Raw genomic sequence first — 55,027 nt, 5'->3', positions numbered from 1 at the left:
CGCCTGCGTCGTCGTCCCAGAGTTCGCTTGCCGCAACGTCGAGACCGATACGTGTCTCGACATCCGCGGCGCGGTCGACAGCCTCGGCGACGACTTCGAGCGCCTCGGGGTCGTCTATGGAGGGTGCCCATGCGCCTTCGTCGCCCTTTCCTGCGGTCACACCGCGGTCGTCGAGTACATCCTTTACGCCGGCGTGTACGGCGGCGTTCGTAAAAACAGCCTCCTCGAACGTCTCCGCACCCGTCGGTGCTACGAGGAACTCCTGTATGTCGGTTGCGTCGTCGGCGTGTTCACCGCCTCCGACGACGTTTCCGAGCGGTGTCGGTGTCGAGGAGGCGAACGCTCCGCCGAGATGGCGGTGTAACCGAACACCGAGGGCGTCGGCGGCGGAGTCTGCGGTCGCCATCGAGATAGCCACCGCCGCGTTCGCTCCTATACGCGAGAAGTCGTCCGTGCCGTCCTCATCGCGCAGGGTCTCGTCGACTGCGCGTTGGTTCGCGGCGTCCGTGCCGACGAGAGCCTCCCCGGCTTCCTCACCGCGTTCGACGGCGCGTTTGGCGGATATCTCGACCGCCTCGTACTCACCCGTCGAAGCGCCCGACGGCGCAGAGGCGCGTCCGAAGCCTTCCGTCGTTCGCACGTCCGCCTCGACCGTCGCGTTTCCGCGCGAATCGAGGACGCGGCGTAACGTTACCTCGTCTATCTCCGTCGGCGTCATCCGTCACGCCTCACCGTTATGGGGAGAACGTCGCGCTCAAGCTCGTGGCGCGCTATCTTGACGGGGTTGTTGGTCTCCATCTCGACGAGAGGCGGCGCTCCCATCGATATCTGGAGCGCGCGTGCTCCGACGATACGCGCGCGTTCGTACCGCGTGTATCGCATACTCATGCTCACTGGTACGGTGCCACCGTGTCTACGAGATCCTTGTGCGTCACGAGCATACGGCGACAGCAGTAGCGGTTGACGCCGAGATCGTCGAGAACCTCCTCGGCGTCCTCGCCTTCGTCCTCAACGCGCTCCTTGTACTCGTCGTAGTACTCGCCGATTACGTTTCCGCACGTGAAACAGCGGACAGGCACCATCATGGTATCACCTGTACGACTTCTGGTACCGGGCGCGTGCGCCCGGTCCGCCGAACTTCTTCGCCTCCTTACGACGCGGGTCGTCGACGAGGAGCGAACGGTCGAACTCCATGTAAGCGTCGCGGAGTTCGGCGTCGTTCATCCAGTCGACGAGACCGCGCGCTATGGCGGTGCGTACGGCGTCCGCCTGTCCGGCGTAGCCTCCCCCCTCGACATCGACATCTATCTCGATGTCGGCGCGGAGGTCGTCCTCCACGATACGGAAAGGCTCTGTCATCTTGAGCCTCGCGCTTTCGGGTTCGACGAACTCGACCGGCTTCGAATTAACGCGTACGCGTCCATCCCCCTCCGTCACCGTCGCACGCGCAACAGCCGTCTTCTTCTTACCTGACGTATTGACCGCTTCTACCATGTTACGTTAGCACCTATCTTTTCGCTTATCTCGCCGAGCGTTACGTAGCCTCCCCTGCCGATATCGTCGAGTACCTTGTCGGGTTTCTCGAAATCCTCGTCGTCGTACTCCGCCGGGACGCCGACGTAGAAACGGACGCGCGAGAGCGCATCCTTTCCGCGTTGCTTCTTGTACGGGAGCATACCGCGTACGGCGCGGTTTGCGACGCCCTCGGGACGGCGCGGGTGGAAGGGTCCACGGTCGACGCTCCTTTCAACCTTACCACGGTAATCGTCGACAACCTCGCTTTTCTCCCCCGACACAACGATGTTCTCGGTGTTGACGATGACTATCTTCTCTCCGTCAAGTGACTCTGACGCAAGGGTGCTTGCGAGACGTCCGAGTACGGCACCTTCGCTGTCGATAAGCATCGCCTCGTCAGCGTCGAAGTCGGGTTCACCCTTCATCGTACCACCCTTACGCCCGAACCGTCGGCGTCGTCTACGAAGTCGTCGAGTGCGACGGGTTCGCCTCCTGCGTCGTCTATCTTGTCACGCGCCGACGACGAGAAGTCGAAGGCGGCAACGTCGACGCTCTTCGACAGAACGCCTCCTCCGAGAACCTTACCCGGCACGACGACCGTCTCGCCCTCGTCCGCGTATCTCTCTATCTTGCTCACGTTGACCTCCGCGCGGCTACGCGACGGCGAGTCGAGGCGCGACGCCAGCTCGTTCCAGACGTCGCCCTCGTCCGACGCGCGTTCGCGCAGTCGTTCGATGAGGCTTACTAACCTCGGATTCTGTTTCGGCATCTTTCTGTTTCCTCTTGTTTGTGGTTGTTCCCGTTCCGACGCCGTGGTCAGAGAGGCATGCGGAGCATGCCTTCGCAAACCGTAGGGGTTTGCGGACTGCCAGACATAGTCTGGCAACCTCCTCGTGCTCCAGCGTAGGTCAGGCGTAGCCTGACCTGCCCTCGAAGTCCAAGGGACTTCGAGACGGCGAAACGGTGGGTGTGATGCGTGGGACCGGATTTGAACCTCGGTCGCCCCGGCGGCTCCCTGCTTCAAACCCGCTCCTACTCTCAAACTCTCTGCGTTCGTTTGATGCGTGGGACCGGATTTGAACCGGCGAACGTCTACACGACGGCGCCCTGAACGCCGCGCCGTTGGCCTAACTTGGCTACCCACGCACGTGTTATGTTCCGGTTGTCTCTATGTCGATACCTTGTCGCCCAACTCCGCGGCGCGTTGCGACAGCGTCTCCGTGGCACGCAGGACGAGTTCCGTGGGTTCGAGCGAACCGTCGGACTCGACATGGAATACGAAGGCGTCCTGAACCTCCTCGACGCCGTACCCGTCGTACCCACCCATGCCTTTTTCCTCGGTCAGATCGACGAGTTCGCCGTCGGGTGTCTCTACGACGCCGCGGACGGCGTCTCGAACTTCCGCGGAGTTCGATGGCTCGTCAGACTGTGTCTGACGAACGTCGTGTTCTTCGCCGCCGTCCTCGACGAGCCTGTGGAGGTGCTTGTAGCCGACCGAGACACCGCCCTGGTGCTTCGCATGGTCACGTCCTCTGCCGAGACGCGCGACGCATTCGGCGACGACAGCCTGACCCGGCTTGAGCTTTATGAGCGGCACGTTCTCGTCGGCGGGTTCGACCGCCGGATCCTCTGAGACGAGGTCGGACGAGTAGACCGTCCGTTCCTCGTCGTCCGCCTCGACATCGACGGTGAGCGTGACCTCGTTCGCCACGTCGTCCTCCTCGTCATCGTCGGGTAGTTCGTACGTGTCAAGGTCGGTGGTCAGGGGCACGAGACCGAAACGGAGTGCGAGAACCTCGTCGAACATCACCGACGTGTTCTCGTAGAAGTCGACGGTGTCTATCGACAGCGTCGGCACGTCGGCGAGCATGGCGCGGCGGACGCCGTTGGCGAACGGCGCGGTTGCGTCCCTAACGACGAACTCCGTTTCGCGGTCGTCGAGTTCGACGAGTTCTACGTCCATCAGTTTCCGCGTCCCCTGCGTCCCTTGGGACCCTTACAGCCGTCGTGCGGTATCGGCGTAACGTCCTCAATACGTCCGATTTCGAGACCGGCGCGTGCAAGCGCCCGTATAGCCGCCTGCGCACCCGGTCCGGGGTTGGTGTTCATGTTCCCGCCGGGCGCACGTATACGGACGTGTACGGTCGAGATACCGCGCTCCTGCGCCGTCTCTGCGACCTCCTCAGCCATCTGCATCGCCGCATACGGCGTCGACTCGTTACGGCTCTGCTTGACGACCGAACCGCCGCTACTCTTTGCGAGCGTCTCCGCGCCTGTCAGGTCGGTGAGAGTGATTATGGTGTTGTTGAGACTGGCGTGTATATGCGCGACACCGACGCGGTCGGCGCTTTCGGGCGTGTCGTCCGCGCTACTCATGCTTGCTCCTCCCCTGCGCGCTCAGGATGCAGGTCTTCGGCGAGCGGCGAGTTACCGTAGAACTCGACGGTGTTCCCTTCGTCGCGGTCGACGGTGTAGCTCGGTACACGTACGCGCTGTCTGCCGACGGCGACGTGCCCGTGGTTGACGAACTGGCGCGCCTGATCGATCGTGTTCGCCAGCCCCTGACGGTAGACGACTGTCTGGAGACGGCGCTCCAGAAGGTCGGTGACGTCGAGCGTAAGGACATCGTCGAGCGTAGACTCCTCGCCGAGGACGCCTATACGCCGGAGGCGTCCCAGCAACTGCTCCGTCTCGTCGGCGACAGCTTCGTCGGGTTCGCCGAGGAGGTTACGCGCCTCGCGCCTGTAACGACGAAGCTCCGACTGTGCGCCCCAAAGCTCCTCCTTGTTCTTCAGACCGTACTCGTCGACAAGACTGTGCTCGTCCTGTATCCTTTCACCCTGAAACGGGTGGTTCGGTGTCTCGTACTGTTTGACGTTCTTACCCGGGTAGCCCATCTATTCTTCCTCCTCTTCGGCTTCCGCCTGAAGCTCTGATACCTTGACCTCGACCTCTCCGCCCGTACGTCCGGTCGACTTGGTGCGCTGTCCGCGTACCTTCTTGCCCTTCCTGTGACGGACGCCCTTGTACGAGCTTATCTTCTGCATCCTGTTTATGTCCTCCTCACGCGTGATTTCGAGTTCGGAGCCGACGATATGGAGGTCGTCGCCCGTGTAGCGATCCTTCTCGCGGTTGACCATCCACGAGGGTCCGAAGTCGTCGAAGCCCTGTATAGCCTCCTTGACAGCCTCAACCTCGTCGTCCTCAAGCTTGCCGAGTGTCTCACGCGGGCTGACGTTCGCCTCGTCCGCAACTGCCTTTGCTACGCGTCTGCCTACACCGTCCATCTCAAGCAGTGCCGTTTCGACGCTCTCGGTACCGTCGAGGTCGGTCTTACCGACACGTACGAAGTACCTGATGTCTTCGTCTTCTTCCTGTTCTGGTTCTTCTTGGCTCATATCTCTCCGTTCCACGTCGGGAGTGGGATTCGAACCCACGCGGCGCGAACGCCACAGGATTAGCAATCCTGCGCCTTAACCACTCGGCCATCCCGACTCTTGTTTCGGCTTTTCTCTTCGCCCTTACGGACTCGGGACGTACGCCCCTGTAGTCAAGCGTACGTCCGTACCCGCGACGGGGATATAAACGCAACGGATTCAGACCTCCGTGCCACCATGTGACGTACCGACGAGGGCGAGCGACGGGAATATACGTCTGGATGAGAAGTACGGTTCATGAGGCTCAGGAGGAACAGCGCCGACTTCCGTCTGGAGGACGTTGCTCAGCAGGTGGTCGGCGGATTCCTCCTTGCGGGTCCTTTCGTCGTCACAGGCGAGGTCTGGGATCTCGCCGCCGAGATGGGGACGGTGAACGGCGTCGTTACGGCTCTCCTCGTAGGGGGTATCGGCTACGGTGCACTGTACGAAGCGGATACGGAACGCGACGCCGAGGACGAACAGGATGTCGTGGGTGTCCCCGTACGTTTCGTGACCCTCATGGTCGTCGCGTTCGGCTCTGTCGGTATGCTCGCTGTGCTTTTCGACGCGCCTCGGACATTCGTCGAAGGTGACGGAGCGGTCGTGGCGATGGTGACGTTCAAGGCGGTAAGCATCAGCGCGGTTTTCAGCGTCGTAGGCGCGGCGACGGCGGACTCGGTCTTTTAGAGACCCTCGTCGTCGACTATCTGTGTCTCCGCCTCGCCCTCTGTGAGCTTGTTGAGGAGGTCGTAGAACTCGTTCTGCATACCCGCGGGGAACTCAAGCACCGCAATCCAAGAGCCGTCAGCCTGCCACTCCTCACGTTCGAGCTTTCCGAAGTCGCGTAGCTTACCCTGCGCCTTACCCGCGTACTCCGCAGGAATACGGGACGCGACCTTCACCTGTTCGAAACGTATGGGTATGACGGGACGGAGTGCATCGACAGCCTCGTCCACCTGCTCCTCGGCGGGTACCATGGGGTCGACACGGAACTCCGTCTCTCCGAGGGCACGTTCGACGCGGTCAGGCGGATGCGGCGTATCGTTCTCCTGCGGGTTGATCGCGTTACGCGATATCGTGTTTATGATACGTCGCCTCTTCTCCTCCTGCATCTCGCGTCGCTGTTCCGCCGTAATCTGTATCTCGCCCTGCATGACGACCTCCGGTATGATTTCGAGCGGGTCGGTCGTGTCGAAGACCTCCTCTAACGACTCCTCAGGCGGGCGGTCGCCGCTCGACGCGTCCTCGAAGACGTCCTCTGCGGCGATTACATCGGTAAGGTCGCCGTCGAACTCGCCGCGGCTTATTTCGAGCGCTGCGTCGGGGTCGACGAGTACCTCGAAACGCTGTCCATGCGACTCTAAACGCGCGGTTACTGCCTCGTCGAGGGATATCATCGTGGAGGGATATGCGGGCGAGACGTAAAAAACGAGGCGCTACTCGACGAGTTCACGAACCTCGTCGGCGGAGAGTTCGGTGAAGCATTCGTCGTCCGTCTCGACAACGGCGACCTCGAACGACTCAGGGGTGATGTCGTCGTTCGACTCCTCGACGGCTTCGTACGCGAGCGCCACCGCCTCGTCGGTCGGTATATCTTCCTCGTAGTTCGCCTCGAAGTTCTCACGTATCTCCGCGCTGTTCTCTCCTATCGCCGTCGCGCGCCATTCGTAGAAAGAGCCGCTGGGGTCGGTCTCGAAGACGCGTGGTTCGCCGTTCTCGATCCCGCCGACGATAACGGAGACGCCGAACGGACGGACGCCGCCCTGCTGTGTGTACTTCTGCATCTCGTCGCAGAGTCGGCGCACGACCGTCTCGGTGCCGATGGGTTCCTGATACGACGCGCGGTTGACCTGTGCCTCACGTCTCAGGATGTCGATTAGCTTCCGCGCATCGGTGACGTGCCCCGCGCTTGCCGCGCCGATATGTTCGTCTATCTGGAATATCTTCTCGACGTTCTCAGCCTCCATGAGTTCATTAGGGACGCGTTTGTACGCTCCGAGAACGACGCCGTCGCTCGCGCGCACACCGACGCTCGCGGTACCGCGTTTTACGGCTTCGCGCGCGTACTCGACCTGATAGAGACGTCCGTCGGGGCTGAATATGGTGATGGCGCGGTCGTACGCCTGTTGCTGTGAGTCCTGAATCATTCCTTACCAAGGTCGTGGTGCGTGCCACACATAAAGCCGTCGTCTGTCCGTACGTCCACGACGTCGCCGCGCTCCCACGCAGGTGAACCGTCGACGGTCGTTTCGCGCGTCTCGGGTGTACCGCCGTACCTGTCGCGTCCCGCCTTGAGCGTTCCCGAGACGCCGACGACACGTATACCGACGGGGTCGCCTTGCACCTTATCGATACATGCAAGAGCGGCGCGCGTCTCTTCGACGCCGTCGTGGTCGCAACGGACGACGCCCGCCCCTAACGTCGCGTCGTCGCCGTCGTACTCGACGAGCTTGGCGCGTGTCTCGGCGCTCGTCACGTCGCCGTACAGGTTCTGTGCCTCGAACCAGAGTGCGCGGCGCAGGTCGTGCTCGCCGAAGGAGGCGTCGGGGAGCGTCTCAGCCTCGAAGAAGACGTAACGGTTCCGGGGACGGAGCGACTTGGGTAGTGTCATCCGTCGAGCACCTCGACGTCCGCATCGTCGTTCTCGACGAGTCGGCGCGGTGTCTCGTCCGTCGCACGGTCGAACTCTTCCTCGTCGATACCGATGAGGTACGCGACTGCACGGAGTTCACGCGGTGCGCGTAACTCCAGATGCGTGCGTGCGTCGGCGGAGACGACGAAAGGCGTCCCGTACTTCCGTACGAGCTTTAACGTGGTATGGAGGTCGCGCACGGCTTCGACGCGTTCGCCGCCGGTGGAGCGCAGAACGGACGCGAGCGACAGTTCGACGGCGACGCCCGATTCCGCGGCTTCGCGCGCCAGAACGTGATCGAAGGAGCGCCCGCGTCCGCGGTTCGGGTGAGCAAGTAGGTCGACGTCCGCCTGTATCGCCGCGCGGTTTAGGGCTTCCTCACCCCCGTGTACGGCGACGACCTCCGCACCCCCTCGTTCGGCGCGCCGGACGCCTTCGTGTAACGGTTCGACGCCGTCGGCGCGTACCTCAACGCCCTCGTGCATCGGAATCCCTGTTCCGTCGGGTATGTCGTACGAGGGATACGCGTCGTCGGGGTTGAAATGGTTGCGCAGGACGACGGCGTCGTAGCCCGCGTGCGCCGCGGTCTGTGCCATCCTCGCGGGCGTCGTCGCCGTTTCGGGTGCGGCGTGGACGAAGTCGTGCATGAACGCGGTTCGTCGTCGCGCGTCAAAAGGACGACGCTACCTTAGCACTCGGAGAACCCGCAGTCGTTGCACTTGACGCATCCCTCTGTGTAGACGAGCATCGAGCCGCAGTCGGGGCATTCGGGGTTGCGTCCTTCGTCGATTATCTGCTGTACGTCGCCACCCGAAGCCGTCGCCGTGCCGCCGTCGCTTTCGGCACGCGGCTCCTCGTCGTCGTCTTCCTCGCGGAGCGGAAGACGCGACTGCTGTGGACGTGTCTCTCCGTTCATGTACCGTGTCATAGCTTTCGCTATGCCATCGGGAACGCTGTGAACCTGCTCGCCGCGGTCGAACGTCACCTTCGGCGAACGTATGCCTTCGAGTTGCTGTACGACCTGTTGGGGCGGTATGCCGGAGCGGAGACAGAGGGACGAGAGACGCGCGATAGCCTCGGTGAACGAGGCGGTGTAGCCGCCCGACTTGCCGATACGTGCGAAGACCTCGAAGACGCCCTCGTCGTCCTCGTTGATGGTGACGTACAGACCCCCGTACCCCGTCTCGACCTTCTGAGTAGCGCCCGAAATGGTGTCGGGTCGCGGACGCGGCGCAAACTCGTCGCCGCGTTTCGGGGGTTCGGCTTCGGCGGTACCGTTCGTCGCGTCTTCGGTCGCCGTCGGTTCCGTTCCGTCGGCTTCCCCGCCCGACTGTGCGCCTGCGGTCGCCTCAGGCGTGTCGGCGTCGGATGTATCGATACCCTCGACGCCGTCGGTGAGTTCGTCCACGGTGAGTTCGCCGTCTGCGAGCATCCCGCGCACCTCCTCGACCGGGTCGACGTCGTCCGCGGCGTCCTTGTTGTCGGCGCGTGTCGTCAGCACCTGCTTCGAACGCGTGCCGTCGCGGTAGTAGGTGACGCCCTTGCCGCCGTTTCTGTAGATGTACTCGAAGACTTCCTTCGCGTCCTCGACCGTCGAGTCGTGTGGTGCGTTCGTCGTCTTCGAGATCGCGCTATCCACGCCTTCCTGACACGCACACTGTACCGATGCGTGCTCCTTCGCTGACAGGTCGCCCGTCGTGACGAAAAGCTCGCCGATTGCGTCGGGTACGGTGTCGAGACCGTCGACGCCGTCGAACTCGTTCGCCGACATCTGCTCCTGAGCCTCTTCCTTGACCGCCTCCACATCGATGTCGTTCTCGCGGAGAACACGGAGGAAGTAGTCGTCGAACTCGACGAGCATCTCATCGCCCTGTACGTCATCGGAGACGTTCTTGTAGTAGGCGACGTTGTAGATAGGTTCGCAACCGCCCGTCGTGTTGCCTATCATCGAGGTCGTGTTGTGGGTGACGAACCCGTTTGCGACGTACGTGTTGTTCGACGGGACGCTGATGTCCTTCGTGTACGCCGTCTCCTCGGTGACGGATTTGACGGGTGCGGCGTAGAAGTCGTTAAGACGGCGACCGTCGACGTGAACCTTTTCACCCGTCTCTTCCTCGACATCACGCACGAGCTTGCGGGTTACGGAGCCGTTTATCGGTGACTGACGAACCCTGTGCTTCGTCTCCTCGCTTACATCGTCGTAGCCGCTGAGGTCACGCAGATGATCGGCGACAGCGGGCGGGTAAGAGTCGCGCTTGTACGACTGTGACGTAAGCTTAATCTCGGTCGTCTTGGTTATGAATCCGATCTTGTCGAGGAAACGTTTGTCCTCGCGCTTGTTCGCTCCGCGTACGCTGTACCGTGGTCTGTCGCCGTAGTGGTTCTCCATGCCCTCGGTTTCCAGCACGTCCTGAACGAAGACACAGTCCAGCGACAGAAGGAGTGTCTGTACCTGCTCGGCGAGTTTGGAGGAGACGGTCGAGAGTTCGACCTTCCGCGAGGCGGTTCCGTCCGCCTCAAACAGACCGCGCAGGAACGACTTTGCGCACCCTTCGTCACTTCCGAGCACCTCGTCGGGAACAAACGCGCTCGCCGCGCCCTCGCCGTTGTTTCCGTCCTCCTTCTTCCAGCCGTTGTCGTCGAAGTAACGAGGGAGGTGGCGTCCGCCGAAGATAAGGACATGACGCGTACCTCTGTCCTCAACGGTCGGTGTAACGCCGAAGACCGACTCTCCAAGTTCACGCAGATATTCGTCTATCTCTTCGGCGTCGGACTCGACAACGAGCTTTACACCCACGTCGTCGTGGACGTAGCCGTCGCCCATGAAGTAGCCAAGGAACTCTGCGAGTTCGGACGACATCTCGTCGGGGAGTTTGAGATCCGGATCCGTGTTGCGGTAGTAGTTCTCGCGCTCAGTCGTGTCGAGTGTAGCGCGGGATCCGCCCTCGAACGTGTCGCGCTGAAGCACTATACGATCACCCGGTTTGAAGTCGTCGGCTTCCTTCCACGTATACTCGCCGTCTTCGGTGAGCGTACGGAACCTGTGGTTCGGGGTTGCGGCGACGCTGAACCCGCCTTCGGTTCGGATACGCCGCACGTCGGCGAAGCCGTTGTCGTAGACAGCCGTCGCCGCCTTCGTCCCGCCGTCCGTGGCGACAGCTTCGTCTATCTCGCCCCACTGGTCGAACTCCGCGCCTGTATTATCAAGGCTCTTGATGCGACACAGACCTTCGTCGGTCGAGACTAACGAGTCCTCGTCAACGCATCCTGTCGGAGCGATCGTCGTCGTGTTGTGGTTGCGCACCGGGTAGCCGTCCTCCCAGTCGTCCGCGGACTCGCCCGTCTGTTTCTCAAACCAGTCGGCGTACTCCGTCGGGTTGGCGTACTTCGACTTGTCCCACTCGTCGAAGACACCGCGTTCGTCGGCGAGTTCATGCGAGGTACGTTTCGATCCGTGGTTGATATACCGCATCACCTGACGCGCGACCTCGTTCGCCTCGTCGCTTCCGTAACGTATCCCCGTCTGGACGTACATCTGGGCGAGACCCATTATTCCGAGACCTATCTTACGCATCTCGGAGACCTTCTCCTCTATCTCGTCGATGGGGAAGTCGGACATAGTGACGACGTTTTCGAGGAACCGCGTTCCCGTCTCGATACGGTCGTCGAACTCTCCCCAGTCTATCGCTTCGTCAAGGAAGGCGTCGACAGCGTCTTCGAGAGACGCGTACGAGTCGCCGTTGTCGGCGTACCAGTCGCGCCAGTCGGGTGCGTCGCGCGCGACTAGCGTCGAGAGGTTGATATGTCCGAGGTTGCACGCCTCGTACTCTTCGAGCGGCTGTTCTCCGCAGTTGTGAACTACAACACCGTTTCCGATGAACGAATGTGTATCCGGCTCGGTCAGGTCGTAGACCGCCTCGTGACCGTCGTACTCGACCGACTCGACGGTGGCGTCGAAGCTGTCGGCGTAGGGTTCGCGGTCGTACTCGGCAAGGCGGTCGTCGAGTTCCTCGTTCTTGCGGTCAAGCAGGAAGCCTATCTCGCCCCTGAACCGGACGAGACTGTCCTTCGAGACAACGAGGTCGTGATCAGCCTGTGTTTCGTACTCCTTGGTGCCGCCGTTGCCGTCGGGTAGCTCCTTCGAGCCGGCTTCGTGCCTCCCCTCGTATATCTTACTGAAGACACCGAAGTTGAGAAGTAGACGCTGTACATCCCTGAGCAGTTCGGTGTCTGTGCTCGTCAGACGGACGGAGACGCCTTTTTCGACGTTACCCTGCACGCCTCCATCCGCGGTAAACAGGGCGCGCAGGAAGCCGCGTGCCATCCCCTCGCTCCCACGCGTGACGGCGTCAGGAACCGCGTGTTTGTCCTTGACAAGACCCGCTTCCTCGGCGACCTCGTAGAGCCTCGCGGATCGGATACGTTGTTCGAGAGCGCCCTCGCCGCGGTAGTCGTCACCCCGCGCGATTTCGGACACGCCTACACCGTAGTCGGCGTTGCCCGTGGGTTCACGTACGACCTCGTTAACGTCCTCGGCGAACGCCTCCGAAACCTCTGCGTCCTCATCGTAGAAGTTGAGAACCGCGCGTTCCTCGCCGTGTTTGAGATGCCCGTCGCCGACGAGCCAGCCGAGAACACGTCCCTCGGCAGGGGTGCCGTGACTACCGAACTCACCCTTGCGGTTCTGTATATGTACCGTGTCGTCCTCGCTAAGGCTTCCGGCTTCCTTCCAGCCTTCGTCGGTCATGACACGGTGGTCGGCTGTGAGACGTATCTCATAGCCTTCCTCCGTCGTCAGCCTGTACACGTCCTTCTCCCCCGTCTTGTAGACGCTACTCGCTTCCTTGACCTTCGCGTCGGTGAGGCGTCCATCGACGACGACATCCGTAGCTACGCCGGTCTCGTAGAGTTCCTCCGCGGGAACGAGACCGTTCTCCGTGCTTATGAGCGTATCACCCGTGACACACGGGTTCGTAGCGAGCATCTCGTGGTCAGGATGCTCTTCGACATCGAAGGAGTGCTCGTCGTTGACGCGGTCGAGGTAGATAACCCCGGGTTCGCCGTTCTCGTACGCCCCCTCTATCATACGTTGCCAGACTTCGTTTGCGGGGACGCTCAGAACCTCGCCGACCTCGACGTGGTCGCCCAGACCGAACCTCTCGTATATCTCCTTCGTCCCCTCGGTCGCAACGTGAGGTTCGTCCGTACGCGGGTTGGTGAACGTGAACTCCTCGTCGTTTTCGAGCGCCTCCATGAAGTCGTGCGAGACGCCGACGGAGATGTTGAAGTTGGACAGATGTCCTTCGGCGGCGTTACGGAGATGCTGGGGCACGCGCCCGTCGTCGTCGATCAGTTCGCGCGCCTCGTCAAGCGCCTCGGTGAAAGACGTGTGTGTGTAGTCGTCCGGGTCGTTGAGACGGAGCGTGTGGGCGAGCGACACGTCCTTGTTCTTGGCGTGTATGAACTGTATGACGTCAGGGTGTGATACACGCATAACGCCCATCTGCGCTCCGCGGCGTGTCCCGCCCTGTGCGACCGTCTGACACATCTGGTCAAAGGTACGCATGAAGGTGATGGGTCCCGAAGCGATACCGCCTGTGGAGCCGACGGGATCGCCGTAGGGGCGTAGCTTCCAGAAGGCATACCCCATTCCACCGCCGCTGTTGTGAGAGACGATCGAGTTTGCGACGTACTCGGGTTCGTCGGCAACGGTCACGTCGTATACGGTGTCGGTACCCGCATCCTCGACGGTTTCGACGGGTACCTGCCACGTCGAACCCTCGATGCTACCTACGGTCGTTTCCTCGGAGTCGACAGATCCGAACTCGTCGCGCATCGTTTGGTCACGCGAACCGACGAAACCGATGTCCTCGATGAAGTTCTTCAGACCCGTCTCGCCGGTCGGTCCGACGTTGTAGTAGTCGCGTTCGTCGGTGTCGTACCCCCACCGTACGGCTGGAACGCCGATGCCGAGCAAGAGGTTCTGTACGCCGTCTATAAGCTCCTCCGAAGCACTCCAGAGACGCGGGTACAGATCCTTCTGTAAGCCACCGTCGGTCGAGAAAAGACCGCGCAGGAAAGCCGAGACGGTCTCGGTGTCGGCGCGTTTTACGGCGTCCGGAACCCGCGCTTCTGTCGCATCGGGCTTCGCGTCACCGAAGTTGGTGAGCCACCACCGTTTCACCTCGTGGCTATGCAGGACGGCGTCGTAACAGCCGTCTTCCCATCTCCGGTCAAGTCCGGCGTCGAACAGTTCTCGGCAGAGACGGTCTGCGCGCTCAACCGTCTCATCGCGTGCGAGATGGAAACGTATACCGTCCTCGTGCTTGGAGCCGTCGCCCACCCACATCCCTACGAGTTCGGCGAGTTCGGGTGTAAGCGTACCGGGCTGTCTGACGGTCTTGACGCCGCTTCCGTTCGGATCGAGAGACCGCTGTTCACGGTAACGGGCGACGGTACGCGCTGAGACACCGAGTTCGTCGGCGATCTGACCGTCGGTGTGTCCGTCGCCGTGGAGTCTCTCGAAGCCGTCGGTGTCGAAGCCAACGTCCCCTTCGGAGCGTCCGCCGGTTCCGTTGGGGTCAAGACCGAGTTCTATGGAGCGGCGTCTTTGAACCGTCGAAGGCGATGTACCGAGGGTCTCCGCGATCGCGTAGTCGCTGAGACCTTCGGCGTGGAGTTCCTCTATATCCCCGTTCGAGACGGTACGGCTTTCGCCCCACATCGCGCCCGTCTCGACCTTTTTGAGTTCGACATCGGTACCACCGTTGTCGAGCCATCCGAGGCGGAGGGCGACCGAGTCGCCTTCCCCTACCTCGTCTATACGCGTCCAGTCGCCGTCGATGAGGAGTTCGTGGTTGGGCGTCCCCGTAACCTCGGTTCCGGCTTCGGTTACGAGACGGCGAACCGGCGCTTCGTCGTACGCGTGTACCTCGTCGACGTTCCGCGTCGTATGCCCGTCACCGTCGCGCTGTACGATACCGTCGCCGGGTTCGACATCGGCTACCGAGACGGTGCCCTTACCCTCCACACGGACGGTCGCGTCTTGGGTGAGGCACTGAAAGACCTCCGCCGCCTCCTTCGCCGTCTCGTGTATATCCTGCATGTCGTCGCCGGGCGAGTCGACGAAGCACGCCGACAGCTGTTGTAGCTCGTCGCCCGCGTTCATAAGCGTCGGCGAGTTGGGGATGAAAGACAGACGTTCCATAGCCTCCTGAAACTCGTCGCGCGTCTCAACAACGGCTTCTCGCACCTCGCCCTCAAGCTTGGGTACGACGGTGTCGTACGCGAACTTGGAGACGTTCTCCTCGGTGAGTTGCGTCGTAACGTCGTCCTCAAGAGCGACGCCCTCGCCGAACACCTCCTCGACGAGTTCGTCACGGTTCGAGTGGTCGGTCTTTACGTCCGAGGGTTCGACGTAGACAGTTTCGCCGTTGCGCTCCGCGGCGTAGACGGCTTCCGCGAGAGCGACGTTCTTGGCGACGCGTTCGAAAAGCTCCTCCTGATCCTCGACCATCTCACCCTCCTCGTTCTGACGCAGGTACCGCGCGGGTAGTATGCGCTCGTACGCGTTCTCCGTAAGACGATCCTTCAACGTGTCCCCTGTCGTGCGTTTCACCGGCAGTTCAACAGAGTTGTGTATGCTCAAATATTCGTCCTCCTGAACGACACGTCGTTAGTCGGCGGGGATAATAAAACTTGGTCAGACCGTGCGAGATGTCGGGTACACCATATCGTGGCGGCTACATGTAGCGGTGTATTGTTGCCTCTCCCCGGACAGATTGAACGGTTGTCGGGTGGGTACAGCTCAGATTCCGAGTGTCTCGTTCGTTGCGCGGACGCTCTCGTCGCGGTCTGCGGTTCCCGCGATTGCACGCACCGCGTCGACGTTCTCCGGAACAACGTCGCTCTCCTGATGGATCGCTTGGAACAGGTAGAGTTCGCCGTCCTCAACGGACACGGAGTCACGCCAGACCATGTTCTCCCACGCGTCGCCGCGCGGTCTTCCTTCGTCAAGCATCATCTCCTTGATTTCGGCGGTACTCGATACGCGGTCGTCGGGTTCGACGAAACGGACGCGCGACTCGTCTTCGAGTGTTTCGATCACCTCGGCGCGCGACGCTTCGGTCTCGACGTTTAACGAATGTACGTGCATCAGGGTTGCGGGAACCTTGAACCCCGTCGTCGTTATGTCAACGTCCATCACGGTACGGACGTCGGGTCCGTGGTGCGAAGGGATCGTGATGGGGTTCGGTAGTATGTCGTTGATAGGTCCACGTCCGTGTTGCGAAGGGTCGCCGCCGCGGCGCACGAGCGTAGCGCGCACCTTGCCTATACCGTGGTCGCGTTCGAGGGGATGGAGGACGCGTAGGAGTCCCGTCGTGTTGCACGAGACGACGCGTACGGAGTCCGCGCCCACACAGTCTCCGTAGTTCGCCGACGCGTTGAAGCTACGTTCGGCGACGGCGTCGTCCTCGCCGCCTTGGAACACCGCCTTGACATCGTGGTCGTCGTACATGCTCGCGTTCTGTGCCCCTACGCCCGACGGGCATGCATCGATGACGACCTCGGCGCGTTCGAGCATCTCGCCGACTGTACCCGCCGTATCGATCCCCGCATCGGCGAACTCGTCGGCGCGCTCCTTGACGGCGGCGTACAGAGGGTATCCGCGTTCGACGGCGTTACGCGCCTCAAAGTTGGGCTTCGTCTTGGCGACACCGACGAGATCCATACCGTCCTGAAGCGCGACGGCGTCGGCTACGCGTTTTCCGATGGTGCCGTATCCGTTTACCGCAACGTCTACCATGGTCGTCCAAGACGCGGAGATCGCTTTAGGCTTTCGTGTTCAGTCCTCGTCGTCCTCGTTGAACGGTGGTAGTTCGAGCCTGTGGAGGTATAGACGCCATGAGGAGTCAGTGTCGGAGCTGTGTTTCTCGGTCTTTTGGGGGCGCGTGAGAAGACGTATAGTAACGTACAGCCCGACGACGGAGACGACGAGAAAGACTGCGAGGGAGCCAAGCTGAACGGGTAGAGCGCCCGGAGAGACGGATACAGAGCCGTCTGTGTAGGTAACGACCTGTACGGAGGCGAAGAAACGCAGGGTGACGTAGAAGACGGAGCCGGTTATCCCGAGAACCGCGGCGACGAGCACGAACCTTCTCCCCCTCATCGTTCGATGGTTATACCGGTGGGAAATAAACCTGACTAACCTATGCGCGTCGTTTCAGTCCGTGCGCGTCGTCTATCCGTCGGAAGGATCCGAGAACCCCGCGAGAACGTCGAGACCGTCGTCGGTTCCGAGAAGCGGATGTGAGGCGCGTTCGGGATGGGGCATCATAGCGGCGACGTTGCGCGACCCTCCGACGATACCCGCGATGTTGTCGACGCTTCCGTTCGGGTTGGCTTCGTCGGTCGGTTCGCCGTTCTCGTCGACGTACCTGAAAAGAACCCGGTCGTCGTCTATGAGGGCGTCGAGGTCGTCGGGAACGTACCGTCCTTCGGCGTGCGCAATCGGTATCTCGACGGTATCGCCCTCGTCGAAACGACGCGTAAACGGCGTGTCGGTGGTCTCGACACGGAGACGGACGGGTTCGCACCGGAACCTCGCGGAAAGGTTCTGTGCGTAAGCGCCTTGGACGACATCGCTTTCGCACAGGATCTGCGCGCCGTTGCATATACCGAGAACGGGCGCGCCGTCGTCGACACGGTTGCGGACGCGTTCCATAACGGGTGTACGCGCCGCCATCGCTCCGGCGCGGAGGTAGTCGCCGTACGAGAAGCCGCCGGGTAGGACGACGCCGTCGGCGTCGGCGACCTCCTCCTCGTCCTTGTACCAGACGGTGTCCGCGGGTACGTCGATACGTCGGAGAGCCTTCGCAACGTCGCGGTCGCAGTTCGAACCGCCGAACGATACGACAGCGACCGTCACGTCTCACGTACCTCCACTGTGTAGTCGTGTATCGTGGGGTTCGCAAGGAGTCGTTCGCACATCTCCTCGGCTTGTTCGCGCGCCTCGTTCTCGTCGACGGCGTCGATCTCAACGACGTACTCGTCGGCGGTGCGTAGGTTCTCGACACCGAATCCGAGACGGTTGAGGGAGCGCTGTATCGTCTTCGCCTCCGGATCGAGGACGCCCCCCTTGAGCGTCACGCGTACGACGGCTTCGTAGGTCATGTTCGGGGTTCGTGTTCGAGCGGTAATACCTCTTGTTATACTCGTTCTCAGCCGATACGTCTCTCTATACGTCCGACGACATCATCGAGCGCGGGCGCTTCGAAAAGTTCGCGTTCGGTGTAGACGTTCGCGCCCGCGCGGTACAGGTCGCTCGCCGTCTTTGCGACATCACCCGGAAGCGGCTTCGGCTGAACGTCGCAGAGTCCGCGCCAGTCGGCGACACCGCGCGCGTCCGCCTCGTCCTTCGCGTCGCCGACGGCGTCGACCCATTCGGGGTCGTACCCCTTGTAGAACTGACGGAGGAACTCCTTGCTTATCTGCGTGCCGTCGCGCAGGAACCTGTTTTCGTCGAACGTTCCCGCAACGTCGGCGACCTTCACGTCGCCGTCGTGGTACAGGCACTCTATCTTTCCGTCCTGATGTGAAAGTCCCACACCGTCGGCGTGTTCCGTGATGACCTCGTTGACGGCGTGCGCCGTCTCACGGAGCGTCCCAAAGGCGTCCTCGTCGAGTCCCGATACGGTCAACGCCTCCTGATCGTCGAGGTAACGATCCTTCTCCTCGAACTTGGTCGAAAACTCGACGAGAGGTTCGTCGAGTTCGACGGTGCCGTCGTCCCATCCGTCGGCGTCGACGCCGAGGTCGGACGGTTCGTAACGCGAACGTATCGACGAACCCGGAGGGACGGCGTTACGGAAGACGATCTCCAGAGGGACGAGGTAGTTCGAACCGCCCTCATCATGGAACGCGTCGTAGCCGTACTCGCCCGTCGTACCGTCGAAAGGAAGGTCGGGCACGCGCGTGAGTTCGATAGCCATCGCGTCCGTCGGCGCGTCGACCTCGTCGAGCGAAACCGTCTCGCCGTCACGGACGACGCCAAGGTAGTGTGTCGGTACCCCGGCGTCTTCAAGGAGTTCGAACGTCTGCGCACCGGTGGTACAGAGAGCCGCGCCCTTACGGTCTATCCCATCGGGCATCTTGCCCCAGTCGAATACGGAGTAGTCGTCGGAGAAGACGAACGTCCCGCGACCGAGCGACGACGACGGGGGTTCGTCAGCCGTCAGCCTCTTTACGCTTCCCATGTGGGCGGGTTGGGTGCGACCCACATATAGCTTCAGGTTCCGTCGAGAAGAGGCGTGCCGTCGGCGTCGGGTCCAAGCGCGGGTCCGTGCGGTGGGTCGTCGACTACGCGGTGTTTTTGATAGTCGGTCGAACGTTCGACGGGGACGCGGTCGATAGAGCGCACCTTTTCGACGTACCATCCGAACGAACGGAACTCGCCATGTTCGCCACCCGCGCGTTTGGTTATCTCCTCCGACAGGAGCGTACCCATGAAGTCGTTCGCACCGCATTCGAGCATACGCAGACCGAGTTCGTCGCCGTACTTGACCCACGACGACTGTATGTTTTCGATATTGTCGAGGAAAAGACGCGAGACAGCGATCATGAGTTCGTCCTCGGCGCGCGACGCACCCGTCACGCCGCGTTTGCCGAGGGGCGTGTTCTCGTGGACAAAGGAGAGAGGCACGAACTCCGTGATAACGTCCGTCTCGTCCTGTAGGTCGCGCACACGTTTCAGATGGAGCGCACGGTGGTGGGCGTTTTCGACGTGCCCGTACATTATGGTCGCCGTGGTTCCGAGACCCGCCTCCGCCGCACCACGCATCGCGTCCATCCATCCGTCCGTGTCTATCTTGTTGGGACAGATAACGTCGCGTACCTCGTCGACGAGTATCTCCGCCGCGGTTCCGGGTACGGTGTCGAGTCCCGCGTCGGCGAGGTTTTCGTAAACGTCACGGTACGTCCGTTCGGTGCCACGGCGCGCGTGCTCCGCCTCCTCCGGCGTGACGGCGTGGACGTGTAGGTCGTTCATCGCGCGTATCTGGTCGACGTACGTACCGGGATCGTCGACAAAGTCGCCGGCTGGGGTGTACTCAGCACTGCCTTCGACCGCCTCACGGTGTTCGTCGTCGAGCACGAGCGCCGGATGTAGACCGCTGACGGAGCACACCTCGTAGACACCGCGTTCGCGTGCTTCTGCGACGGTTTCGCGCGACTCCTCGACCGTCTTGGTAAACCCGTCACCGCCTTCGTTCTTGAACCCGTGCGGTGCGTCCTTGAAGTTACAGAACAGACAGCCGACGTCGCACGCCGTCGTGACGTTGTTGTTGATGTTGGCGACGAAGGTTACATCGTCGCCTACGACCTCACGTCTACGTGCGTCCGCTGTTCCGAGAACCACGTCCTTACGTTCGGTGTCGATACCGTCTACGTCGGTACCGGTCGTCAGGAGTTCGACAGCCTCGTCGACGGTCAGACGGTCGCCGTCCCTCGCGGATCCGAGGGCGTTCTCAAACGGCACCGGCGTCTCGACGGACGGAAAGTCGGTTTCGAGCGACGCCGGAACGTCGGACGCGAATAGGTCTCCCACGTTTGTGCTACGTGTCCGGTAACAAGAGGCTCACGGTTCGGTTTCTCAAGGACGTTCGCGTTCGACGGCGACGTATTCGACGGTGTCGTCCACGAGGGCGAAGACGGCGGTCTTCCTAACCCCGTGCGCGAGACGGACGGCACGTGATAGCTCGACTACGGGGAGCGACCCGTTGGGGTTGAGGGGCGAGACGAGGAAGCCCGCGTGGTCGTCGTCGGTCGTCTCGTAGACACGGAAGTCGGAGCCGAACTTGAACCCCGTACGCGGGCACGTACCCCTGTCGCGCAGGTCGGTGTAGACGGCAAGGCGTCTGTCATCGACACCGTCCGTGTACCGGCTACCGTCGTCAACGAAGCCGCTGTCAGCGAGGTACGCCGTCTCGACGTCCGAGAGGACACGTCCTTCCTCAGCCGAAGCCCCGTACCTCGGCGGTTCGAGCACGGAGGCGTCGGTTACGAGGCTCTCGCCCCCGCGTTCCTCGACACGTACAGTTCGCGACGGTTCGGGGAAGTCGCCGTCGGGTTCGACGCGCGCGAAGTCGAAGTACGTGACGTCGCCGTCATCGTCGGCGACAGCGAGGAGATGGATACGTGTCGACAGGCTAACGTCGTCGCCCTCGCGCGCTACCACGACGCGCCCAACAGCGGAGGCGTTCGCGGGATGTTCGCCGCGTCGGTACAGACGGAGTTCTTCGCCGTGGTCGATGTAGTAGCCGCGGTCGCGCAGGTCGGTGTAGACGCGCAGGACTGCGAAGTCGTCGACCGCACGCCGGACGAAGTCGGTATACCCGTCGCCGTCCACGTCGCCAAGCTTCCCCTCTGAGAGCAGGTACGCGGCTTCGACGGTTGAGAGGGAGACAGCGTTGCCGTCAAGGGGTTCGCCGTACCCGCTCGCGTCGTATAGCTGTTGGCGTGCGTCGTCCGTGACACGGACGCGTCTGTCGTCTTCGTCGTACGTCGCTTCCACGTTCGCCCGTGGTAACGCCCCGACTTAATCCGTTCGGGTGAGCGCCGTACGGTACGAAGAGTCCGTCGTCTCGCGTGCGAGGCGCGCGAAGTTACGTAACGTACGCGTCGCCGTCGAACCCTCAAATGAGAGATGGTTGTCCGTCCAGCCGTTCCCGAGATGCTTGACGCGTGGTGTGAACTCAGGATGGAACTGAACCGTCCAGACGGGCGCATCGGTGTGACGTGTTGCGAATGCGTCGTAGTAGCCCGCGGTTCCTATAACGCGCATACCGTCACCCGCGTCCGTAACACGGTCGGAGTGGAGGACAGGAACTGTGTCGGTAACACCGTCGAACAGTGGGTCGTCACCAAGCTCGGCGCGCACGAGATGTGCACGGCGTTTTCCGGTATCCTCAACCGCACCTCCGAGAGCCGCGTTTACGATCTGATGTCCGAAACAGACACCGAGCGTCGGTATACGCCGGTCAACGAGTTCGCGCACGAGGCGTTTCTGCTCGCGCATCCATACGTGTCTGTCCGCGTCGTAGACCCCCGCTGTGCTACCCCCGATGATGACACCTTCGACGCCCGTAAGGTCGGGCTGTCCGCCTTCGCGTGCGTAGTCGTATACCTCGTGCTCCGGAAGGTACCGGGTGATCTCGTCGACGAGGTAACGCTCGTCGAGGTCGACCTCGTTTTCGAGCACGAGTATCATTCTCTGCCTTGTATACGTCACCGAAGCTAATAAACGGAGCGGAACCGGCAAGTTGCGTAAACCATAACAGTTTTTCGGGTTGACGAAGACGTGGCTGTATGGAGCAGTCGGAAAAGATACGTAAGATGTCGTACGCCGCCGTCCTCGCGGCGCTCACAGGAGCGGGTGCGTTGCTCTCGATACCTCTGGGTCCCGTACCGTTCACGTTACAGACGTTCTTCGTGGTTCTCGCGGGCTTCATACTCGGCGCAAAATGGGGATTCGTGGCGATCTCCCTATACCTCCTTCTCGGCTCTGCGGGGCTACCCGTCTTCTCGGGCGGTGCCGCGGGCGCGGGTCATCTGCTCGGACCCACGGGCGGTTACCTGATCGCGTTCCCGTTCGGTGCGGCTGTCGCAGGGTTTATCGCCGAAAGGGGAGACGGCCGGGGCGGCGTTACGCGTCTCTCGGTCAAGGCTGTCGGCGCTCTTCTGGCGTCGTGGCTCATACTCGTAGCCGGGGCTGTGCGTCTGATGGGCTTCTACGGTATGAGTCCCGAGGCGGCGTTCGCCGCGGGTATAGCGCCTTTCGTAGTAACGGGACTTCCCGAACTGGCGCTCGCCGTAGGTCTTTCGGAGAGCCTGTCACGTGCGGGCGTCGCCTCGGCGTCCGAGGGTCCGCGGGTGAGTGGCGTTGAGGAACGCTCCCTCTACGGCGTCGCGCTCGGAGCAGGTATGGTTATGAGTACGCTCATTCCGTGGGCGTATCTTTCGAAGGCGGTTTCGGTGGGCGGAGAAGAAGGCTCCGCGACGGCGGGTGTTCCGGGATACTTCGTCGGCGGGGAGACAACGGTTTCGGGAGAGGTGGCGGGGGAGACTGTGACGGCGTCGGCGTCCGCCCCGTCGCTTGCGGTCTACGGTGGAGCGACAGCACTCCTCGGCGTAACGGCTCTTGGGCTCGCGGTCGGCGCGGTGAGAGGTATGGACGAAAGCTACGTCGCAGTAGGCTACGGTGCAGTCGGTGTCGCGGGTGCGGTAATGACAGCCGTCGCCCATCTCAACGTCTCGTCGTGGAGCCTCGAAGTCGGTAACTCCGTCGGGTACGGCGTCTACCTACCCGCACTTATGGGCGTAGGACTCGTGGCGCTCGCGGCGCACACGGTACGTGTCGGTACAACATCGACGGAAGCTACCGCCGTATGATACGTTTCGAGGGGGTAGCTCACGAACGTGACGGCGAACGAGCGCTCGACGGCGTTAGTCTTGAGATCGACAGCGGCGGGTTCGTCCTCCTTCTCGGACGTAACGGAAGCGGAAAGACGACGCTTCTACGCCATATGAACGCGCTTCTCACACCGGACGAGGGAAGCGTGCTGGTCGACGGCGTTCCGACCGACGAGGACGGTGAAGGGGCGCGTCGGAAAGTCGGTATGGTATTTCAGGACGCCGGATCGCAGATAGTCGCGGAGACGGTCAAGGACGACGTCGCGTTCGGACCCGAAAACTTAGGTCTTGAGACCGACGAGATACGTGAACGCGTCGACGAAGCCGTATCCGCGGTCGGCGCGACAGCTCTACTCGACCGGTCGCCGTACGAGCTATCCGGCGGCGAACTTAGACGCGTCGCGCTCGCGGGCGTTCTCGCCATGCGCCCGGATGTGCTCGCGCTTGACGAACCGCTCGCCGACCTCGACTACGAGGGTGAGAAGGCTGTCGTGGAACGCGTCGTTGGCGCGAACCAAGACGGAAAGACCGTCGTTGTGGCGACACACGACGCCGAACCGTTTGTCGACCTTGCGGAACGCGCCGTCGTACTCGAAGACGGTAGCGTCGCAGAAGACGGTACTCCCGACGAACTGTTCTCGCGCGGTCTGGAGGGGTACGGCGTACGTACGCCGTGTAGCTACAGATGACGCGTCCGAAGTTTGCTTACCGCGACGGTGATACGTTCGTGCACGGCGTCGACGCCCGCGCGAAGCTTACCGCTCTCGTCGTAGTCTCCTTGGGGCTTACGTGGGCTTCCGCCGGCGTAACCGCGGCTGTCGGTGTCGTCACGTATCTCGTAGCAAGGTCGGCGGGGGTGTCCGCGCGCGAACTTCTGCGCGATGTCCGTCTCGTCCTCGTTATACTCGTGGTCGGTACGGTTGCGCGTGCCGTCTCCGATCCCGCGGGTCTCGTACCGGGCGCTGTGGCAGGTACGGTGGCTTCGGCGCGTTTCGTCGTAATCATAGCACTCGCGTACACCGTCTCGGCGACGACGCGTCCCGGCGATATACGTCTCGCCGTCGAGTCGTTCCTCGAACCTCTTCCGTCGGTCGAGGAGACGGACTGGGGTACGATGTTTGCGACCGCGGCGCGTTTCTTCCCTCTCGTCTTTGAGGAGTCCCGTCGTGTCCGCGATGCGCGTAAGGCACGTCTCGGCGAACGCCGGTCGTGGTACTCACGCGTACGTTCGACGGCATTTACGCTTCTGATACGGACGTTCAGACGCGCCGACACTGTCGCTCTCGCCGTTGAGGCTCGTGCGTATTCGAGCGAAAGGTCGTCGTTACGTGGACTCGTCTGGGAAAGAACCGATACGGCTTTTATCCTCGTCGCGTGTTCGGTCGCCGTCGTCGCCGTCGTCGTCTAAACCGCGTTACCCGCGGTCAGAAGCACCGTCCACGTTATGAACCAGAGGTCGAAGGTCATGAAACCGACGTAGAGCCAGTCCTTCTTCGACATCTCGTGTTTACCGAGACGAGGCAGAAACGGCTTCTGCGCGGCGACCGCAACCCCGAAAACGACGACACCGACGTTGGGAAAGGTCTGGAGTGCTTCCTCAGGTGTAACTATCCAGGAGACGACAGCGGCGAGGACTCCGAAGACGCATGACATCGTCGTAACCTTGACGCCACGGAGATGAGCCTCGCGTTTCTCCGCGGAAGCCGGGGCTTCGGCAGACATCTGAACCACGTTGTCGTCGGTGTCGTTAATCCCTTACGTTTCGTCCGCGGTGTTAGAAGACGTACGTGTCGCCGTCGTCTGCGAGTTCGTCGTAGTCGTCGTCGAAGTAGTGCGACGCGTGGACGAGCGCGAGATCGTCGGCGTCGAGTGCGTCGGCGAGATCGAGCGCACCCTCGTACGTCATATGCTTGTCTGCGAACTCCAGACCGTCGTCGGAGATACGGTCGGCGACGAAACGGTTGTGGGTCGTGTCTGAGGGTACGAACGCGTCGGCGACGAGCAGGTCAGGGTTCCGCATCGCTTCGAACGAGTCGTCGTCGAAGAAACGCGACGTGTCGCCGCTTAGGACGACCTTGGTGTCGGTAGATTCGTCACGTATCACGACGCCGTACGTCTCCATTGGCGGATGGTGTACGGGGACGAGCGTGAACTCCAGACCCGCGACACCGAAAGGCTCGAACGGTTCTGCTTCGAAACGCCTCGGAAACGGTAGGTAAGCGTACTCGTTGAGAACGGCGTCGAGTACGTTGGGTGCGCCGTAGATAGGTAGAGCGTCCCAGACCACGCGGTACAGGCTTCCGAGTCCTGCGTAATGGTCGTAGTGTGCGTGCGTGATAACGACTGCGTCCACGTCTTCGATGCCCTCACGCAGGAACTGGAAACGCAGGTCGGGCGACGCGTCGATGAGTATGTTCTCGCCGTTGTTCTCAACGAGTACGGAGAAACGTGTCCGGTGCCTACCTTCCTCATGGTACCGTCGGCACGTCTCGCAGTCACAGCCGATATGTGGCACCCCAGCCGAGTCACCGGTACCGAGGAGGGTTAGGCGCATCAGCCCTCGTGCGCCTCCGTGGGGTGGTCGTGGTCGTGCCCTTCCTCGCCGTTGATAGGTGACGAGCCTTCCATCATGTCGAGTTCCTTGAGGTTCTTACGTTTCTCGAAGTTGCCGACGGCGCGGACGAGGTCTTGGTGTGTTAGCTCCGTGCGGTCGTTGGTGAGAGCGTCGAGAACAGCCTCGCGCAGAACGAGACGTAGGTCGCTCCCCGTTAGACCCTCTGTCTCCTCTGCGAGTTCGTGTGCATCGAACCCCTCTATATCCACATCGCGCGTGATTATACGCAGGATCTGCGCGCGCATCTCCTCGTTGGGCGCGGGGAACTCGACTATCTCGTCGAAACGCCGCCATGCGGCGTAGTCGAGCATCTTGGGGTGGTTCGTCGCGCCTATCAGCAGAACCGAGTCGCGGACGAGCGATATATCGTCTATGCTCTTAAGGAGCGTGTTGACGGTACGTTTCAGCGCGGCGTGTTCGTCGGAGTCGCGCGTCTTTGCGATCGAGTCGAACTCGTCTATGAACAGTATGCACGGCGAAAGCATCTTTGCGAGTTCAAAGACCTTGTCGACGTTCTTCGAGGTCTCACCGAGGTACTGCGACGTGATCATAGAGAGCTTGACCTCTATGAAAGGCAGTTCGAGCCTCCCGCTAAGCGCCTTCGCAGTGCTCGTCTTTCCGGTTCCCGGAGGACCCACAAAGAGAAGCTTGCCTATCTCGCTCAGACCCACCTCGCGGAGGTAGTCACGGTGCTCTATCGCCTTCATCACCTTCTGCACCTCCTTCTCCTGTTCGTCTGTCAGAACGATATCGTCGAGACCCTGCTCTATCTCACCGGGGGCGAATATCTCGACGAGTTCGAGCATCTCCTCCGCCTCCTCGCCCTCGCCGAGCACCTCATCGACGAGGCTGTGAACCCATTCGGCGTCCGCCTCCTTGGGCTGGTTCTCCGCCACGACCTCGTCGTAGTCAACGCCGAACTCGTCGCCGAACTCGTACGCGAGAGCCGGGTTACGCGCGAGGCGTTCCTCGTCCACAGTGTCGGCGTACCAGTCACGCGCGAGTTCTGAGACTGTGAAACGTAACGTACCGTCCACCGAGTCACGGTCGGTGAACGGTAGATCCTGTATAGACTCCCATGCGCCTTCCTCGCCGTATACCTCTTCGACGAAGCCTTCGGTCACCGTCAGAGGACGGTCTATACTCCGTTCGCCGTTCCACGCCGCCTTGCGGAAACGCGGCGGTAGGTCGTCCTCGTCGAGTTCGGGGCTGTCGTTGTACGTCTCGGCGGTGAGTATCACCTCGACTACGTCTAACCTTTCCATCCTATCTTGCTCCCTAAGCGTCCCATGAACATAACAGTTTACTTATTCGGTCGTTATCTCGCATCCGTCTTCCTCCACCATAACGGTGTGTTCAGCCTGCGAAACAAAGTAGCCTTCGTCCTCCTTTAGGACGGGGTAGCCTTCGACAACGTCGGTCGACTTGAGACGGCGGAGCGACATATCGAGACGGTCGTCGTCGATCCACCGTTTCGCAAACGGTAACGTACGGTACTCGTCGGATATCGTCTCAACGAGTTCGCGTGCGCGGCGTGAACGAACACGCGCGTCGGTGTCCTGAAGCGAGTATATCTCCTCGTCTCCGCCCTCCTTGACCTTCCCGCCGCCGTCGGTTGCGAAAGGCTCGATAGCGATCACGTCGCCCTGTTCGAGCGTCACGCCTTGGTCGACGCCCCGGTTGGGTACGCTCGGCGACGTATGCTGTTGGTACTCGCCGAGTCCGTGTCCCGTGAGGTTGTAGACGGGGTTGTAGCCGTAGCCGTCTATCGTTTCCTCTATCGCATTACCGAGTTCGGCGGTCGATACACCGGCTTCGACACGGTCGAGCGCCGATTCGAGCGCATCGCGCGACGCCTCGACGATTTCGTCCCTGCCGCTAAGATCGACAGTAAACGCGGCGTCCGCTATCCAGCCGTCGACGTGTACACCGATATCGACGTTGACCATCTCCTCGCCGAACGTCTCTTCGTCGCCGCGTGACGGGGTTGCGTGCGCCGCCTCCTCGTCGCGCGAGATGTTGACGGGGAAGGCGGGAGCGCCGCCTTCGTCTCGTATCTCCTCCTCGACTACCTCGGCGAGTTCGAGAAGCGGCGCACCTTCCTCGACCATATCGCGCGCCGTCTCGGAGACCTCGGCGTGTATACGCCCGGCTTCTCTGAGCTTTTCGCGGTCGGGTTCCATCGGAGTAGAAAGAGGTGGACGGCGTAAAATCCTTACGTCTAAACCTCGTCGAGTGAGGGCTTTGCGAGACTGATACCGCGTAGAGCGACACCGAATCCCGGAACCGGTAAGATCCGCGCGAGCGTGTTCCGGGGCACCGTCAATAAAGAGGACTCCGAGAAGGCTACCGTTCGGCAACGTGGGCGGCTTTCCTGACGGTTTTGACGCGCGCCCTCCGGCGTTTCTCAAACGACGCGAAGGCGTAGCTTGGGTCGCTCTCGGAGACGAGTTCGTCGGCGAGGACGTAACCGTCTTCAAGTGCGAGCGTGGCACCCGCGGCGACGATAGGGTGCACGGCGTGCGCGGCGTCGCCTACGAGCACGGCGTTTTGGCTGTGCCACGACGGTGCGGTGACCTCGTAGTCTCTCCGGAAGTATACCTCCGAGGTGTCATCGAGGGTGCCGACGTAGTCGGGGATGGGCCAGCCGATATCGTCGGCGACATCGCGGAGTAGGTCGAGGGCTGGTGGCTGGGGAGTCTCAGCGGGGGGTAGCTTGGTTGAAAGGTTCACGAGTGCGCGACCGTTTACCTCGTCGGCTATCGCACCGGTTCCGGGTGCGAAGAGGCTAACAAGGTTCGGTGGTAGAACGGGTTCCGCCGACGAGGGGACCCTGAACGACCATGTGACGGTACTCCTGCGCACCACCTCGGTATCTAACATCTCCGATCCGACCCACGAGCCTATGCCGTCGGCTCCCACGACGATATCGTACGGTTCGGTTCCCTGACCGAAGCCTACCTCAACCGAACCCCGGTCGGTCTCGAAGTTTTGGGGAGATGTTTCCCTCCGTACTTCTGACCTCGACAAAGCTCCTCGGAGAACCTCGATCGGATCTGACCTGTGTAGCGCGAGCATACCCTCTCGGGTAGGGACGGTTGTCGATGCTCCGTCCGAGGTTCTTATCCCGACTTCTTCGGACATACTACCCCTCGCCAGAGCCTCGTCCAGAACCCCAGTTTATCGAGAACAGAAACGCCGTTGGGGCGGAGACCGATAGCCCATCCCGAACCGTCGCCCTCCCCGGATCGTTCGACGACCGTCGGTCGGTAGCCGTCGCGTTCGAGAAACCCCGCAAGCGCAAGTCCGGCAACCCCTCCGCCAACGATGAGGATATCTGTATCCTCGTCAGTCATGCCATGTTTGTTCTTACCGGTCAGGTAAGTAGCTTCCGCGTAGTTTACGAGGTGTTTTGTTACTTGAAGACGAACCGGGTTGCATGGAGTCTCAAGAGGTCAGTGAACGTATAGAGAGCGAGATGCCGGACGCAGACGTCGAGGTAGTCGAGGAAGATCACGAGGACGAGCGCTCGGACGGCGCGCATTTCGGCGTCGTTGTCGTCTCGGACGGCTTCGAAGGCATGTCACGCGTCGACAGACACCGTGCGGTGTACGACGCCCTCGGTGAGGCGATGGGAGGTGAGATACACGCCGTCGAGATACGGGCGCGGACGCACGACGAAGCAGAAGGGTGAACGTTTTACGTCCGACGGTCGTACCTACCGGTGCATATGCAAGTTACAGATACAGAACGCGAAATCTACAACGCAGAGAGCGAGGAGGAGATGCGTGACAGTATCGAGGAAGCCGTGGACGAGAACGACATCGTCATCTTTATGAAAGGTAACGAGGAGATGCCTCAGTGCGGCTACTCGGCGCGCGCCGTCAAGGCTGTTTCGCTGTACGAGGACGAGTTCGAGACCGTCGACGTCCTACGTGACGAGCGCGTACGTGAGGTTCTTGAGGACGTGACGGACTGGCCCACGGTTCCGCAGGTCTTCGTAGACGGCGAGTTCTTGGGCGGAAGCGACATCGTCGTTGAGATGCACGAGGACGGAGAACTCGAAGAGAAGATAGACGCGGTGGCGTAACTAAACGAGCCATTCATGGCGTTGGTAGGCGAGGACGCGAAGTAGACGCCACGCCCATCTCAGCTTCTTCCTTTTTTCGCCCGTAGCGTCCCCGAAGTCGAACCCATGAAGCTCGATACGCGATGCGCCGAAACCGTCCGCGAGGAAAGCGGATCGGTCGCCGTCGGTGAAGCCGCCGAAGTTATGGAGGACGCCGAAAGGACGTGTCTGTGTGGTTCCGACGACGTTTCGGGACTCGAAACGCGGGACGTACCGGCGAAGCGCGTCCACGTTGTCGCCGTGTGCGTGTACAGCGACGACCGTTCCGTCGTGCGATCTCTCGACCGCGTGACGCGGCGCTCCGTCGAGGTCGGTAACGATTATATCCACGTCAACGCCGGCTTCATAGAGACGCAGGGCGGCGGCGTCTGCGGCTACGACTACCCCCTCGGTGACGTGTCGGGGTTCGAGCGACGGCGCGTTTCCGACGACCACCACCGTCTCACCGTCCAGTAAGGCGTCGAGACGGTGGTCGTCGAACGCGTCCAGACGGCTGTTCAGAACACGCGCGGCGCGTCTGTCGTCCTCGCGCGTGTAGCCGAACCCCTCAAGGATCGCTTCGTAGAAAGGCTCCCAGTCACCGTACCTCATCCGTTCCCTTCGGAATCCTCCAGTTCGATCACGTTCTCGCGTCCGAGCCTGAGCTTGGAGACGGTACCGTCCTCCTCCATGTCGCTCAGGAGCATACTGACCTTGCTCTTCGACCACTCCGTCCGTTCGACGATCTCGGCTTGCCTCATCTTCCCACCGTTCTGACGCAGAATACGGACGACGCGATCCTCGTCGGTGAGCAGTTCGTCGTCGACGGTCTCCTCTTCGTCACCGTCTTCGGAGGTGGCGGTTTCTTTACGGGTCTCACCGCCGAAGAAGCCCGAACGGCTCAGGTAGAAGCCGCCTGCGAACCCCGACAGTAGGACTAAGATACCCGCGATCACGGTTGCGGCTGTGGGCGAACCGTCGGTTCGGGAGACGTTATCGTCGTCGGTTCGGTTTACGTCGGTGCCGTTTGTGTCGGCGTCGGTCTCAGGAGGGTCGCCGAAGACCACACTGGGCTGTCCCTCGCCAAAGAATATCTCTCCGTCCCAGACGAAACGACCGTCGTCGCGCGTATCGGGTTCGGGGGATACAGACGAGACAGGGGGTGCGCCGGTGGATTCGACGACGAGACGTTCGTCGTCCGCGAGCGCGAGACCGCCCCCCGCGAATACGTCGCCGACACGGACGACGGAGCCGTTTGTGCCTGCGAAGTTAGACCAGTTGAACGAAACGGAGACTAACCCTTCGGTCAGCGTTAACGTATCGCGCACACGGATATCCCTCTCGAACCCCGAAAGGGACATAGGGCGACCCGTTAGGTTGGAGGCTTCGTTTGCGAACGGTCGCATCTCCTCCTCGATACCGTCGAAGACGGTCAGATTGCCTTTCTCAAACTCCTCCTGTACTGTCTCAAACGAGCTTATCTCGTTCTCACCTATGAGACGGTAACGGAGCTGTATGTTCCACGTCGCATTTCCGTCCCCGTCTACGTCGACGGTATAGACAGTGGCGTGCGGACGTTCGTCGGTAACTTGAGCCGACGGTGTCGGTACGAGTAGGAACAGGGAGATAGCAAGGACTACGACCAAGACGGTACGTCCGGGCGTGACCGATACCATATCTGTAAAGCTTATACTACACCGTAGCGCTCGTTCGGTTATTAGTCTTTTCTTGTATCAGGTGACAGACGTCAGACGGTGAGAACCTCTACACCGACGGTGACGCGTATGCCCTCCACGTCCCAGTCCTCCGTCAGGTCGGCGTCGACTTCATCGGCTATCCCGTCGGCGCGCGTCTCTTCGAGTATGTAGTCGGTTCGGCGTTCGGCGAGTTCGAGTATCTCGTCGTCCTCTGCGTCGAAGGAGACGCGTATACGTTCCTCGACATCGAGGTCAAGCTCCTTACGCATCTCCTGTACGCGCCGCACGAGTTCGCGTGCGTAGCCCTCGGCGCGTATCTCGTCGTCAAGCGACACGTCAACGTAGACCGTTCCGCCGTCGAACCCTACCGCCTCTACGTCCTCAGGCGTCTTGTCGGTGTACTCGACCATATCCTCATCGAGCGTCACCGTTTCGCCGTCGATTTCGACGCCGTCCTCGACCTTCTCGCGCGGTTCGTCGCGTACGGCTTTCATAACCTTCTCTGCGTCCTCGCCGAATTCGGGTCCTATCGCGCCCATCTGCGGTTCGGCGACCTCCACGAGTTCGTCGTACTCCTCGACGACCTCAAGCGACTTCGAGTTGACGCGGTCGAGGAACAGGGGTTCGAGAGCACCGAGAGCGTCACGTACGTCATCCTCGTCCGTCGAGACGACGATACGCCGCACGGGCCAACGTAGCTTACGCTCCGCCTGCTGGCGTGCGTTCGCCGCCGCCTCCTCGGCTTCGCGGAGTACGTCCATGCGTTTTTCGAGCGTCTCGTCACGGAGCGCGTCGTCGGCTTCGGGAAAGTCGAGAGCGTGGACGGTCGTCACGTCGCCAAGGTTTTCGTACATACGTTCGGCGAGATGGGGCGCGAAAGGAGCGAGCATACGTACCGACTGTTCGAGGACGGCGTAAAGCGTCGCGTAAGCCGCGTTCTTGGTCGGTGAGTCTTCGGCTTCCCACATACGCGGACGGACGACCTGAACGTAGAAACGCGAAACGTCCTCGGTCAGGAAGTCGAGAAGAGCCTTCTGCGCCTTGTCGATCTCGTACTCCTCCATGTACCCGGCATACTCCGACTCGACGGTCTGGAGACGCGAAAGCACCCAGTCGTCGGCGGTTGTCGTCTCTACGTCTTCGAGGGTCGTCTCGTCGGGGTCGAAACCGTCGAGACGCATGTACGGTAGAGGGAAGCGGTAGGTGTTCCAGACGACGTTGAGTGTACGTTTCTTCGCCTCTATCTCGTCCCACGAGAAACGCATGTCGTCGCCGTGTTGGTCGTGCGACAGAAGGAAACACCGCAGAGGGTCGACGCCGTGGCGGTCGATAGCCTCCTGCGGCGTCACGATGTTGCCGACCGACTTCGACATCTTGCGTCCATCCTCGTCGAGCGCATGTCCGTGCATAACGACCTCCTTGTACGGTATCTCGTCGAGTGCCGTCACACCCATGCCCAACTGCGTCCAGAACCATCCGCGCGTCTGGTCGTGCGCCTCTATGATTAGGTCGGCAGGCCAAAGTTCGTCGAAAGCCTCCTCGTCGGACGGGTAGCCGAGCGAAGCCCACGACGCAGTGGCGGAGTCGAGCCATACGTCGAAGACATCGACGACGCGTTCGGCGGGTTCGCCGCAGTCGGCGCATTCGACGTGTACCTCGTCAACGTCGGGACGGTGGAGGTCGAGCTCCTCGACGTTCACGTCACCGACTGCGCGCTCCTGCAGTTCGTCACGCGTTCCTATGCACGTACGGTGTCCTTCGTCGCATATCCAGATCGGGACAGGTATACCCCAGTAACGTTGGCGCGAGACGTTCCAGTCGCGTGCGTTCTCGACCCAGTCGCGGAAACGCGAGTCGCGCGCCCACTGTGGGTGCCACTCGCTCTTGTCTATCTCTTCGAGCAAACGGTCTTTCACGTCGGTAACCGTAATGAACCACTGGTCGGTGGCGACGAAGACGATAGGCGTGTCACAACGCCAGCAGTGTCCGTAACGGTGCTCGTGCGTTCCTTCGGCGAGCATGTAGCCTCCGTCGGTGAGATCGTCGGTAACGCCTTCGTTCGCGTCACGGACGAACTTACCTGCGTAATCGCCCGCCTCGTCGGTGTAGACGCCGTCCTCGCCGACGGGTGAGAAGACGGGTAGGTCGTTCTCCTGACCGACCTCAAAGTCGTCGACACCGTGTCCCGGCGCGGAGTGTACGAGACCTGTGCGGTCGGTTTCGACGAAATCCGCGGCGTAAACTTCGTGGACGCCTTCCTCGTTGTCGAGTTCCTTCTGGCGCGGCACGCGGTCGACGAGCGGGTGTTCGTACCCCCTACCGACGAGGGCGCTACCGTCGAAGGTTTCGCGTACGTCGTAGTCGTCGTACCTTCCGGCGCGCAGAACGTCCTCAACGCATTCGGAAGCTACGTACAGGAACTCCTCGTCGCCGTCCTTCGTCGCACGCACCTTCGCGTACTCGGCGTCCTCGTCGACGGCGACGTACAGGTTCGCGGGTATCGTCCAAGGAGTCGTCGTCCATATGACGAGCGAACCGTCTTCGTCTTCGAGAGGGAACTTGACGTATATAGACGGAGAATCAATCTCGTCGTACTCGATCTCTGCGTCGGCGATGGCGGTTTCGCAACGCGGGCACTGATTTATAACGCGTTTTCCCCGCTCGACGAGACCACGGTCGAAAGCGCGTTTGAACGCCCACCAAGCGCCTTCCATGTACTCCTTCGAGACCGTCTTGTACGGGTCGTCCCAGTCCATCCAGACGCCCATCGACCGGAAGTCGTCGTTCATCGCGTCGAGGTTGTCGTTGGCGAACTCCTTGCATTCGTCTATGAAGTTCTCGACACCGTACTCCTCTATGTCGCTCTTGTTCTCAAAGCCGAGCTTCTCCTCAACCTTGACCTCGATAGGCAGACCGTGCATGTCGTACCCCGGCTGGTCGGTCACGTCGTGACCGCGCATTCTCAGATAACGGATGACGGCGTCCTTGAGCGTCTTGTTCCACGCCGTGCCGAGATGCATCTGACCGCTCGTGTACGGCGGACCGTCGAGGAAGTAGAGGTTCGGGTCGTCGGCGTGTGCCTCCTTCGCTGTCTCGTACGCGTCCGCCTCGTCCCAGTACCCCTTCACGTCCGGTTCGAGGTCATGGGGATCGTACCTCCCCGTTATCTCGTCTTCTATATCCATCTTGGTCGTGGTTGTAGGGCGTCCGTGGTAAGCTTTCTCTTTGAACGAACGTCTAACGAGGGGTACGACAGACCGAAATATTCCGCAAACGTTAAGCCCTGCGGGTATTTCGGTTTTCGTAGTGTCAGACAAGCTCGTCTGTGTGAAACGAAGCTCTCTCGAAGAGGACTTGGAGATCGACGACGGGTCACTCGACGAGATACTCGAAAGCCTCCTCAACCAAGGCTTCGTCACCAAGGTACGTATAGAGGACGAGACGGGTTACTGCCTCACCGAGAGCGGTCAGGAGTACACCGAGGACTGGCTCCGGTCTCTCGACGTAGATGTCGACGACGTGACCGTCGAGTACCTCGTTGAGATGCTCGAATCGACAGCGCCGCCCGACAGACAGAGTTAACCCGTACGCGCATTACTTTCTGTCCAAGGAGGTTTAGGTATGGAGGAAATCTGGGTCGAGAAGTACCGTCCTGAAACGCTCGAAGAGGTCGTAGGACAGGAGTCTATAACCGAGCGCCTACGGTCGTACGTCCGTACACGGAACGTGCCGAACATGCTGTTCGCGGGTCCGGCGGGCGTGGGTAAGACGACGTGCGCACACGCGCTGTCGCACGAACTGTACGGAGATTCGTGGAGCGACAACTTCACCGAACTCAACGCGAGCGACGAACGCGGTATCGACGTCGTGCGCGACAAGATAAAGAACTTCGCGCGTACCTCGCCCGTCGGCGACGCCGACTACAAGCTTATCTTCCTCGATGAGAGCGACGCGCTCACAAGAGATGCACAGCCTGCGCTACGCCGTACGATGGAGATGTACACCAATACATGCCGTTTCATCCTGTCGTGCAACTACTCATCGAACCTCATCGATCCTATACAGTCACGTTGTACTGTCTTCCGTTTCAGCCCTGTCGACGACGACGCCGTGACCGAACGTCTGCGTCTGATAGCCGACGAAGAGGGTGTTGAGGTGACCGAGGGCGGCTACGATGCGCTCGCGTACGTCGCTGACGGCGATGTTCGGCGCGCGGTCAACGCGCTACAAGCCGCGTCAGCGCTCGGCGAAACGGTGGATGAGGATACCGTCTACGAAACCACATCGACCGCGCGCGAAGAGGAGATCGAAGCTCTGCTTGAAAACGCAGTCGCGGGCGACTTTGGCGAGGCGCGCGAGATTCTGGACGACCTTCTCGATGTCAAGGGGATTTCGGGCGGCGACCTCATCGATCAGATGCACCGCGCCGCGACCGAGATAGACGCCGACGACTCTACACAGGTACGTCTCATGGATCGTATCGGTGAGACGGACTACCGTATCTCTACGGGCGGCGACGAACGTATACAGATAGAGGCTTTCCTCGCCGGACTCGCTACCGACGACGCGCGACAAGGGTAACGAGCGACGACTCGCGTTCGGTTTCGATCCTTTCGAACCCCGCGGAGCCGAGGAGGGCGTCGACCTCCTCTTCCGAAAAGACGCGCATACCGTAGAGCCGGGCTGTGCGTCGTGCGGTGCGGGAGCCAAAGAACCCCTCGTCCACGACGGTGGTTACAACGAGAGCACCGTCGGGGCGCACGACGCGTCCAGCCTCGTTGAGCGCCTCCGAAGGATCAGGAAGTAGATGCAGTGCTCCCGTACATGCCGCGACGTCGAAGGTGTCGTCGGCGTACGGTAGAGCGCCCGCGTCGGCGCGTGCGAGTTCGAGACGGACGCCTTCACGGCGAGCGTTACGTACACAGCGCCTCAGCATCTCGGCGGACGCGTCGACGCCGTACACCGTCGCATCGCGTGCGAGACGGCGCGCGAACAGACCCGTTCCGGTTGCGATGTCGACGACGGTGTCTGCGTCCTCGTCCGCGACACGGTTCGCGACGCGTTCGACGAGTTCGCCCGCGGAGGAGCGCCCGCCCGTTGCGAGACGCATACCCAGAGGGTACCAGAGGGGCGTTTCGTAGATACGTGAGACGGCGTCAAAGAGCGAGACGACCCCTCTGTTCTGGGGTGCGTCGTCGCCGAGGAAGTCGTAGAATCCGCCGCGGTCGGTGTAGACACGGTCGCACGAAGGACAGACGAGCGCATCGCCGTTGTCTTCACCGTGGTTACCGAGCGCCGTTCCGCAGTAGGGGCACGCGTACGTCACGTCTTCTCTATGTAGACGCGGCGCGCCATGTACGCTCCGCCGGCGAGCAGAAGAACACCGACACCCATACCCGCGAAGTTGAGGGGACCGAACGCCTCGGTGATAGGCGGCGAAGCCTCCCCAAGCTGAAGCTGGTAGTAGCTACCGTCGTGCTCGACGAGCGAGTTCTGCTGAACCTGTGACAGGGCTTCGCCCGTGACCACGGGTCTTTCGCCTTCGATACCCGCAGTGACCGCCTTGCGTACGTCCTCGTCCATCTCGTCGGTGCTGGCGAAGCCGGGTGCTATGAGAGACCGTACGTCGGTTTCTTCCACCGAAAGTACGGTTACGTTACCGCGCTCCTCGGTCGACGTTTCGTAGTAGGTTCGAGTGTCGTTGTCGTAGACGTAGCCGTATGCCGAAAGACCCGTGATGCCGGAGACATTTGTCTCGCCGGTCTCGGTCGCGTTACGGAACGTCGCCGACTGATCCTCAGGCATGAAACGCGTGCTTACTATGTACCCGCCCTCGGCGGTCGAGTACTCGAAGTTTATAGCCCCTCTCTCCTCTCGGACGGTTCTCTCGTAGACCTCGCCCTCGTACAGTATAGGAACCTGCGGCACCTGTTGCTGGAGGTCACGTAAAAGGAAGTCACGTATTCCTTCGAGGTCTTGCTCACCTCGCACGACGAATATACCCTCACGCGCCGTGTCGAACATGGTACGTTCCTGCTGGTTCAACGAACCGTAACCTACGACAAAGAGCCTAAAGCTTAGGTCGGGGTTTACGCCGCCAACCGTCGCCGGGGTTACGTTATCGGGCTGTATCTCCTGCTGAACCTGCACCTGCGCCGCCGAACCGGCTTGTCCCTGCGTGTACGCGGGGTTTGCGAACAGAAGTATACCGAGAGCCAGAAGCGCTACAGTAGCCACCTCTTTCCTGTCTATCTCTCCCATGCCATCTAATGCCCCTCCCCTCTTATTTAACTTCCTCCGAGAGAGGCGGGTCGTCGTCAGGATCATGGTCAACGACACGTCTCTCGAAGTCGTTGGCGCGGACGTGTATAGGGAACCATCCTTCGTCGGCGACGCCGAGGAGACCCTCGCTGTAACCCGCCTCCTCGTCGCCCGCCATCGCCGTGGCGACGTACTCCTTCTGGCGCGGGGTCAGGTCAAGTTCATCGGCGAGTTCGTCGTCCATCCCCTCAATACGGTGGAGAAGCTTGAGCGAGCAGTTGTCGGCGATAGCCTCCGACTCGTCCTGTGCGAAGAACTCGTCGATCGTCTGCGTTATAAACTGTATCGACAGGTCGTAGTGGCGTGAGTGGCGCACCGCCTGTTCGAGGAAGGAGAGGTTGGCGGAGTCCTTCATGATGTAACGCGCCTCGTCGATAGCGAAGATAACGCGTTTGTCTGTCTCCTCCTTTGCGCGCTCGTAGACGGCGTTGAACAGCAACTGCATCATCAGCCCCGTGCCGCCGCGCGTCTCCTGTTGCTGTAGGTCGAGGTAGACGACCTTCGAGCCGGTGATATCTATCTCCGTCTCTGTCGACAGGTTCTCGAACTCGCCGCCCTCGGTGAAGGGTTCCATGCCGATGAGGAGTTCGGAGGCGTTCGTCTCTATCTTTCTGCGCTCCTCGTCCGACTCCGACATCGTGTAGCCGTCGGGGTTCTCAGCCATCTCACGGAGAACGTCGATAACGTCGGTGACGAGAGGGCTTTCGTTACCATGCGTAGCGGGGTCGCGGCGTATACCTGCGTCGTTGTACGTCTCCTTGACGGCGCTTTCGAGCGTCCCGCGACGGTCGCCGAGGGGGTCGCCGCGTGACTCGAAGTACGACCCGAAGAACGACATGACGTCCTTTAGCTTCGCGCCGAACGGATCGAGTTCACCGCCCGTCTTTTCGAGTACCTCGTCGGGCGTCTCACGTATTTCGAGAGGATTGAGACCGACGTTTCCGCCGACGACGACACGTTCGCCGCCGAGCGCCTCGTTGACGCCGACGAAGCCCTTGAGCGGATCGAGCATGACGACGATCGTGTCCTCGTCCTGCGCGAGCGTACGTGTCAGGTTTAGCTTTGTGGAGAACGACTTTCCGGAGCCGATGTTGCCGATGACGAGGGCGTTGTACCCCGTCTCGCGCCCGAAACGGTCGACGATGACGGGAGAGCCGTTGAAGGCGTGGACGCCGTACTCGACGCCTTCGGGTTCGACGAGGGTCGACGACGAGAACGGGAACGTCGCGCCGACGGCTCCGCCCATCATCGCCGCCTTCTTGTTGAGATGGTCGTACGCGATCGGGCTGGTCGACCGTACGGCGAGATCCTGACGCCGCGACGCCGTGACAGGACGTATGTTCGCGGGTGCACGGCGCAGACCCGCGCGAACGTCGCTCGCCGCGGATTCGAGAGCGTCGCGCGTCTCCTCGCGTACGGTGATGTACGTCGATACGTCGAAGACCTCCGTGGGGGTGTTACGTACGACGTCGTACATCTCCTCGGCGTCCTCAAGATCCTTCTGTACGCCGCGCGCGTCGACATCACGGCGCTCGCGTTTGCGTTCGTACTCCGCCTCCAGCGTACCGACGCGATCCTTTAGCTCCTCCTGGGCACGTCGCGTATCGCGGGGTTCGACGTGTATAGATACGTCGGTGTCGACACCCGGCTCCGTGAACAGACGTTCGAGGAAGCCGTTCGTCGGCTGGTCGGGGTAGCCCTCAGCCCATATCGTCTTCGTCCACCTCTGTCCGAGCTTCGCGGCGTTACGTTCGAACACCGCCTCCGAGGGAGCGATAAGCGCCTTGTGCGTCTCCGCCACGTCGTCGGTAACGTCGCCCTCGGCGACATCCTCCTTGTCCTCCTCCTCAGCGCCACCGTCACCGCCGAAGAACGACGCGAACAATGATGTGTCCTCGGTCGGTTCGTCGGTTACTCCGTCATCCTCGTCTGCGTCACCGTCTTCCTCACGTTCGCGTTCGGCGTCGTACTCGCCCGCGACGACGGGGTTTTCGCGGACGGCACCCTCCTCGACGTGGTCAGCGGACTCGCCCTCCCAGAACTCGGCGAGGAGACGGACGAGTTCGTCGGAGTCGACGCGGTGGGCGCGGCATCCGTCGAGGTTCTGTATACCCTCGTTCTCGACCATACGGAGGCGCTCGTCGAGTTCGTTGAGGGCACGCGCCCGTATCTCGTCCTCGGTCATACCGTCGCCCGACGAGAGAGCACCGAAGACGCCGCCAACGAGCGGTAGGTCGGCGAGCGAGTCAAGGACACCGCCTCCGCCGTCCGCGCTCCGTACCTCGTCACGTCTCACGGGGACGACGACGTAGTGCTCACGTATGTTGGTACCGCGGGCTTCGAGTTCGCGCGGGTACCAGTCGAGCCACTCCTCTATGAGATGCCGGAAGACGGGGTTTCCGGCTACGTCGTCGTCGTCGAGCCTGCGTTCGCGTCTCCGCAGGTAGTCGTCGACAGGGAACTCGGTCGTCGTCGAGTATAGCTGGACAGCCCACTCGACGGAGTTGTTGAAGAAGTCGGCGAAAGCGGCGACGTTGTCGCGCCACCGTCTGTCGGTCGCTAACGCCATGTTCGCGGGTTCGACACGTACGGCACCGACGAAGGCGTTGTCGAAACGCTCGACAGCGTCGCGATCCACATGGACGCGCTCTACGTCGGTTAGCTCCTGTGTCCGTTCATCGAGTTCGTAGAAACGTGACTCAGGGAAGTCGCGCTGTTCACGCGCCGAACCGAAGTCGTAACGGACGTGTTCGGACTCGGTCGGACGGCGGAGATGGTGGAAGTACGTCGAGACCCATTCGCTCGCAGTCAGGTAGTCGGGTGTAACGTAGACGGCGACAGCGCCTACGATGAGACCGATGACGGCGAGTACGTAGCCGACGTAACGCAGGTTCGGGGGGAGGACGTAAGCCGTGAGAAGGACTGCGAGGATGAACGGCATACCGCCGACGAGTAGGTCGTCGAGCGTATAGCCGCGCCAGAACTCGTCGCTTTCGCCGAGCTTCTTGGGCACGCGACGCGTCGGGTCGCTCGACGACATTACGCCCACCTCCTCAGGTTCGAGACCTTTCTGCGCGACCGTGACATCTCACGCGGTACGCCGGCGGTATCCCCGTCCTCTGTTTCGTACGTTCTCGTGGGGCGTCTACGTCCGGCGGAGGCTGTCGTTGTATCCGTGTCGCGCCGTTCTCTGTCACGCCCCGAGTCCGCGCCCTCGGCGTCACGACCCTTGTACAGGCTCTCACGTCCCCCGACGGTCGTCGAGCCGGCTTCTTCACCGCGCCCCTTCTCAACCGTCTGTCTGTCCGCCGTCGGTGACGTAGCCGCCGGTGCGCTCATCAGGTTCCTGAAGCTGGGAAGGTTGAAGAAGACGTAGTAGGAGACTATGAGTATCATAAGAGGGAAGCCGAGTGCAAGCAGGAAGGATCCTACGCCCGAACCGAACTCAGCCGTCGGATCGAAGTTAGCGAAGAGGAGTTCTCCGACGCGGAAGACAACCGCGGCAGGGATGGTGATAAACGCGAGAGGTATGAACTTGGCTATTAGCTCCTCTATGAGCGCCGAGAGGTACGCGAACGGTCCGACATCGACTATCCAGAAGGCGACGCCTATAGGAGTGGCGAGCATAAGCGCGTAGATACCTATCCACCGTACGAAGAACCACGCGACGAGGAAGATGACGACGAACGCCTCAAGGAGAGAAAGCGCCGCCGTCGTGACGGTTCCGTGCCCGTCAACGGTCATCACGCCGCGGAAGGTATCGGCGACAGCCGCGGGTTCGGGCGCGATGAGGGTTGCGAGAGAATCGACGAAACGTAGAACGAAGGCTCCTATGCCCCACCACGCGAGCACGAAGAGGAAAGCGACGAAGAGACGGCGTTTTGCGCGCGAACGTTCGTAGCCCGTCAGGAAACTGCCGAAGATACCCGTGAACAGTATCATCGCTATCGCAAGACCGAGTATGAGAACCGTGACGGGCAGAACGGCATCGGTGTAGTAGCTGTAGATGGAGTTCCAAGGCTCGTTCGTGGGCTGTCCGAAGAAGAAGCCGTCGCGTGGTTCGGGGAACGGTGTCCGAACAGTGACGATGACGGCGAGTTCGAACATCCCCTGCACCGAACCGTGTAGAGCATCCGCGCCGCCCGCGAGCACCTCGCGTGCCGCGTTTCTTATACCTTCGACGAAGGCTGTCTCTTCGTTCGCCATTGTGCGTACCTCGTACAGAAGTTACACGTAGTTAACTCCGTCGCCGGTGGGGCGTCAGAGACGACGCCACGGGGGCCAGACGCCCAGACCGAACGCCCTGTCGAGCATGAAGGTTAGTACGATGAAAGGTAGTACGAAGACGCCTAACTGCGCGAGCATACCGAGCTCCTCGAGGAGTTCGAAGTCGCTACGCACGACGAGGGTGTCGGTGTCGCCCTCGTACGGTGTCATACCACGCCGTCGGTCGAGCGAGTCGTGCCAGTCGTTGGGTACGTACCGCCCGAAGACACCACCCGAAGGGGTCGGCGTGACGTTCACCGTTGCCGTACCGTCGAGTTCGGTCGAGACGTTCGTGCGTCCTTCGAGACGTACGTGACCGCCCGCAACCTCCGTGTCTATGGGTTCGCCGTCGTCACCGCGGAGCGACACGCGTACGTCGACGCCGTTCTCGTTCCTCTCTGCGACGGAGAGCGTAAGGTTGGTCGCCTCTATCTCCTGTGCGACGGGCGGCGTCCGGGCGCGTGCTTCGTCACCCAGTATACCCGTAACCTCGATACCTCCCGAACCGTTGTAACGCAGATCGAGGGCGCGTACCGTCTCGTACGTCGAGTTCACGACGTCGACGGTGACGCCTTCGGGTAACGTCGGCGGTTCGAACGTCTCTCCGAGCGTGTCACGCACCTCGGCGTCGCCCTCGACGTAGTAGCCGCCGCTCGACGGATACGCGTGGACACGGAGCGGATGGTAGGTCTGACCCTCGCCCGTCGACGCGCCGCGATCGACAGTAAGCGGTTCGTCCCAGTCGGTGTCGCGTGCGCTGAAGAAACGCCAGTTCGAGTGAACGGTCGAGTTCGGAAGACGTACCGACGACCACGGCGTGCCGCGTACGACGAAAGCCGCCGTGTCGCCGTCGGGGTACGTCGTCCTGAGCGCGATCGTCGGTGGCGATGAGACGTTGTACGGCTGTACGTCGATCCTGTCCTCGACGACGACGGTTTCGTTGAGTTCGCCGCCGGGAATGTCACGCGTCGCCTCGACGGTGGCGCGTACCGTCAGAGTATCGCCGTTGAGGTTGTCGTAGTCGACGGTCACACCCCCGGTGCCCGAAGACGTATCCCCCGTCTCTACGACCTCGACCTCGACGGAGTTACTGTCCGCGCCTTCGAGACGGTAGTCGACGAACGCATGTACCTCACCCGACGTTCCGACGTACCTCACCTCGCGGTCGGACGAGTAATGTACAACGGCGCTCGGCGAGACAGCGAAGACGGAGACGTAGGCGTCGTGGATGATACCCTCGTCCCCGTCCGAAAGGTTGGCATCGGGCGGATAGACCGACGCGCCCGAACCGCCGCCGTCGAAGCTTCCGACCTCGCCCGCGTTCCAGCGCGACGGCGCTTCGGGTGGTTGGGCGTAGAAGTAGTCGGAGGAGCGCGTCAGGTAGTCGAGAGCGGAGCCGTCGTCGGACGGCGGTTCGTAGTCGTGCGCCGACCAGAGCTTGTCGAAGTCATCCTCGACACCGTGGTCGGGCTGTGGAAGCTCGAAGCCGACGGCGGGTGCGGACGAGAGGACGAGTAGAAGGAGTAGAAGAGAGACGGCTACCGACCGTTCTATATTCCAACCGTATCGATACACGTGCTTATATCCCCCGGCACCACGACGGTGACAAGCAACTGCATTATGGCTCCGACGAACAGTATGCCGATACCGTACTTTATGGCGTCGTTACGCGTCTTTATCCATTTCTTCTTCTTACGCGGGTTCTGGGTGGTCGCAAGGACGAGCATCGAAGCCATGGCGACGAGAGCGCCCACGACGGGACCTATGACCGCGAGAAGCGTAATCAGATTGTCCATCGCGGTTACGAGCGTCGTATCGCAGATATCCGGTGTCTCCGTCGCGTTCTGCGCCAGCGCCGTCCCCACAGCCGCAAAGGAGACAGGAACCGCGGCTGTGACACGTCGCACCACACTGTTCTGTAACATAGAACTACACGTCCTTTGGTTCGTACAGACTTAAATCTCTTGGTCGGTTGTGTGAGTAAAGAAAGAAGGCTACGGTTCCGTCTTAGAAGCTCCACCAGCCGCCGCCGTCGTCGGACGTGGTGTCGACGTTGCCGTTGTACTCAAGCTCGTAGTAGGTGTCGTCCGTACCGTAGTCGTACAGGATGGCGGTGTACTTGCCCTGTATATGCATTATCTCCTGCGTAGCCCAGACGTTGTCCTCCCACTCGCCCGTACCGTCGACGTTGCTAGCGAGGTTGTTCGCCTCCGCGGCGGCGTCGGCTACGAGTTCTTCGAAGTCGTCCTTGCTCGTGACCTCAACGTCCCACGCGGACTTCACGCCGTCCTCGGTGTGTTCGGCGAAGTCGTACTGTCCGTAGACGTCACCAGCCCATGCCTCGTAATGGAGATGGTTAAAGTCGCCCTCGCCGTCGTAGGTGCCATAGCCAAGGTTGTCTATCGCGGCTGTGTGGTACGGAACCGTCAGGTCTTGCAGGTAGTGCTGTGCCTTACCGACGCGGTCGTACGCCGTGGAGCTGTAGCCGGCGTCGCGCCCGTTCTGTGTGAACTCGGCGGCGTTGTAATGACCCGTACCTATCGGCTCGTACTGTGCAACGTCCCACGAGTCACCGAACTGCATCTGGTACGCGTTCACCGCGAGCCAGTGGTCGGCGTTGACGGGTAGGTCGACGCCCGCCGTGTCAAGCGTGAACTCAGCCGCGCCCTGATACCACGGGTTGTACTCCTTGTCGACGCCGAACGTGTCGCCTTCACAGCATCCCGTGCCTACCTCGTCACCCCACATCGACTTGTCGACGAGGTCGTCTTGGTAGAAGCTCGGTGCTCCGCCTGCATCAGCCGCTTCCTGCGCCGTACCTTCGTGTACCGTCGAACCCCACGCCGCCGCAGGGTTCGCCACAGCGGCGACCATACCGACGGCGACGAGAACCGCCATGAATACCGTTGTTTTTCTCATTGTTACCGTACAGTATGGTCAGAATACAGGTACTTATAGATTTCGGTCGATCCGGCGGGTGACACGGGGAAACTCATAAGACGAGAGCGACCGGAGGGTATGACGATGAGACGCAGAGAGCTGTTAGCGACCGCCGCCGGGGTTACGGCGACGGGATGTATCGGACTCGGGAACGGGGGCGACGAAGACGACGAAGGACCTGAAGCTGTCATAACGAGCTTCACCGAGGCGCGCGGTAGGGGCGACATCGGCGAGATGAACTCGCTCCTCCATGAAGAAGCCCCCCTTGACGAGGTTCCGGAGGACGCCCGACTCGGTGTCGACACCGTCGAGGTGGAGGAGACTGAGGTGCTGAACCGAACCGACGGACGTGCGACGGTGCGCGCAGTCGTCCGTGTCCGTCCGCGTAGCCCCGATGAGGGTGAGTACACCGAGGAGACCGAGTGGGAGCTAAGGACAGGGGACGGCGAATGGCGTATCTGGAACAGGACGGACGGAGCGGGTTAGCTACATCCGAGTGCGTCCGCGGCGGAGACGAGGGCGTCGTTCGACAGGCTGTCGGTGTAGACCTCTACGAGTAGACCGTCGCAGTCGTAGCTAACGACGCTCCTACCGAAGCCGCTCTCTATCTCGTAGTAATGTAGCTCGCCCGTACGGTCACCGACCCCCACCTCCTCCTGCTCAAAGATCTCGTTCTCGTCCTCAGCAGGCCAGGAGGCGAAACGCGACTCGCGCTCCGCGGTGTAGTAGACGAAGAAGACGTTGGAGGCGTTGCGGTAGGCGACGGTCAGGCTGGAGTTGTTGTCGACGGTCGTTCCGCGGACATCGAAGACACCGAAGCCCTCAAAGTCGGCTTCGAGCGAAGGGAGTTCCCTGCCGAGCCAGTCCTCGCCCTCCTCGACCGTCTCGAAGTCGGACTCCTCGCGTGTGACGTTCTCGACCTCCCAGAGACCCCGTTCGCGAGCCGTCTCCGAGATGTTCTGCCTCATACGCTGTACGCGCGACATGTTTACGTCCTCGGTACGGTTCTCGACCTCAGGGTACTCTACCTGTTCGGGGTCGATGTCGAAGACGGAGGCGTCGACGCCCACGCCGTACTCGTAGCCGTACTCCACGACGGTGCGTGTGGTCGAACCCGTCTCCTCAACCGTACGTTCGGCGCGTACGGGCAGGTTCGTCCCGCGGTCGACGTGGAGACGGTCGAGAGCCCCCTCGAACCCCGTGACGGGCGTCAGGTCGAGAACGTACGCCTCGTCGGTGGACGCCGTCTCGTTCAGGGCTATATCGTAGTCGTCGGTTACTGTCGGTACGTAGTCACCCAGACGGACGCCGACGAGGATCTCGTCGCCCTGTCCGAGGGGACGCTGTTCGGGTTCGTAGCCACGCCGGTAGACGGTTGCGGCCGTACCGTTCGTTGTGACCGCGCCTACACGCGGGTCAGGGGGCTGTTCGACGTAGTCGTACCTGTACCTGTCGGGCTTGGCGAACGAGACGTCCGCGACCGTCGTATGGTTGAACGTCTCTACCTCGCCTGATTCAGGCAGACTGTCACGTATACGTTGTTCCGCCTCCTCAACTGTCAACGACGAGTTCCGGGCGGCGAGAGCCTCCGCCTGCCTCCGTACCGCCGTACCGTTTACGACCTGTTCGCGCTCCGTTGTCTGTACGACCGTAACCGTCATGGTACCCTCGTAGTCCTCTACGTCGGCGTAGCTCTCCTCCATCCCCTCGCCTATATCCGTAGCCGTCGGTTCGCCGAAGAAGAGGAAGAAGGCGACCGCGGCACCGACGAGAGCCACGAGAGCGACACCGGCTACCGCTTTCTTTGTATCCATCCGGGCGTTTCTTTAACGTCACCGCGTAAATACTTAACGCGGACGGTAGGGACGGCGCGGCAAGCTTTATACTTCGCGGGAAACGTTTAAATAGGTATGTCAGGGGACGCACTCGCGGTCAGCGGAAAGAGGGAGAGTACCTACCTCCGGCGTCTCTTGGGCGTTCTAGGAGCCAAGGGGATGATCGTTCTCGTAGCTTTTCCGGCGGTCGTCCTTCTGTCGGCGGACGATGTACATCCGGTTCTCGCGGGCGGTCTTCTCGCGGGCGGATTCGTCTACGCGGCTCTCGTCGACGCCGACTCGTCGGTCGTCGATCTCCACCCCGACACGGAGGTGAAGCTCAAACAGCAGAAGACGATCGCCGAGAGGGTCGACGCAGTCGGTGTGGTCTTCGTACTCCTTGCCCTCGGTTATACCGTCCTGTCGGTCTGGGGCATACCCGTGGACTGGCGCGCAACCGTCGTTGCCGCGGGCGTGGTACTCGGCGCTGTCGTCTACGACTACGTCGCGGGTGACGACGAGGGCGACCACCTGAGCGTGGATGTCGTCGGTTTCGCGGTTGCGGAGGTTCTCGTTCTCCGTGCCGTCGTCACGGGGACGGGGTGGGTCGGGTTCGCCGACTCCGCAACCTTCGGGGCTATCGCCTTCCTCGTCTACGGCGGTACGGTCGCGGCGTTCGCAGGACACGAGGCTGTCACACGTGAGGTCGTCGTGTCGCGTACGGACGACGAGATACACCGTACGCTTTTCGGGGTGCTCGGAAACGTCCGTACCGTAGAGGACGGTACGACACGTACAAAGATGGCGTCGGAGATGCGACGCGCCGCGGGTTCTCTCGACGGTGTCGAACTCCCGTCGGTTGTCGAGGACGACGATGGCGCGGTACCGGTTGTCGCATCGACGCGTCAGCCCGACGGACGTCTGTTCACGACCGACGCCGACGAGGTTCTCCAAACAGCGGCGGACGAAGGCTTTACGGGGTACGTCGTCTACGGTAACGACGTTCTCATCTTCCGTAACGGCGGTCTGTCGAAGTTCTACGTCGACGGCGAGTACGGCTACGACGCAGGTGAACTCAGCGACAGGGTGACGGAGGCGACGTTCCACTCGCTCGATCACTCGACGTTGAACGAACTCGACGAGGTCACGCCGAACGAGGAGAGGGGTGCGGCGGTCGTAACGGACGAGGAAAAGAAGGAAAGTGCCGAAGATGAAGATACCGCCGAGACATCGGAAACCGAGGACGAGGGGACGAACAAGCTGGAGATAGGCGGTGAGGAGATAGATATGGAAGAGATGTTTGAGAAGGCGGACGACATAATCGACGAACTCGAATAGCTACTCCGTACGTAAGGCACGCTGTGACCGGCGCATCTCTTCGGGCGGCGTACGACGTTCCTCCGAAAAGAGGTACTCGGTCTCTACGTCGTTGACCGTAGCGCCCATCTCGACGAAGGCGTCCGTGTTTTCGAGCAGAAACGTCATGTCGCCGCGGGGCTGGAGATCGCCGCGCATGACCGTCGCGATTATGTCGTCGTCGTTACGGACGAACTCCTCCCACGCGTCGTAGTCGCCACGGAGGACGTATCCTGCGTCGTACTCGTCGGGCGTGTCGGAGACACCGACGCCCGTACAGCTTCCGTTCTCCATCTGTAGGAAGGCGTAGACGTTACCCTCGTCGTCGACGTACTCCTCAAGCTGACGGAGAAGGCTTTCGAGATGTTCGGGCAGAACCTCGCGGAGGTCGTCGGAAAGCATCCCCGGAACGTCGTTGTACTTCGGGTACGAGGCGAAAAGCTCCTCCGCCTCTTCGAGGACATTGCGTAGCCAGTCGGGGAGTTCGGCGCGTGTCTCCTCGCCTATGTGATCGAAGACCTCGTGGACGGGCTTGTCACCCTCCTGTTCGAGAAGCTGGCGCTCGATGCCGTCGGGTACGTCCTCCCATACCTCGTCGGGCATACGCCGTAGGAGGAGGAGTTCGTCAGGTAGCTCGTTTACGGTGTGTTCCTCGATAGGCACGTCCTTTACGTGGAAAAGGAAGTTGCCGTTGAAGCCGTCTCCCCATCCGCTCGCCGCCTCGCGGAAGTCGTCGTTCGAGTTTATGGCTGTCGCGTACTCCTTGAACCAGTCGAGCGTCGGAAACCAGGTCATGGGGTTCGTTCTACTTGGTGTCTCAAATATCTTCCGCGGGCAGGTCGCGTCGTAGAACGCCGACGACGGGTGTTAGCGACGTATCGGCTACGCGTCCGGGCTTGTCGCCAAGGACGAGGTCGGCGAGCGAGAACTCGTTACGCATCGCCACGAGGTCGTGGTCGGAGGCTTCCTTACCCGCGGAGATCACGGGCGTATCCGTGGCACGTGAACCGTACGTTACGGCGTCGGAACGTATACCGCGTTCTACGAGCGCACCGGCGACGCGTTCGGCGCGTGTATCGTCCGCCTCGTCGGCGAAGACAACGACATCGACGGATACGTCACGCCCTTCGACGAGCGAAGACACGGTTTCGACGAGCGCCTCGTCGCCGTCGGCGTCGGTCGGAAGAAGGGGTACGAGGATGTCGTCGGCGTCGTGCGAGGGCTGGTTCGACAGAACGGCGTCGCATCCGTGTTCGTCGGCGACGCGCGCAACCGTCTCACTGCGGTCGTGTGTAAAGACGAGTACGGTGTCGACGGCGACGCCCGCGTCCTTGAACGACGACGCCGTCTCTCCGAGCGCCTTCTCTGCGCGCTCCTCGAAGCTCATACGCGCCTGTCCCGGCGGCGTCTGTTCGGGGACGACGTGGTATCCGAGGAGGACGACCTCGGCGTTCGACAACGACCCGACGACACCCGGCGATACGGTCTCGCCTTCGAGAACCGCGAGAGGCACGAGGATCCGTGTCATCAGACAGCCCCCCTTAGGGAGACGTCGTCAGCGTAATAGAAGCACCATCCACCGGCGGCGACCATGACGAGAGAGCCGACTATCTTCGACGCCGTCTGCATGTAGTAGATGAGCGCGAAGCTCGCTACGCCCCCGACGATAGGCACGACGGGGTAGAGAGGGGTGCGGAACCGTGGTTCGTACCAATCGGGTGGCGAACGCCGTAACGCGATCAGTGCGAAACAGATCAGACCGTACATGACGAGATGGAGGAACGAGGCGACCTCGGCGAGAACCTCGACACGTCCCGTCGATGCGAGAAGGACGACGGGTCCGCCCGCGAGCGCGAGGGCGATATGTGGTGTGCCGTAACGCAGGTTGACGTCAGCGGCACGTCTGGGTAGGAGCGCGTCGCGTGAGAGCGCGTAGACGGCACGCGACGACGCGAGTACGGAGGCGTTTGCGCTCGATACTGTGGCGAGAAGCCCCGCACCGACGACGGCGAGCGCGCCTGTCGTGCCGAGAAGTTCGCGCGCAACCTCGACGATTGCGGTTTCGCCGTAGCCGCGTAACGTCTCGCTACCCACGGCGGAGGTTGCGACGAAGACCGTAACGACGTACATAACACCGACAGCGACGACGCTACCTACCATACCGAGAGGCAGGTTACGCGACGGCTTCTTGATCTCGCCCGCGACGGTCGCTATCTGTGCGAAGCCGAGGTACGACGTGAAGACGAGCGCCGCCGTCGAAAGGACGGGTGCGTACCCGAAGGGCGCGTACCTCTCAGGCACCGTACCCGCGCTGAAGGGACCGACGGCGTTGATTACGCCGTACGCGAGAAAGGAGACGAGTATAGAGAGAAGGACGGCGACGACGACGTTCTGTATCTTGGCGGCGTTCTCCGTACCGGTAAGGCTGACACCGGTCAGTACGACGCCCGCGACGACGGCGGAGCCGATAACGAAGCCCGACGATTCGACACCGACGAGAACCGCGAGGTACTCGCCGAATCCGACGAGGTAGAAGGCTGAGGCGAAGACGAGACCGAGCCAGAGACCGATACCTACGACGGTTCCCGCGAACGTTCCCATGCCGCGTGAGATGAAGTAGTAGCCACCGCCTGAGCGCGGCATAGCGGTTGCGAGTTCAGAGGCGGGAAGTGCGACGAGAAGTGCGACGACAGCCCCTATAATGAAGGACGCCGAGGCGGCAGGGCCGGCGCGCCCCGCGGCTATACCGGGGAAGACGAAGATACCCGCGCCTATCATGGTACCGACGCCTATAGAGACAGCGCCTGTCAGACCGATGGTACGTTCGAGTTCGACGTCGTCACCGTGCTTCGTGGCTTCGTCGGTCTCCTCAACGTCACCGGTTACGGGCGACTCGTCCTCTAGGTTAGTGTCTGACGGTTCGACCATACGGGGGACAAGGGACGCTAACGTGTGAACTACCCCGACCTACTCGTCTGCTGACGCAGACTTCTTGAGGACGTTCGTCAGACTTCGTCTGACGAGCCAATCAGAATCTTCGATTCTGATGACGGGGCTTCCAGCGGAGATTCCTGCAAAGTCTGACTTCGTTCCAAGTCAGAGAGTCTTATTCGCTGTGGGGCGTCCACAGCCCGCTTTACACCCTCCGCAGAACTGAACAGTTCTGAATCGGGCTTACCTGAATGGGTCAAACCTCTGTTTTCACAGATGTTGGAAGTAGCTACTGTTTGAACCATTCTATATTCGTCTGTGTTAGCCTTTTATTTAAATATTATGGTTGTCGTGCCGGTAGTGTTCAGATAAGCATGTTCCAAGCGAAGCTGAACGTTCGTGAATCCGCAGGATTCAGGAGCAGGCAAATCTCCGATTTGCATACGACTTGAGCCAGTCGTCGGCTGTTCGGATATGAGCGTTGCTGAAGCATCACGAACTCGCTGAGTTCGTGAGCTGTGAATCTCCGATTCACAACAGTTTGAGAAGGCTTGTGTGCGGCGTTTTACTTCTCTAAATACACGCTCGACGCTGTTCCGATTTCCATGTTTAGCTACCCGAAATCGGAGGGGGTAGTAGCGGCAGGCATCATGAAGGGAGACATGTCCATCGACGAGAAACAAGCTATTGTCAAGGTCATGTTTCTCGACTAATTCACGGAAGAAATCTTTAGCCGTATAGTGATTTCTCGTCGGTTGAAGTTTTGTGTGAAGGACATCATTAGTGTCTGGATCAACCGCCATATACAGCCAGTGCCACGTTCCATTCAGTCGAATCATAGTTTCGTCTACCGCCACCTGATTCGGATCTCTTCCATCGTTGGGCTGTAAATCTGCTTTGTGTCTCGTGAACGCTGAGCGTTCACGCGCTCATCACGAATCCGTCCGTTGGGGACGGATTCGAGAGACACCCAGTTATGAACGGTCGAACGTACGCGCTTGACACCCAACGTTTCAAGCACAGATACGGTATTCGATAGCGATAACCCAGCCAAATGTACTTGAATACCGATCTTCATAGCAAACTCGGGTGTCGCTTCCCGTTCCACAAAACCTAATTCTATCGCATCTATACCTCTACTGAGGCGTGTGGTTTCGGACATAGACACTCTCAAAACGCCACGCCTCTTCCTTCATTCAATCCTTATCTGAACACCGCCGTCGAGCGTATCCCCTCCCTACTCACTCGCTCCGCTCGCTCCTTGAGGAAAGGGTCTTGCCCTTGATTTTAGATAACTCCCGGCGGCGGGAAGCTTATATGCCGCATCCACCAAGATAGGGCAGAAAAGCGATGAAACGGACAGCCGAGGCGAGGGCGACGGACGCGCTCTGGTGGGCGGGGTGGCGACCCGTCGCCGTCGGAAGTATCGGCGCGGTCGCCGGGGTTCTCGCGGGCTACGTCGCGGGCGCTGTGGGTCCCGCAACGACCGGCGTGGGCGTCGTCGTCATCTCCTTGGGCGTCCTGTCCGCGCTGGTTCGCAGGCTGGGCTTCGTAAGCGCAGTCGTCGCATTCTTCGTGTTCTACGTCGTCGGACCCGGACGTGCCCAACAGGGTCTTGAGGCGACGGGCGTGGGAACCAACTGGGCGGAGTTCGTCGCCGAGTTCGTTCTCAACATAGGTTCGCTCGTCGGTGTCGAGGCGTCGCGCGAACCCGTGGCTGTCGTCGGCGGAGGTGCGGCTTCGGTCGCGCTCTGGTCGCTCGGAGGCGCGGCTTTAGGTGGCGTTGTCTGGGTCGCCGGAGTCTACGCCGTAAACTCGGGTTACGGCGAGGTATACCACGGCTTCGTCGACGGTGTCAAGGAGGAAGGTCACAGGCTCCTCGGAGACGACGGCTTCCACACGTTCACACACGGCGAGGACACGTTGTCGCTCGTGAGTTCGGCAAAGAAGTACCACGCCACCAACCTTCTCGTCGGTGAGTCGTCTCTGTCGCTCCACCACGGCTCTACGGTCGACATGGTGAGACGCGACGAGGAGGTTAGCAACAGCACCAAGGAGCTGTACTACGATCAGGTCGCTTCGGTCGACTACGAAACGCCGTTCCTTAAGATACGTATGTCGGACGGTCAGGTGGTCAAGATAGTCACGTCCGGAAAGCCCGTCGAGGTTATCGACGAGATAGAGGAGAGGCTTATGAGGTACAAGTCTTCGCCGGGTTCGGAGGGCGACGGAGCCGGAGTCGGGGACGTCGGTAGGGATAGCGAAGAGCCACCCGACGGAGGCGATGAAACTCCCGGTGGGGACGGCGGAGCACCGAACGGAGACGATGAAACTCCCGGCGGGGACGACCAAGACGGCGACGCCGACGGTATCGACGAGGGTTCTGAGGCGTTCGGCTCCGACATAGTCGACGAGGTTGACGAGGCGCTCGAAGCCTTCGACGAGGCTTTGGGGGAGGAAGAGGAAGAGGACTGATGGAGTACGTCTACGTCGTCGAATGCGCCGACGGTAGCCTGTACACCGGTTACACGACCGACGTTGATAGACGTGTCGAGGAACACAACGACGGCGAGGGGGCGAAGTATACGCGCGGACGGACGCCGGTTAGTCTCGTCCACGTCGAAAGGTTCGACGGAAGGAGCGAGGCGATGAGCCGCGAGGCGGAGATAAAGTCTATGTCGCGCGGAGAGAAGGAGAGACTCGTCTACGGTGACGGCGTATGACGGCGCGTCTCAGGATCGACCCTCATGTTCATTCCGAGGAGTCGTACGACGGAAATGAGCCTGTCGAACTCATTCTGGAGCACGCCGCGGATATCGGTTTAGACGGCGTCGTTATCACAGACCACGACGAGATAGACGCGTCACTGCGCGCCGCGGAGCGCGCGTCCGACCACGGTCTGATCGGTGTACCCGGCGTCGAGGTCTCTACGTCACACGGACATCTCCTTGCGATCGGTGTTGAGGAGAAGCCGGCGAAGAGACAGCCGTTTGCCGAGACGGTGGAGCGAGTACGCGAACTCGGCGGTGCGGCGGTCGTGCCGCATCCGTTCCAGCGCACGCGTCACGGTGTAAAGAAGAAACGTATCGTCGACTGTGACGGCGTTGAAGTCTACAACGCGTGGCTGTTCACGGGATACAGGAACAGGCGCGCGCGGTCTTTCGCGCACAGCCGTGGCTATCCGCGTCTCGGTGGGAGCGACGCGCATTCTATAACGACGGTAGGACGCGCCTACACGGAGATCGATGTAGGCGAGGAGCGCGGTGACGTAACGGCGGACGACGTGGTGACGGCGATAAAGAACGGCGATACGTCTATACACGGACGCAGAGCGCCTATAACCCGAAGCGCGTACCATTATCTCAAGGCGTCGGTGCGCAAGACGGCGTGGGCGGTGCGCGCGACCGCGACGCGTTTCCTCTGAGTTCGACGCCCGACGAAACGCGCATAATCAGTCTTTTGTCGCCCCGCCGTCTGTTTCGTCCATGGTCGAACCCGCCGACTGGAGACACGTAACCAAGGTAGACCCCGACAAGGGGATGTCGGAGGAGAAGATGCGCGACATCGCCGTGTCGGGTACGGACGCCGTCGTTGTCGGCGGGACACAGGGCGTGACGCGCGAAAAGGTGCTTTCACTGCTGTCGTCGGTGGATGCTGACGTACCCGTGGTCGTAGAGCCGTCGAACCCCGCGAGCGCCGTCGGTGCGGGCGACGCGTTGCTCGTCCCAACCGTCCTCAACGCCGATACGGTCGACTGGGTCGTGGGTATACACAAGGAGTGGGCGCGTACGGAGGACGTCGACTGGTCGCGTGTCGTGGGCGAGGGATACATCGTCATGAACCCTGACAGCGCAGTCGGTCGTCTCACGGGCGCGGATACGTCGCTCTCGCCCCAAGAGGCGGCTGGGTACGCCGAGGTCGCCGACGGTCTCTTCGATCTCCCGGTCGT

At 61.3% G+C, this 55,027-nt stretch carries 57 protein-coding genes, 2 tRNA genes and 3 pseudogenes (2 of these 62 cut by a window edge); 14 read left to right on the top strand and 48 right to left on the bottom strand.

What is annotated here, in order from left to right; genetic code table 11:
• From eno to EGH25_RS01155, 12 genes are all read right to left on the bottom strand, one after another.
• Window positions 1-718 carry the 5' portion of a phosphopyruvate hydratase gene (eno, locus tag EGH25_RS01210; RefSeq protein ID WP_266085547.1) on the bottom strand. Its footprint begins 479 nt before the window's first position, so only the first 718 of its 1,197 coding nucleotides appear in the window; the start codon lies at window positions 716-718; its stop codon lies off the left edge, out of view.
• Entirely contained in the window at window positions 715-882 is a 168-nt protein-coding gene (locus EGH25_RS01205; protein ID WP_338071857.1) for a DNA-directed RNA polymerase subunit K, read from the bottom strand. Before EGH25_RS01205 ends, eno begins: the two co-directional genes overlap by 4 nt.
• Window positions 883-890: 8 nt before the next feature.
• Window positions 891-1,085, bottom strand: a complete 195-nt coding sequence (locus EGH25_RS01200; RefSeq protein WP_266085543.1) for a DNA-directed RNA polymerase subunit N — start codon at window positions 1,083-1,085, stop codon at window positions 891-893.
• Between the two features lie 4 nt (window positions 1,086-1,089).
• Window positions 1,090-1,494, bottom strand: a complete 405-nt coding sequence (locus EGH25_RS01195; protein ID WP_266085541.1) for a 30S ribosomal protein S9 — start codon at window positions 1,492-1,494, stop codon at window positions 1,090-1,092.
• The gene (locus EGH25_RS01190; protein WP_266085539.1) at window positions 1,488-1,940 is read right to left on the bottom strand and encodes a 50S ribosomal protein L13; all 453 of its coding nucleotides are present in this window, start codon (window positions 1,938-1,940) and stop codon (window positions 1,488-1,490) included. The genes EGH25_RS01195 and EGH25_RS01190 overlap by 7 nt, the downstream gene beginning before the upstream one ends.
• Window positions 1,937-2,284 carry a 50S ribosomal protein L18e gene (locus EGH25_RS01185; RefSeq protein ID WP_266085537.1) on the bottom strand — a complete coding sequence of 116 codons (348 nt, stop codon included), beginning with the start codon at window positions 2,282-2,284 and terminating at the stop codon, window positions 1,937-1,939. The genes EGH25_RS01190 and EGH25_RS01185 overlap by 4 nt, the downstream gene beginning before the upstream one ends.
• A gap of 292 nt (window positions 2,285-2,576) precedes the next feature.
• A tRNA-Leu gene (locus EGH25_RS01180) sits at window positions 2,577-2,661 on the bottom strand.
• A 22-nt stretch (window positions 2,662-2,683) separates the two neighbouring features.
• Complete coding sequence (locus EGH25_RS01175) at window positions 2,684-3,478, bottom strand: DNA-directed RNA polymerase subunit D (protein WP_266085535.1); 795 nt, start codon at window positions 3,476-3,478, stop codon at window positions 2,684-2,686.
• Window positions 3,478-3,891 carry a 30S ribosomal protein S11 gene (locus tag EGH25_RS01170; RefSeq protein ID WP_266085533.1) on the bottom strand — a complete coding sequence of 138 codons (414 nt, stop codon included), beginning with the start codon at window positions 3,889-3,891 and terminating at the stop codon, window positions 3,478-3,480. The genes EGH25_RS01175 and EGH25_RS01170 overlap by 1 nt, the downstream gene beginning before the upstream one ends.
• Window positions 3,888-4,412 carry a 30S ribosomal protein S4 gene (locus tag EGH25_RS01165; RefSeq protein WP_266085532.1) on the bottom strand — a complete coding sequence of 175 codons (525 nt, stop codon included), beginning with the start codon at window positions 4,410-4,412 and terminating at the stop codon, window positions 3,888-3,890. The genes EGH25_RS01170 and EGH25_RS01165 overlap by 4 nt, the downstream gene beginning before the upstream one ends.
• Window positions 4,413-4,913 carry a 30S ribosomal protein S13 gene (locus EGH25_RS01160; protein WP_266085531.1) on the bottom strand — a complete coding sequence of 167 codons (501 nt, stop codon included), beginning with the start codon at window positions 4,911-4,913 and terminating at the stop codon, window positions 4,413-4,415.
• 14 nt (window positions 4,914-4,927) lie between these two features.
• Window positions 4,928-5,010: transfer RNA gene (locus tag EGH25_RS01155), tRNA-Ser, on the bottom strand.
• A gap of 179 nt (window positions 5,011-5,189) precedes the next feature.
• On the opposite strand from EGH25_RS01155, the gene EGH25_RS01150 reads away from it, so the two are divergent.
• Complete coding sequence (locus EGH25_RS01150; RefSeq protein WP_266085529.1) at window positions 5,190-5,618, top strand: DUF2391 domain-containing protein; 429 nt, start codon at window positions 5,190-5,192, stop codon at window positions 5,616-5,618.
• Here the strand turns inward: EGH25_RS01150 and EGH25_RS01145 are convergent.
• From EGH25_RS01145 to EGH25_RS01085, 15 genes and pseudogenes are all read right to left on the bottom strand, one after another.
• Window positions 5,615-6,328, bottom strand: a complete 714-nt coding sequence (locus EGH25_RS01145) for a ribosome assembly factor SBDS (RefSeq protein WP_266085528.1) — start codon at window positions 6,326-6,328, stop codon at window positions 5,615-5,617. The genes EGH25_RS01150 and EGH25_RS01145 overlap by 4 nt on opposite strands.
• A gap of 39 nt (window positions 6,329-6,367) precedes the next feature.
• Window positions 6,368-7,078, bottom strand: a complete 711-nt coding sequence (psmA, locus tag EGH25_RS01140; protein WP_266085526.1) for an archaeal proteasome endopeptidase complex subunit alpha — start codon at window positions 7,076-7,078, stop codon at window positions 6,368-6,370.
• Window positions 7,075-7,542 carry an Rpp14/Pop5 family protein gene (locus tag EGH25_RS01135; RefSeq protein ID WP_266085525.1) on the bottom strand — a complete coding sequence of 156 codons (468 nt, stop codon included), beginning with the start codon at window positions 7,540-7,542 and terminating at the stop codon, window positions 7,075-7,077. The genes psmA and EGH25_RS01135 overlap by 4 nt, the downstream gene beginning before the upstream one ends.
• Window positions 7,539-8,210 (bottom strand): RNase P subunit p30 family protein, encoded by a 672-nt coding sequence (locus tag EGH25_RS01130; protein WP_266085523.1) that lies wholly within the window; start codon window positions 8,208-8,210, stop codon window positions 7,539-7,541. The genes EGH25_RS01135 and EGH25_RS01130 overlap by 4 nt, the downstream gene beginning before the upstream one ends.
• A 41-nt stretch (window positions 8,211-8,251) precedes the next feature.
• Window positions 8,252-10,843, bottom strand: coding sequence for a TSCPD domain-containing protein (locus EGH25_RS12195; RefSeq protein WP_420841075.1), 2,592 nt, complete (start codon window positions 10,841-10,843; stop codon window positions 8,252-8,254).
• Window positions 10,838-13,912 (bottom strand): annotated as a pseudogene (locus tag EGH25_RS12190) (LAGLIDADG family homing endonuclease); the annotation flags it as partial. The gene EGH25_RS12195 and the pseudogene EGH25_RS12190, both read right to left, overlap by 6 nt.
• A 708-nt stretch (window positions 13,913-14,620) precedes the next feature.
• Window positions 14,621-15,211: pseudogene (locus EGH25_RS12185) on the bottom strand (ribonucleotide reductase N-terminal alpha domain-containing protein); the annotation flags it as partial.
• Window positions 15,212-15,370: 159 nt separating this feature from the next.
• Window positions 15,371-16,369 (bottom strand): type II glyceraldehyde-3-phosphate dehydrogenase, encoded by a 999-nt coding sequence (locus EGH25_RS01120; RefSeq protein ID WP_266085520.1) that lies wholly within the window; start codon window positions 16,367-16,369, stop codon window positions 15,371-15,373.
• Between the two features lie 39 nt (window positions 16,370-16,408).
• Entirely contained in the window at window positions 16,409-16,732 is a 324-nt protein-coding gene (locus EGH25_RS01115; RefSeq protein ID WP_266085518.1) for a hypothetical protein, read from the bottom strand.
• A 72-nt stretch (window positions 16,733-16,804) separates the two neighbouring features.
• Window positions 16,805-17,491: a phosphoribosylformylglycinamidine synthase I gene (purQ, locus tag EGH25_RS01110; RefSeq protein ID WP_266085515.1), complete on the bottom strand. Its 687-nt coding sequence runs from the start codon at window positions 17,489-17,491 to the stop codon at window positions 16,805-16,807.
• On the bottom strand, window positions 17,488-17,736 hold the full coding sequence (gene purS / locus EGH25_RS01105; protein WP_266085514.1) for a phosphoribosylformylglycinamidine synthase subunit PurS: 249 nt from the start codon (window positions 17,734-17,736) through the stop codon (window positions 17,488-17,490). Before purS ends, purQ begins: the two co-directional genes overlap by 4 nt.
• Window positions 17,737-17,783: 47 nt before the next feature.
• The gene (locus EGH25_RS01100; protein WP_266085513.1) at window positions 17,784-18,818 is read right to left on the bottom strand and encodes a phosphoribosylaminoimidazolesuccinocarboxamide synthase; all 1,035 of its coding nucleotides are present in this window, start codon (window positions 18,816-18,818) and stop codon (window positions 17,784-17,786) included.
• Window positions 18,819-18,850: 32 nt separating this feature from the next.
• Window positions 18,851-20,167, bottom strand: a complete 1,317-nt coding sequence (gene cofH, locus EGH25_RS01095) for a 7,8-didemethyl-8-hydroxy-5-deazariboflavin synthase subunit CofH (RefSeq protein ID WP_338071856.1) — start codon at window positions 20,165-20,167, stop codon at window positions 18,851-18,853.
• 45 nt (window positions 20,168-20,212) lie between these two features.
• Complete coding sequence (endA, locus tag EGH25_RS12050; RefSeq protein WP_266085512.1) at window positions 20,213-21,133, bottom strand: tRNA-intron lyase; 921 nt, start codon at window positions 21,131-21,133, stop codon at window positions 20,213-20,215.
• A 24-nt stretch (window positions 21,134-21,157) separates the two neighbouring features.
• Window positions 21,158-21,829 (bottom strand): type 1 glutamine amidotransferase, encoded by a 672-nt coding sequence (locus tag EGH25_RS01085; protein ID WP_266085511.1) that lies wholly within the window; start codon window positions 21,827-21,829, stop codon window positions 21,158-21,160.
• 98 nt (window positions 21,830-21,927) lie between these two features.
• Between EGH25_RS01085 and EGH25_RS01080 the strand changes: the two genes are divergently transcribed.
• The 3 genes from EGH25_RS01080 to EGH25_RS01070 are packed head-to-tail and all read left to right on the top strand — an operon-like array spanning window position 21,928 to window position 24,439.
• Entirely contained in the window at window positions 21,928-23,010 is a 1,083-nt protein-coding gene (locus EGH25_RS01080; RefSeq protein WP_266085510.1) for a biotin transporter BioY, read from the top strand.
• On the top strand, window positions 23,007-23,720 hold the full coding sequence (locus EGH25_RS01075; protein WP_266085509.1) for an energy-coupling factor ABC transporter ATP-binding protein: 714 nt from the start codon (window positions 23,007-23,009) through the stop codon (window positions 23,718-23,720). Before EGH25_RS01080 ends, EGH25_RS01075 begins: the two co-directional genes overlap by 4 nt.
• Entirely contained in the window at window positions 23,717-24,439 is a 723-nt protein-coding gene (locus EGH25_RS01070) for an energy-coupling factor transporter transmembrane component T family protein (protein WP_266085507.1), read from the top strand. The genes EGH25_RS01075 and EGH25_RS01070 overlap by 4 nt, the downstream gene beginning before the upstream one ends.
• Here EGH25_RS01070 and EGH25_RS01065 read toward each other — a convergent pair.
• The 6 genes from EGH25_RS01065 to EGH25_RS01040 form a co-directional block, all read right to left on the bottom strand.
• Window positions 24,436-24,753, bottom strand: a complete 318-nt coding sequence (locus tag EGH25_RS01065) for an EMC6-like membrane protein (protein ID WP_266085505.1) — start codon at window positions 24,751-24,753, stop codon at window positions 24,436-24,438. The genes EGH25_RS01070 and EGH25_RS01065 overlap by 4 nt on opposite strands.
• 52 nt (window positions 24,754-24,805) lie before the next feature.
• A complete protein-coding gene (locus tag EGH25_RS01060; RefSeq protein WP_266085503.1) occupies window positions 24,806-25,585 on the bottom strand; it encodes an MBL fold metallo-hydrolase in 780 nt (259 codons plus the stop codon).
• Window positions 25,585-26,910, bottom strand: coding sequence for an ATP-binding protein (locus EGH25_RS01055; RefSeq protein WP_266085501.1), 1,326 nt, complete (start codon window positions 26,908-26,910; stop codon window positions 25,585-25,587). Before EGH25_RS01055 ends, EGH25_RS01060 begins: the two co-directional genes overlap by 1 nt.
• A 42-nt stretch (window positions 26,911-26,952) precedes the next feature.
• On the bottom strand, window positions 26,953-27,828 hold the full coding sequence (map, locus tag EGH25_RS01050; protein WP_266085499.1) for a type II methionyl aminopeptidase: 876 nt from the start codon (window positions 27,826-27,828) through the stop codon (window positions 26,953-26,955).
• Window positions 27,829-27,991: 163 nt separating this feature from the next.
• On the bottom strand, window positions 27,992-28,675 hold the full coding sequence (locus EGH25_RS01045; RefSeq protein ID WP_266085497.1) for an FAD-dependent monooxygenase: 684 nt from the start codon (window positions 28,673-28,675) through the stop codon (window positions 27,992-27,994).
• Between the two features lie 92 nt (window positions 28,676-28,767).
• A complete protein-coding gene (locus tag EGH25_RS01040; protein WP_266085496.1) occupies window positions 28,768-29,001 on the bottom strand; it encodes an FAD-dependent oxidoreductase in 234 nt (77 codons plus the stop codon).
• 83 nt (window positions 29,002-29,084) lie between these two features.
• Here EGH25_RS01040 and EGH25_RS01035 point away from each other — a divergent pair, with 83 nt between their 5' ends.
• Window positions 29,085-29,339: a BolA/IbaG family iron-sulfur metabolism protein gene (locus EGH25_RS01035; protein ID WP_266085494.1), complete on the top strand. Its 255-nt coding sequence runs from the start codon at window positions 29,085-29,087 to the stop codon at window positions 29,337-29,339.
• Between the two features lie 36 nt (window positions 29,340-29,375).
• Window positions 29,376-29,735 carry a Grx4 family monothiol glutaredoxin gene (grxD, locus tag EGH25_RS01030; protein ID WP_266085492.1) on the top strand — a complete coding sequence of 120 codons (360 nt, stop codon included), beginning with the start codon at window positions 29,376-29,378 and terminating at the stop codon, window positions 29,733-29,735.
• On the opposite strand, the gene EGH25_RS01025 is transcribed toward grxD, so the two are convergent.
• The 3 genes from EGH25_RS01025 to ileS all read right to left on the bottom strand — a co-directional run bounded on the left by EGH25_RS01025 (window position 29,736) and on the right by ileS (window position 34,635).
• Window positions 29,736-30,365 carry a 6-hydroxymethylpterin diphosphokinase MptE-like protein gene (locus tag EGH25_RS01025; protein WP_266085490.1) on the bottom strand — a complete coding sequence of 210 codons (630 nt, stop codon included), beginning with the start codon at window positions 30,363-30,365 and terminating at the stop codon, window positions 29,736-29,738.
• Window positions 30,362-31,429: a DUF7343 domain-containing protein gene (locus EGH25_RS01020; RefSeq protein ID WP_266085488.1), complete on the bottom strand. Its 1,068-nt coding sequence runs from the start codon at window positions 31,427-31,429 to the stop codon at window positions 30,362-30,364. The genes EGH25_RS01025 and EGH25_RS01020 overlap by 4 nt, the downstream gene beginning before the upstream one ends.
• A gap of 71 nt (window positions 31,430-31,500) precedes the next feature.
• Entirely contained in the window at window positions 31,501-34,635 is a 3,135-nt protein-coding gene (ileS, locus tag EGH25_RS01015; RefSeq protein ID WP_266085487.1) for an isoleucine--tRNA ligase, read from the bottom strand.
• 121 nt (window positions 34,636-34,756) lie between these two features.
• On the opposite strand from ileS, the gene EGH25_RS01010 reads away from it, so the two are divergent.
• Window positions 34,757-35,032 carry a hypothetical protein gene (locus tag EGH25_RS01010; RefSeq protein WP_266085486.1) on the top strand — a complete coding sequence of 92 codons (276 nt, stop codon included), beginning with the start codon at window positions 34,757-34,759 and terminating at the stop codon, window positions 35,030-35,032.
• A gap of 39 nt (window positions 35,033-35,071) precedes the next feature.
• On the top strand, window positions 35,072-36,031 hold the full coding sequence (locus EGH25_RS01005) for a replication factor C small subunit (protein ID WP_266085484.1): 960 nt from the start codon (window positions 35,072-35,074) through the stop codon (window positions 36,029-36,031).
• Here EGH25_RS01005 and EGH25_RS01000 read toward each other — a convergent pair.
• The 7 genes from EGH25_RS01000 to EGH25_RS00970 form a co-directional block, all read right to left on the bottom strand.
• Complete coding sequence (locus tag EGH25_RS01000) at window positions 36,006-36,776, bottom strand: class I SAM-dependent methyltransferase (RefSeq protein ID WP_266085483.1); 771 nt, start codon at window positions 36,774-36,776, stop codon at window positions 36,006-36,008. The two genes, EGH25_RS01005 and EGH25_RS01000, sit on opposite strands and share 26 nt — an antisense overlap.
• Window positions 36,773-37,711 (bottom strand): hypothetical protein, encoded by a 939-nt coding sequence (locus tag EGH25_RS00995; protein ID WP_266085482.1) that lies wholly within the window; start codon window positions 37,709-37,711, stop codon window positions 36,773-36,775. The genes EGH25_RS01000 and EGH25_RS00995 overlap by 4 nt, the downstream gene beginning before the upstream one ends.
• Window positions 37,712-37,733: 22 nt before the next feature.
• Complete coding sequence (locus EGH25_RS00990; RefSeq protein WP_266085480.1) at window positions 37,734-40,811, bottom strand: VirB4 family type IV secretion system protein; 3,078 nt, start codon at window positions 40,809-40,811, stop codon at window positions 37,734-37,736.
• Window positions 40,811-41,977: a TrbL/VirB6 family protein gene (locus EGH25_RS00985; protein WP_266085478.1), complete on the bottom strand. Its 1,167-nt coding sequence runs from the start codon at window positions 41,975-41,977 to the stop codon at window positions 40,811-40,813. The genes EGH25_RS00990 and EGH25_RS00985 overlap by 1 nt, the downstream gene beginning before the upstream one ends.
• A gap of 54 nt (window positions 41,978-42,031) precedes the next feature.
• Complete coding sequence (locus EGH25_RS00980) at window positions 42,032-43,612, bottom strand: DUF8186 domain-containing protein (protein WP_266085477.1); 1,581 nt, start codon at window positions 43,610-43,612, stop codon at window positions 42,032-42,034.
• Window positions 43,588-43,962 carry a hypothetical protein gene (locus EGH25_RS00975; protein ID WP_266085476.1) on the bottom strand — a complete coding sequence of 125 codons (375 nt, stop codon included), beginning with the start codon at window positions 43,960-43,962 and terminating at the stop codon, window positions 43,588-43,590. Before EGH25_RS00975 ends, EGH25_RS00980 begins: the two co-directional genes overlap by 25 nt.
• Before the next feature lie 82 nt (window positions 43,963-44,044).
• The gene (locus EGH25_RS00970; protein WP_266085475.1) at window positions 44,045-44,956 is read right to left on the bottom strand and encodes a phospholipase C/P1 nuclease family protein; all 912 of its coding nucleotides are present in this window, start codon (window positions 44,954-44,956) and stop codon (window positions 44,045-44,047) included.
• Between the two features lie 105 nt (window positions 44,957-45,061).
• Here EGH25_RS00970 and EGH25_RS00965 point away from each other — a divergent pair, with 105 nt between their 5' ends.
• Window positions 45,062-45,463, top strand: a complete 402-nt coding sequence (locus EGH25_RS00965) for a hypothetical protein (RefSeq protein WP_266085474.1) — start codon at window positions 45,062-45,064, stop codon at window positions 45,461-45,463.
• Here the strand turns inward: EGH25_RS00965 and EGH25_RS00960 are convergent.
• Window positions 45,460-46,791 (bottom strand): LolA family protein, encoded by a 1,332-nt coding sequence (locus EGH25_RS00960; RefSeq protein WP_266085473.1) that lies wholly within the window; start codon window positions 46,789-46,791, stop codon window positions 45,460-45,462. The genes EGH25_RS00965 and EGH25_RS00960 overlap by 4 nt on opposite strands.
• A gap of 96 nt (window positions 46,792-46,887) precedes the next feature.
• Here EGH25_RS00960 and EGH25_RS00955 point away from each other — a divergent pair, with 96 nt between their 5' ends.
• Window positions 46,888-48,129, top strand: coding sequence for a hypothetical protein (locus tag EGH25_RS00955; protein WP_266085471.1), 1,242 nt, complete (start codon window positions 46,888-46,890; stop codon window positions 48,127-48,129).
• Here EGH25_RS00955 and EGH25_RS00950 read toward each other — a convergent pair whose 3' ends face one another.
• From EGH25_RS00950 to EGH25_RS00935, 4 genes and pseudogenes are all read right to left on the bottom strand, one after another.
• On the bottom strand, window positions 48,130-48,942 hold the full coding sequence (locus tag EGH25_RS00950) for a hypothetical protein (protein WP_266085470.1): 813 nt from the start codon (window positions 48,940-48,942) through the stop codon (window positions 48,130-48,132). It abuts the gene before it with no gap.
• A 22-nt stretch (window positions 48,943-48,964) separates the two neighbouring features.
• Complete coding sequence (locus EGH25_RS00945; protein ID WP_266085468.1) at window positions 48,965-49,675, bottom strand: adenine nucleotide alpha hydrolase family protein; 711 nt, start codon at window positions 49,673-49,675, stop codon at window positions 48,965-48,967.
• On the bottom strand, window positions 49,675-51,075 hold the full coding sequence (locus EGH25_RS00940) for an APC family permease (RefSeq protein ID WP_266085466.1): 1,401 nt from the start codon (window positions 51,073-51,075) through the stop codon (window positions 49,675-49,677). Before EGH25_RS00940 ends, EGH25_RS00945 begins: the two co-directional genes overlap by 1 nt.
• 417 nt (window positions 51,076-51,492) lie before the next feature.
• A pseudogene (locus EGH25_RS00935) lies at window positions 51,493-52,240 on the bottom strand (IS6 family transposase).
• A 188-nt stretch (window positions 52,241-52,428) separates the two neighbouring features.
• Between EGH25_RS00935 and EGH25_RS00930 the strand changes: the two are divergent.
• From EGH25_RS00930 to EGH25_RS00915, 4 genes are all read left to right on the top strand, one after another.
• Complete coding sequence (locus EGH25_RS00930) at window positions 52,429-53,553, top strand: hypothetical protein (protein WP_266085465.1); 1,125 nt, start codon at window positions 52,429-52,431, stop codon at window positions 53,551-53,553.
• Window positions 53,553-53,801 carry a GIY-YIG nuclease family protein gene (locus EGH25_RS00925; RefSeq protein ID WP_266085463.1) on the top strand — a complete coding sequence of 83 codons (249 nt, stop codon included), beginning with the start codon at window positions 53,553-53,555 and terminating at the stop codon, window positions 53,799-53,801. The genes EGH25_RS00930 and EGH25_RS00925 overlap by 1 nt, the downstream gene beginning before the upstream one ends.
• Window positions 53,798-54,502 carry a PHP domain-containing protein gene (locus tag EGH25_RS00920; RefSeq protein WP_266085461.1) on the top strand — a complete coding sequence of 235 codons (705 nt, stop codon included), beginning with the start codon at window positions 53,798-53,800 and terminating at the stop codon, window positions 54,500-54,502. Before EGH25_RS00925 ends, EGH25_RS00920 begins: the two co-directional genes overlap by 4 nt.
• 61 nt (window positions 54,503-54,563) lie before the next feature.
• Window positions 54,564-55,027: the 5' portion of a geranylgeranylglyceryl/heptaprenylglyceryl phosphate synthase gene (locus EGH25_RS00915; protein WP_266085460.1), read on the top strand. 229 nt of this gene lie beyond the right edge of the window; 464 of the gene's 693 nt are visible here — the first part of the coding sequence; it begins with the start codon at window positions 54,564-54,566; its stop codon lies beyond the right edge, outside the window.

Source organism: Halorutilus salinus, assembly GCF_026242195.1.
GTDB classification, from domain to species: Archaea; Halobacteriota; Halobacteria; order Halobacteriales; family Halorutilaceae; genus Halorutilus; species Halorutilus salinus.
The sequence above is the reverse complement of the archived record's forward strand: the minus strand, read 5'-3'. Positions and strand labels throughout refer to the sequence as shown.

What these genes read in the sequence shown, in the direction of transcription:
- EGH25_RS00965 (WP_266085474.1), top strand. Translation starts at nt 45,062, where the DNA reads ATGAGACGCAGAGAGCTGTTAGCGACCGCCGCCGGGGTTACGGCGACG.
- map (WP_266085499.1), bottom strand. Translation starts at nt 27,828, where the DNA reads ATGGAACCCGACCGCGAAAAGCTCAGAGAAGCCGGGCGTATACACGCC.
- EGH25_RS00945 (WP_266085468.1), bottom strand. Translation starts at nt 49,675, where the DNA reads ATGACACGGATCCTCGTGCCTCTCGCGGTTCTCGAAGGCGAGACCGTA.
- EGH25_RS00975 (WP_266085476.1), bottom strand. Translation starts at nt 43,962, where the DNA reads ATGTTACAGAACAGTGTGGTGCGACGTGTCACAGCCGCGGTTCCTGTC.
- EGH25_RS01185 (WP_266085537.1), bottom strand. Translation starts at nt 2,284, where the DNA reads ATGCCGAAACAGAATCCGAGGTTAGTAAGCCTCATCGAACGACTGCGC.
- EGH25_RS00955 (WP_266085471.1), top strand. Translation starts at nt 46,888, where the DNA reads ATGTCAGGGGACGCACTCGCGGTCAGCGGAAAGAGGGAGAGTACCTAC.
- EGH25_RS01115 (WP_266085518.1), bottom strand. Translation starts at nt 16,732, where the DNA reads ATGAGGGGGAGAAGGTTCGTGCTCGTCGCCGCGGTTCTCGGGATAACC.
- purS (WP_266085514.1), bottom strand. Translation starts at nt 17,736, where the DNA reads ATGACCTACGAAGCCGTCGTACGCGTGACGCTCAAGGGGGGCGTCCTC.
- EGH25_RS00970 (WP_266085475.1), bottom strand. Translation starts at nt 44,956, where the DNA reads ATGAGAAAAACAACGGTATTCATGGCGGTTCTCGTCGCCGTCGGTATG.
- EGH25_RS01055 (WP_266085501.1), bottom strand. Translation starts at nt 26,910, where the DNA reads ATGGAAAGGTTAGACGTAGTCGAGGTGATACTCACCGCCGAGACGTAC.
- EGH25_RS00990 (WP_266085480.1), bottom strand. Translation starts at nt 40,811, where the DNA reads ATGTCGTCGAGCGACCCGACGCGTCGCGTGCCCAAGAAGCTCGGCGAA.
- EGH25_RS00995 (WP_266085482.1), bottom strand. Translation starts at nt 37,711, where the DNA reads ATGGGAGAGATAGACAGGAAAGAGGTGGCTACTGTAGCGCTTCTGGCT.
- EGH25_RS01175 (WP_266085535.1), bottom strand. Translation starts at nt 3,478, where the DNA reads ATGGACGTAGAACTCGTCGAACTCGACGACCGCGAAACGGAGTTCGTC.
- EGH25_RS01165 (WP_266085532.1), bottom strand. Translation starts at nt 4,412, where the DNA reads ATGGGCTACCCGGGTAAGAACGTCAAACAGTACGAGACACCGAACCAC.
- EGH25_RS00960 (WP_266085473.1), bottom strand. Translation starts at nt 46,791, where the DNA reads ATGGATACAAAGAAAGCGGTAGCCGGTGTCGCTCTCGTGGCTCTCGTC.
- EGH25_RS01205 (WP_338071857.1), bottom strand. Translation starts at nt 882, where the DNA reads ATGCGATACACGCGGTACGAACGCGCGCGTATCGTCGGAGCACGCGCG.
- EGH25_RS01025 (WP_266085490.1), bottom strand. Translation starts at nt 30,365, where the DNA reads ATGAGGTACGGTGACTGGGAGCCTTTCTACGAAGCGATCCTTGAGGGG.
- EGH25_RS00950 (WP_266085470.1), bottom strand. Translation starts at nt 48,942, where the DNA reads ATGACCTGGTTTCCGACGCTCGACTGGTTCAAGGAGTACGCGACAGCC.
- EGH25_RS01190 (WP_266085539.1), bottom strand. Translation starts at nt 1,940, where the DNA reads ATGAAGGGTGAACCCGACTTCGACGCTGACGAGGCGATGCTTATCGAC.
- EGH25_RS01200 (WP_266085543.1), bottom strand. Translation starts at nt 1,085, where the DNA reads ATGATGGTGCCTGTCCGCTGTTTCACGTGCGGAAACGTAATCGGCGAG.
- EGH25_RS01065 (WP_266085505.1), bottom strand. Translation starts at nt 24,753, where the DNA reads ATGTCTGCCGAAGCCCCGGCTTCCGCGGAGAAACGCGAGGCTCATCTC.
- EGH25_RS01135 (WP_266085525.1), bottom strand. Translation starts at nt 7,542, where the DNA reads ATGACACTACCCAAGTCGCTCCGTCCCCGGAACCGTTACGTCTTCTTC.
- EGH25_RS01085 (WP_266085511.1), bottom strand. Translation starts at nt 21,829, where the DNA reads ATGATACTCGTGCTCGAAAACGAGGTCGACCTCGACGAGCGTTACCTC.
- EGH25_RS01020 (WP_266085488.1), bottom strand. Translation starts at nt 31,429, where the DNA reads ATGGTATCGGTCACGCCCGGACGTACCGTCTTGGTCGTAGTCCTTGCT.
- EGH25_RS01150 (WP_266085529.1), top strand. Translation starts at nt 5,190, where the DNA reads ATGAGGCTCAGGAGGAACAGCGCCGACTTCCGTCTGGAGGACGTTGCT.
- EGH25_RS01005 (WP_266085484.1), top strand. Translation starts at nt 35,072, where the DNA reads ATGGAGGAAATCTGGGTCGAGAAGTACCGTCCTGAAACGCTCGAAGAG.
- EGH25_RS01170 (WP_266085533.1), bottom strand. Translation starts at nt 3,891, where the DNA reads ATGAGTAGCGCGGACGACACGCCCGAAAGCGCCGACCGCGTCGGTGTC.
- EGH25_RS00940 (WP_266085466.1), bottom strand. Translation starts at nt 51,075, where the DNA reads ATGGTCGAACCGTCAGACACTAACCTAGAGGACGAGTCGCCCGTAACC.
- grxD (WP_266085492.1), top strand. Translation starts at nt 29,376, where the DNA reads ATGCAAGTTACAGATACAGAACGCGAAATCTACAACGCAGAGAGCGAG.
- EGH25_RS01100 (WP_266085513.1), bottom strand. Translation starts at nt 18,818, where the DNA reads ATGGGAAGCGTAAAGAGGCTGACGGCTGACGAACCCCCGTCGTCGTCG.
- EGH25_RS01075 (WP_266085509.1), top strand. Translation starts at nt 23,007, where the DNA reads ATGATACGTTTCGAGGGGGTAGCTCACGAACGTGACGGCGAACGAGCG.
- EGH25_RS01040 (WP_266085496.1), bottom strand. Translation starts at nt 29,001, where the DNA reads ATGACTGACGAGGATACAGATATCCTCATCGTTGGCGGAGGGGTTGCC.
- EGH25_RS01130 (WP_266085523.1), bottom strand. Translation starts at nt 8,210, where the DNA reads ATGCACGACTTCGTCCACGCCGCACCCGAAACGGCGACGACGCCCGCG.
- EGH25_RS01080 (WP_266085510.1), top strand. Translation starts at nt 21,928, where the DNA reads ATGGAGCAGTCGGAAAAGATACGTAAGATGTCGTACGCCGCCGTCCTC.
- EGH25_RS01160 (WP_266085531.1), bottom strand. Translation starts at nt 4,913, where the DNA reads ATGAGCCAAGAAGAACCAGAACAGGAAGAAGACGAAGACATCAGGTAC.
- EGH25_RS01145 (WP_266085528.1), bottom strand. Translation starts at nt 6,328, where the DNA reads ATGATATCCCTCGACGAGGCAGTAACCGCGCGTTTAGAGTCGCATGGA.
- EGH25_RS00920 (WP_266085461.1), top strand. Translation starts at nt 53,798, where the DNA reads ATGACGGCGCGTCTCAGGATCGACCCTCATGTTCATTCCGAGGAGTCG.
- EGH25_RS01060 (WP_266085503.1), bottom strand. Translation starts at nt 25,585, where the DNA reads ATGCGCCTAACCCTCCTCGGTACCGGTGACTCGGCTGGGGTGCCACAT.
- EGH25_RS01070 (WP_266085507.1), top strand. Translation starts at nt 23,717, where the DNA reads ATGACGCGTCCGAAGTTTGCTTACCGCGACGGTGATACGTTCGTGCAC.
- psmA (WP_266085526.1), bottom strand. Translation starts at nt 7,078, where the DNA reads ATGATTCAGGACTCACAGCAACAGGCGTACGACCGCGCCATCACCATA.
- EGH25_RS01195 (WP_266085541.1), bottom strand. Translation starts at nt 1,494, where the DNA reads ATGGTAGAAGCGGTCAATACGTCAGGTAAGAAGAAGACGGCTGTTGCG.
- EGH25_RS01035 (WP_266085494.1), top strand. Translation starts at nt 29,085, where the DNA reads ATGGAGTCTCAAGAGGTCAGTGAACGTATAGAGAGCGAGATGCCGGAC.
- EGH25_RS00930 (WP_266085465.1), top strand. Translation starts at nt 52,429, where the DNA reads ATGAAACGGACAGCCGAGGCGAGGGCGACGGACGCGCTCTGGTGGGCG.
- EGH25_RS00985 (WP_266085478.1), bottom strand. Translation starts at nt 41,977, where the DNA reads ATGGCGAACGAAGAGACAGCCTTCGTCGAAGGTATAAGAAACGCGGCA.
- EGH25_RS01120 (WP_266085520.1), bottom strand. Translation starts at nt 16,369, where the DNA reads ATGGTAGACGTTGCGGTAAACGGATACGGCACCATCGGAAAACGCGTA.
- ileS (WP_266085487.1), bottom strand. Translation starts at nt 34,635, where the DNA reads ATGGATATAGAAGACGAGATAACGGGGAGGTACGATCCCCATGACCTC.
- EGH25_RS00925 (WP_266085463.1), top strand. Translation starts at nt 53,553, where the DNA reads ATGGAGTACGTCTACGTCGTCGAATGCGCCGACGGTAGCCTGTACACC.